Origin of the sequence: Cupriavidus sp. UYPR2.512 (assembly GCF_000379565.1) — a bacterium.
GTDB lineage: Bacteria > Pseudomonadota > Gammaproteobacteria > Burkholderiales > Burkholderiaceae > Cupriavidus.
The window spans coordinates 1-54,674 of the sequence record NZ_KB903148.1; the positions used below are offsets into that span (position 1 = coordinate 1).

The 54,674-nt window shown below is 67.6% G+C and carries 45 protein-coding genes and 1 pseudogene; 12 read left to right on the forward strand and 34 right to left on the reverse strand.

Annotated elements, in window-relative coordinates; genetic code table 11:
- Window positions 1–565: 565 nt before the first annotated feature.
- Window positions 566–1,537, reverse strand: coding sequence for a tripartite tricarboxylate transporter substrate binding protein (locus A3A5_RS0123775; protein WP_018312992.1), 972 nt, complete (start codon window positions 1,535–1,537; stop codon window positions 566–568).
- 56 nt (window positions 1,538–1,593) lie between these two features.
- On the reverse strand, window positions 1,594–3,114 hold the full coding sequence (locus A3A5_RS0123780; protein WP_018312993.1) for a class I adenylate-forming enzyme family protein: 1,521 nt from the start codon (window positions 3,112–3,114) through the stop codon (window positions 1,594–1,596).
- A gap of 342 nt (window positions 3,115–3,456) precedes the next feature.
- Here A3A5_RS0123780 and A3A5_RS0123785 point away from each other — a divergent pair, with 342 nt between their 5' ends.
- From A3A5_RS0123785 to A3A5_RS0123800, 4 genes are all read left to right on the forward strand, one after another.
- The gene (locus A3A5_RS0123785) at window positions 3,457–4,650 is read left to right on the forward strand and encodes an acyl-CoA dehydrogenase family protein (protein ID WP_026201053.1); all 1,194 of its coding nucleotides are present in this window, start codon (window positions 3,457–3,459) and stop codon (window positions 4,648–4,650) included.
- 13 nt (window positions 4,651–4,663) lie between these two features.
- Window positions 4,664–5,791 (forward strand): acyl-CoA dehydrogenase family protein, encoded by a 1,128-nt coding sequence (locus A3A5_RS0123790; RefSeq protein ID WP_018312995.1) that lies wholly within the window; start codon window positions 4,664–4,666, stop codon window positions 5,789–5,791.
- Between the two features lie 252 nt (window positions 5,792–6,043).
- Complete coding sequence (locus A3A5_RS0123795) at window positions 6,044–7,423, forward strand: DUF1329 domain-containing protein (protein ID WP_018312996.1); 1,380 nt, start codon at window positions 6,044–6,046, stop codon at window positions 7,421–7,423.
- A 195-nt stretch (window positions 7,424–7,618) separates the two neighbouring features.
- Complete coding sequence (locus tag A3A5_RS0123800) at window positions 7,619–8,851, forward strand: anaerobic sulfatase maturase (protein WP_018312997.1); 1,233 nt, start codon at window positions 7,619–7,621, stop codon at window positions 8,849–8,851.
- A 50-nt stretch (window positions 8,852–8,901) separates the two neighbouring features.
- Here A3A5_RS0123800 and A3A5_RS0123805 read toward each other — a convergent pair whose 3' ends face one another.
- From A3A5_RS0123805 to A3A5_RS44155, 3 genes are all read right to left on the reverse strand, one after another.
- The gene (locus tag A3A5_RS0123805; protein ID WP_018312998.1) at window positions 8,902–11,199 is read right to left on the reverse strand and encodes an arylsulfatase; all 2,298 of its coding nucleotides are present in this window, start codon (window positions 11,197–11,199) and stop codon (window positions 8,902–8,904) included.
- Window positions 11,200–11,334: 135 nt separating this feature from the next.
- Window positions 11,335–11,625: a DUF1214 domain-containing protein gene (locus A3A5_RS45790; protein ID WP_369797811.1), complete on the reverse strand. Its 291-nt coding sequence runs from the start codon at window positions 11,623–11,625 to the stop codon at window positions 11,335–11,337.
- Complete coding sequence (locus tag A3A5_RS44155; RefSeq protein WP_018313000.1) at window positions 11,513–12,214, reverse strand: DUF1254 domain-containing protein; 702 nt, start codon at window positions 12,212–12,214, stop codon at window positions 11,513–11,515. Before A3A5_RS44155 ends, A3A5_RS45790 begins: the two co-directional genes overlap by 113 nt.
- A gap of 215 nt (window positions 12,215–12,429) precedes the next feature.
- Here A3A5_RS44155 and A3A5_RS0123820 point away from each other — a divergent pair, with 215 nt between their 5' ends.
- From A3A5_RS0123820 to A3A5_RS0123835, 4 genes are read left to right on the forward strand one after another with little or no spacing between them, the layout of a single operon-like run.
- Window positions 12,430–13,392: a tripartite tricarboxylate transporter substrate binding protein gene (locus A3A5_RS0123820; protein WP_018313001.1), complete on the forward strand. Its 963-nt coding sequence runs from the start codon at window positions 12,430–12,432 to the stop codon at window positions 13,390–13,392.
- Between the two features lie 31 nt (window positions 13,393–13,423).
- The gene (locus A3A5_RS0123825; RefSeq protein WP_018313002.1) at window positions 13,424–14,236 is read left to right on the forward strand and encodes an enoyl-CoA hydratase/isomerase family protein; all 813 of its coding nucleotides are present in this window, start codon (window positions 13,424–13,426) and stop codon (window positions 14,234–14,236) included.
- 6 nt (window positions 14,237–14,242) lie between these two features.
- Window positions 14,243–16,378 (forward strand): acetate--CoA ligase family protein, encoded by a 2,136-nt coding sequence (locus tag A3A5_RS0123830; RefSeq protein ID WP_018313003.1) that lies wholly within the window; start codon window positions 14,243–14,245, stop codon window positions 16,376–16,378.
- 25 nt (window positions 16,379–16,403) lie between these two features.
- Window positions 16,404–17,210, forward strand: a complete 807-nt coding sequence (locus A3A5_RS0123835) for an IclR family transcriptional regulator (protein WP_018313004.1) — start codon at window positions 16,404–16,406, stop codon at window positions 17,208–17,210.
- A gap of 337 nt (window positions 17,211–17,547) precedes the next feature.
- Here A3A5_RS0123835 and A3A5_RS0123840 read toward each other — a convergent pair whose 3' ends face one another.
- From A3A5_RS0123840 to A3A5_RS0123850, 3 genes are read right to left on the reverse strand one after another with little or no spacing between them, the layout of a single operon-like run.
- Window positions 17,548–20,103: an alpha/beta hydrolase fold domain-containing protein gene (locus A3A5_RS0123840; RefSeq protein WP_018313005.1), complete on the reverse strand. Its 2,556-nt coding sequence runs from the start codon at window positions 20,101–20,103 to the stop codon at window positions 17,548–17,550.
- Between the two features lie 12 nt (window positions 20,104–20,115).
- Complete coding sequence (locus A3A5_RS39305; protein WP_018313006.1) at window positions 20,116–21,768, reverse strand: GMC family oxidoreductase; 1,653 nt, start codon at window positions 21,766–21,768, stop codon at window positions 20,116–20,118.
- Between the two features lie 23 nt (window positions 21,769–21,791).
- Window positions 21,792–23,213, reverse strand: coding sequence for a coniferyl aldehyde dehydrogenase (locus A3A5_RS0123850; protein ID WP_018313007.1), 1,422 nt, complete (start codon window positions 23,211–23,213; stop codon window positions 21,792–21,794).
- Between the two features lie 147 nt (window positions 23,214–23,360).
- On the opposite strand from A3A5_RS0123850, the gene A3A5_RS0123855 reads away from it, so the two are divergent.
- On the forward strand, window positions 23,361–24,395 hold the full coding sequence (locus A3A5_RS0123855; protein ID WP_157637292.1) for an AraC family transcriptional regulator: 1,035 nt from the start codon (window positions 23,361–23,363) through the stop codon (window positions 24,393–24,395).
- 271 nt (window positions 24,396–24,666) lie between these two features.
- Here A3A5_RS0123855 and A3A5_RS0123860 read toward each other — a convergent pair.
- From A3A5_RS0123860 to A3A5_RS0123970, 23 genes and pseudogenes are all read right to left on the reverse strand, one after another.
- Window positions 24,667–24,867 (reverse strand): annotated as a pseudogene (locus A3A5_RS0123860) (TIGR00366 family protein); the annotation flags it as partial.
- Between the two features lie 352 nt (window positions 24,868–25,219).
- A complete protein-coding gene (locus A3A5_RS0123865; RefSeq protein ID WP_026201056.1) occupies window positions 25,220–26,011 on the reverse strand; it encodes an SDR family oxidoreductase in 792 nt (263 codons plus the stop codon).
- Window positions 26,012–26,013: 2 nt separating this feature from the next.
- The gene (locus A3A5_RS0123870; protein ID WP_018313011.1) at window positions 26,014–27,099 is read right to left on the reverse strand and encodes a Rieske 2Fe-2S domain-containing protein; all 1,086 of its coding nucleotides are present in this window, start codon (window positions 27,097–27,099) and stop codon (window positions 26,014–26,016) included.
- Window positions 27,100–27,170: 71 nt separating this feature from the next.
- Window positions 27,171–28,409, reverse strand: a complete 1,239-nt coding sequence (locus tag A3A5_RS0123875) for an NADH:flavin oxidoreductase (protein WP_026201057.1) — start codon at window positions 28,407–28,409, stop codon at window positions 27,171–27,173.
- A gap of 38 nt (window positions 28,410–28,447) precedes the next feature.
- A complete protein-coding gene (locus A3A5_RS0123880) occupies window positions 28,448–30,886 on the reverse strand; it encodes an RND family transporter (protein ID WP_018313013.1) in 2,439 nt (812 codons plus the stop codon).
- 28 nt (window positions 30,887–30,914) lie between these two features.
- Window positions 30,915–31,877 (reverse strand): YCF48-related protein, encoded by a 963-nt coding sequence (locus A3A5_RS0123885; protein WP_018313014.1) that lies wholly within the window; start codon window positions 31,875–31,877, stop codon window positions 30,915–30,917.
- A 130-nt stretch (window positions 31,878–32,007) separates the two neighbouring features.
- Entirely contained in the window at window positions 32,008–33,210 is a 1,203-nt protein-coding gene (locus tag A3A5_RS0123890; protein WP_018313015.1) for an acetyl-CoA C-acyltransferase, read from the reverse strand.
- A gap of 16 nt (window positions 33,211–33,226) precedes the next feature.
- Window positions 33,227–33,682 (reverse strand): MaoC family dehydratase, encoded by a 456-nt coding sequence (locus tag A3A5_RS0123895; RefSeq protein ID WP_018313016.1) that lies wholly within the window; start codon window positions 33,680–33,682, stop codon window positions 33,227–33,229.
- Window positions 33,683–33,738: 56 nt separating this feature from the next.
- A complete protein-coding gene (locus A3A5_RS0123900) occupies window positions 33,739–34,542 on the reverse strand; it encodes an SDR family oxidoreductase (RefSeq protein WP_018313017.1) in 804 nt (267 codons plus the stop codon).
- The gene (locus tag A3A5_RS0123905; protein WP_018313018.1) at window positions 34,539–35,741 is read right to left on the reverse strand and encodes an acyl-CoA dehydrogenase family protein; all 1,203 of its coding nucleotides are present in this window, start codon (window positions 35,739–35,741) and stop codon (window positions 34,539–34,541) included. Before A3A5_RS0123905 ends, A3A5_RS0123900 begins: the two co-directional genes overlap by 4 nt.
- Complete coding sequence (locus A3A5_RS0123910; RefSeq protein WP_018313019.1) at window positions 35,738–36,901, reverse strand: acyl-CoA dehydrogenase family protein; 1,164 nt, start codon at window positions 36,899–36,901, stop codon at window positions 35,738–35,740. Before A3A5_RS0123910 ends, A3A5_RS0123905 begins: the two co-directional genes overlap by 4 nt.
- Window positions 36,902–36,912: 11 nt before the next feature.
- A complete protein-coding gene (locus tag A3A5_RS0123915) occupies window positions 36,913–37,797 on the reverse strand; it encodes an SDR family oxidoreductase (protein ID WP_018313020.1) in 885 nt (294 codons plus the stop codon).
- Window positions 37,798–37,807: 10 nt separating this feature from the next.
- Window positions 37,808–38,959 carry an acetyl-CoA C-acetyltransferase gene (locus A3A5_RS0123920; protein WP_026201058.1) on the reverse strand — a complete coding sequence of 384 codons (1,152 nt, stop codon included), beginning with the start codon at window positions 38,957–38,959 and terminating at the stop codon, window positions 37,808–37,810.
- 20 nt (window positions 38,960–38,979) lie between these two features.
- Entirely contained in the window at window positions 38,980–40,047 is a 1,068-nt protein-coding gene (locus A3A5_RS0123925; protein ID WP_018313022.1) for an acyl-CoA dehydrogenase family protein, read from the reverse strand.
- Between the two features lie 20 nt (window positions 40,048–40,067).
- A complete protein-coding gene (locus A3A5_RS0123930) occupies window positions 40,068–41,234 on the reverse strand; it encodes an acyl-CoA dehydrogenase family protein (RefSeq protein WP_018313023.1) in 1,167 nt (388 codons plus the stop codon).
- Window positions 41,224–42,015, reverse strand: coding sequence for an enoyl-CoA hydratase family protein (locus A3A5_RS0123935; RefSeq protein ID WP_026201059.1), 792 nt, complete (start codon window positions 42,013–42,015; stop codon window positions 41,224–41,226). Before A3A5_RS0123935 ends, A3A5_RS0123930 begins: the two co-directional genes overlap by 11 nt.
- A gap of 19 nt (window positions 42,016–42,034) precedes the next feature.
- The gene (locus tag A3A5_RS0123940) at window positions 42,035–43,117 is read right to left on the reverse strand and encodes a nitronate monooxygenase (RefSeq protein WP_018313025.1); all 1,083 of its coding nucleotides are present in this window, start codon (window positions 43,115–43,117) and stop codon (window positions 42,035–42,037) included.
- Window positions 43,114–44,004 (reverse strand): enoyl-CoA hydratase, encoded by an 891-nt coding sequence (locus A3A5_RS0123945; RefSeq protein ID WP_018313026.1) that lies wholly within the window; start codon window positions 44,002–44,004, stop codon window positions 43,114–43,116. The genes A3A5_RS0123940 and A3A5_RS0123945 overlap by 4 nt, the downstream gene beginning before the upstream one ends.
- A gap of 7 nt (window positions 44,005–44,011) precedes the next feature.
- Window positions 44,012–44,812 carry an acyl CoA--acetate/3-ketoacid CoA transferase subunit beta gene (locus A3A5_RS0123950; protein ID WP_018313027.1) on the reverse strand — a complete coding sequence of 267 codons (801 nt, stop codon included), beginning with the start codon at window positions 44,810–44,812 and terminating at the stop codon, window positions 44,012–44,014.
- Between the two features lie 23 nt (window positions 44,813–44,835).
- Entirely contained in the window at window positions 44,836–45,726 is an 891-nt protein-coding gene (locus A3A5_RS0123955; RefSeq protein ID WP_018313028.1) for a CoA transferase subunit A, read from the reverse strand.
- Window positions 45,727–45,733: 7 nt separating this feature from the next.
- Complete coding sequence (locus tag A3A5_RS0123960; RefSeq protein WP_018313029.1) at window positions 45,734–46,630, reverse strand: VOC family protein; 897 nt, start codon at window positions 46,628–46,630, stop codon at window positions 45,734–45,736.
- Between the two features lie 106 nt (window positions 46,631–46,736).
- The gene (locus A3A5_RS0123965; RefSeq protein ID WP_018313030.1) at window positions 46,737–47,453 is read right to left on the reverse strand and encodes an EthD domain-containing protein; all 717 of its coding nucleotides are present in this window, start codon (window positions 47,451–47,453) and stop codon (window positions 46,737–46,739) included.
- A 232-nt stretch (window positions 47,454–47,685) separates the two neighbouring features.
- Window positions 47,686–48,873, reverse strand: a complete 1,188-nt coding sequence (locus A3A5_RS0123970) for a helix-turn-helix transcriptional regulator (RefSeq protein WP_018313031.1) — start codon at window positions 48,871–48,873, stop codon at window positions 47,686–47,688.
- Between the two features lie 233 nt (window positions 48,874–49,106).
- Between A3A5_RS0123970 and A3A5_RS0123975 the strand changes: the two genes are divergently transcribed.
- Both A3A5_RS0123975 and A3A5_RS0123980 read left to right on the forward strand, forming a co-directional pair.
- Complete coding sequence (locus A3A5_RS0123975) at window positions 49,107–49,937, forward strand: SDR family NAD(P)-dependent oxidoreductase (protein ID WP_018313032.1); 831 nt, start codon at window positions 49,107–49,109, stop codon at window positions 49,935–49,937.
- Between the two features lie 43 nt (window positions 49,938–49,980).
- On the forward strand, window positions 49,981–50,880 hold the full coding sequence (locus tag A3A5_RS0123980; RefSeq protein WP_018313033.1) for an NAD(P)-dependent oxidoreductase: 900 nt from the start codon (window positions 49,981–49,983) through the stop codon (window positions 50,878–50,880).
- Between the two features lie 45 nt (window positions 50,881–50,925).
- Here A3A5_RS0123980 and A3A5_RS0123985 read toward each other — a convergent pair whose 3' ends face one another.
- Genes A3A5_RS0123985 through A3A5_RS0123995 form a run of 3 tightly spaced genes read right to left on the reverse strand, consistent with a single transcriptional unit; the run spans window position 50,926 to window position 52,980 of the window.
- A complete protein-coding gene (locus A3A5_RS0123985) occupies window positions 50,926–51,684 on the reverse strand; it encodes an SDR family oxidoreductase (protein WP_018313034.1) in 759 nt (252 codons plus the stop codon).
- A gap of 25 nt (window positions 51,685–51,709) precedes the next feature.
- Complete coding sequence (locus A3A5_RS0123990; RefSeq protein WP_018313035.1) at window positions 51,710–52,558, reverse strand: SDR family NAD(P)-dependent oxidoreductase; 849 nt, start codon at window positions 52,556–52,558, stop codon at window positions 51,710–51,712.
- On the reverse strand, window positions 52,555–52,980 hold the full coding sequence (locus tag A3A5_RS0123995) for a nuclear transport factor 2 family protein (RefSeq protein WP_018313036.1): 426 nt from the start codon (window positions 52,978–52,980) through the stop codon (window positions 52,555–52,557). The genes A3A5_RS0123990 and A3A5_RS0123995 overlap by 4 nt, the downstream gene beginning before the upstream one ends.
- Window positions 52,981–53,215: 235 nt before the next feature.
- Between A3A5_RS0123995 and A3A5_RS0124000 the strand changes: the two genes are divergently transcribed.
- Entirely contained in the window at window positions 53,216–54,082 is an 867-nt protein-coding gene (locus A3A5_RS0124000; protein ID WP_018313037.1) for an SDR family NAD(P)-dependent oxidoreductase, read from the forward strand.
- The last annotated feature ends 592 nt before the right edge of the window (window positions 54,083–54,674 follow it).

Genomic DNA, 54,674 nt, shown 5'->3' on the forward strand with positions numbered 1-54,674 from the left:
TGGTGGTTCGAGCCAGCTACGCTCCCTGTCTGGTGCCTGCGTCGACGGACTATTGGACGAACCCGACTTTAGGTTGTTGGCAGCCTGCTAAGACCGCCATCGGTGGGACGCCTACGGCTGCGCTGCGCGCACTCAGCATCTCAGGTCGAAGGCACGGGCATGAAGTGCATCGCTGCGCTCGCATCGCGTGGTCGCGGATGACGCCGAGCCCAACGATGTTAGAAGGTGGTCGGTCGCTCTGCGTAGGGCCGGCGCAGCAGCCGTAGGCGTCCCCGCGCTACGGCTGGCAGCAGGCGGCCTACACCCTGCATGGGGATCGTTCAATAGTGGGTTAACGGAGGCACTGTCCCTGACTCACATGGCGTTAGCAGGCTCGAACGGGCAACCACGCCAAAACGGCAAGCACCGCCGCCGATACGACCAACGCCGTGCAATTTATTGCCAGCCGCATAGGCGACGCGTTTTTCTGCTTACTCTTTTGTCGCTCGGACAAAAGAGTAAGTCGCCGGCTACGCCGGCGAAACAGACCACGCCAGCCAAGCACGACATACCAGCCAGAACCAGCTTAATCCGCCTGAATATTCGCCTTCTTCACCACCCCGCCCCACAGCGCCAGCTCACGCTGGATCCGATCCCCCAGCGCCTTCGGCGTGCTGATATTGACGTCATACCCCCCCGCCGTCATCCGTTGCCGGAAGGCAGCATCCTCCCCAACCGTCTTCTGCGCCTTGACCAGCTTGTCAACCACATCGGCCGGCAGCTTCTGCGGCCCCACCAGCGCATACCAGCCGGTCAGGTCATAGTCCTTCTGCCCCGACTCGATCATGGTCGGCACGCTTGGCAGCGCCGGGTTGCGGGTCTTCGACGTGACCGCCAGCGCGCGCACCTTGCCGCCGTTGATATGCCCGATGGCCGTGCCGGTGATGTCGAACATGAACGTCACCTTGCCGCTCATCACGTCGGCCATGGCCGGCGCGTTGCCCTTGTACGGCACGTGCAGCATCTTCACGTTGTTCATCTGCGCCAGCAGTTCCGCGGACAGGTGGTTGGATGCGCCCACGCCGGCGGAGCCGAACGACACGCCCTCAGGATGCTTGCGCGCGTAGTCGACCAGTTCCCCCACGTTCTTCGCCGGGAACTCCTTGTTCACCAGCAGCACGTTGGTGTAGTCGGTGATCAGGCCGATATAGGTGAAGTCCTTGACCGGGTTGAAGTTGACCGAGTGCTGGATCAGCGGGGTCATGGTCATGGTCGGGCTGGCGACGAAATACAGCGTGTAGCCGTCCGGCGCCGCCTTGGCGGTCATGTCGGCGGCAATCGCGCCGCTGGCGCCCGCACGGTTGTCCACCACCACCGGCTGCTTGAGCACGCGGCCCAACTGCTCGGCGTAGATGCGTGCCGCGGTATCGACCGGGCCGCCGGGTGCATAGCCCACCAGCAGCTTGACCGGCCGCGACGGGTAGGCGTCGGCGGCCCACGCCGCGCCCTGCAGCAGCAGCGTGGTGGTCAGGGCTGCCAGTGTCGTCCATGTCTTCATTGTTGTCTCCTCCAGGTATGGCTGTAGTGCCGGGGGCCACCAGGCCCGCCGGGCGTTTAGTCGAGCAAGGCGCGCAGCGGCTGCTTGAGCAGCTTGCCGCTCGCCGTGGTCGGAATCACGTCGACGGTGCGGACCTCGGCGGGGCGCTTGTACGGGGCCAGGCTCTCGCGCAGGTAGGTGTCCAACGCCTTGCGGTCGAGTTCCGCGCCGTCCTGCAATTCAATGAAAGCCACCACTTCCTCGTTGCCGTCGCCGGTGGTGCGTCCGACCACGGCCGACTGGCGCACGCCGGGAAAGGCATTGATCACCGACTCGACCTCGATCGGGTAGACGTTGAAGCCCGAGCGGATGATCAGGTCCTTGGAGCGGCCGGAGATAAACAGCGCGCCGTCGGCATCCAGGTAGCCCAGGTCGCCGGTGTTGAGCCAGCCGCCGGGCAGCAGCGCCTCGGCGGTCTGCTCGGGATTGCGGTAGTAGCCCAGCATCACGCCCGGGCCGCGCACGCGGATCTGGCCGCGCTCGCCGGCGGGAAGCGGCTTGCCTTCGGCATCGGTGATCTCGATTTCCACGCCTTCGACGATATAGCCGGCCGAGCAGTCGGCGCGCGGGGCTTCCATGCGCGTGATGAAGAGCGAGCCGGCGTATTCGGTGATGCCGTAGCCATGGTGCAGCGCCTGGCCGAACAGGGTTTCGACCTCGCGCTTGAGCGTGGGGTCCAGCGGCGCGCCGCCGGTATAGAGGTAGCGCAGGCGCGGATAGGCGCCGGGCTTCGCGCCGACGGCGGGCGCCACCGCCATGATGCGCGTGAACATGGTCGGCACGCCCTGCAGGATGGTGACACCGGGTGATGCCAGCGACTCGAACACTTCATTGGCGTCGAAGCGCGGGCGCAGGAACAGGCTGGCGCCGGCATACAGCGTGGCCATCAGCACGGTGGCAATGCCGAAGATATGCGACATCGGCAAGGCGCCGTAGGCCACGTCGGCCGGGCCCATGTCGCGCGAGGTGGCGGAGATGCGCGCAAACTGCGTCAGGCCCGCGTGCGGCACCATCACGCCCTTTGGCGCGCCGGTGGTGCCGGAGGTATAGATCAGCGTGGCGACGCTGCGGGCCAGCCCGGCCGGCTCGCGCTGCGGCGGGGTGGCCGCGCGCACCACCCGCATGCCAGCGTCGAACACCGGGCAGCCGGTGGCCTGTGCGCCCAGCCGCTCGCCGTGCGCCGCGGCTACGTCGGAGACATGGCCGGTGAACAGCACCAGCGCCGGCTGCGCATGATCGCGGATATTGTCGATCTCGCGCGCGGACAGGCGCGCGTTGACCTGGATCGGCCAGGCGTGCAGCAGGCTGCTGGCGAACAGCGTGACCACCATCTCGTTGCAGTTCTCGCCGACCACCATCACGCGGTCGCCCTCGCCTACGCCCTGCGCCGCCAGCCAGTCGCGGGCGGCCTCGATGCGCCGCCACAGCTCGCCGTAGGTAATGACGGCGCCGTTCTCGTGCAGGCACGGCGCGTCGGGCGTCTGCGCGGCCCAGTAGCGGGGAATCTCGTGGATATATTCGGGGCGGAAGGACGACATGGTGCTGGTGGTTTCTCGATACAGGCTGAGTCGGATATGTGGCGGAATGCACCCGGCCACATGAAACTGGCTGCATCAGTTTGCGGCAAGCCCCGTGCCGGAGCCATTTGGAATTCACTAAGGCCGTGTTCGTCAACGCCACTGGCCAGCCGCCGTCCGCCCACCACCACCCGGCGCAGGTGGTTCCGCCTCCACGAAGGACGGCTTTATCATTGATGAAGCAAGGAATCGCGTCCGGCCCCTACAATCGGTCGGCACAGTGAGGGCCGCCGCTTTGACGCATTGCACAACCAAGCTGAGCAAGAAGCGCCGCGCGGCCCGCGTACCACAGGGGACATTCAGATGGATTTGCGTTTCACCGCCGAGGAACAGGCCTTCCGCGAGGAGGTCCGCGCATTCGCGCAGGCCAGCCTTCCGGAAGATATCCGCAACAAGGTACTCAACCACCAGCGCGTGGAAAAGGACGACTACGTCCACTGGCACCGCATCCTGCAGGCCCGCGGCTGGGGCGCGCCGACCTGGCCCACGCAATGGGGCGGCACCGGCTGGACCGCGCTGCAGCGCCTGATCTTCGAGATCGAGACCTTCCGCGCCGGCGCGCCGCGCATGCTGCCGTTCGGGCTGACTATGATCGGGCCGGTGCTGATGAAGTACGCCGGCCCCGAGATGCAGCAGCGCTTCCTGCCGCGCATCCCCAATGTCGACGACTTCTGGTGCCAGGGCTACTCCGAGCCGGGCTCGGGTTCCGACCTGGCCTCGCTGAAGACGCGCGCGGTGCGCAAGGGCGACAAGTACATCGTCAACGGCCAGAAGACCTGGACCACCATGGCCCACTTTGCCGACTGGATCTTCTGCCTGGTGCGCACCGACCCGGAGGCCAAGGCCCAGGAAGGCATCTCGATGCTGCTGATCGACATGAAGTCGCCCGGCGTAACAGTGCGCCCGATCAAGACGCTCGATGGCGGCCATGACGTCAACGAGACCTGGTTCGAGGACGTGGAAGTACCGGTCGGGAACCTGGTCGGCGAAGAGAACCGCGCCTGGACCTATGCCAAGTACCTGCTCGGCCATGAGCGCACCGGCATTGCCGGCATCGGCCACTGCCACCGCGAACTGCGCCTGCTCAAGCACTACGCCAGCCAGGCCACCGACGGCGCCGGCCGCCCGCTGATCGAAGACGTGCGCATGCGCGACAAGATCGCCCGCGTCGAGATGGACATCATGGCGCTGGAAATGCTGCTGCTGCGCGTTGCCACGCAGGCCGCCGGCACCCCCGGCCCCGAGGCCTCGATCGTCAAGATCCGCGGCTCCGAGGTGCAGCAGGATCTGGGCATGCTGATGATGGAGGTGGCCGGCCCCAACGCCTGGCCGTATTCGCCGGACTGGCTTGAGCCGGGCGCGACGCAGCCGGTGGCGGGTCCAGACTGGGCCGCCCCTGCCGCCTCCACCTACTACGACATGCGCAAGACCTCGATCTACGGCGGCGCGACCGAAGTGCAGAAGAACATCATCTCCAAGATGATCCTGGGTTTCTGAAGGGATAGCTGACATGGACTTCACCTACAGCGAAGAGCAACAGATGCTGGCGGACAGCCTGCGCCGCTTCATCGATACCGAATACACCTTCGAGGCCCGCCGCAAGAGCGCGCGCGCGGGCGAAAGCCTGGATCGCGGCGTGTGGAACAAGCTGGCCGAGATGGGCGTGCTGGGCCTGACCGTGCCGGCCGACTTCGGCGGCTTCGGCGAAAGCCCCGCCAGCCAGCTGGTGGTGCAGCGCGAATTGGGCCGCGGCCTGGTGCTGGAGCCGGTCACGCCCAGCGGCGTGATGGCCGCGGCCATCCTGGCCGCCCACGGCAGCACCGCGCAGAAGGAAGAATGGCTGCCCGCGATTGCCTCGGGCGAGCGCATCGTCACGCTGGCCTACCTGGAGCCGACCACTCGCTACCGCCCGGAATCGGCCCGCGCCAGCGCCGAGCGCAGCGGCGACGGCTACGTGCTCAACGGCATCAAGAGCGTGGTCTGGCACGGCGCCGCCGCCGACGCCTACCTGCTGACCGCGCGCGTGGCCGGCGGCAATGAGATTGCGTTGTTCCTGGTGCCGCGCGACAGCAAGGGCCTGGGCGTCACCGCCTATCCCACCATCGACGGCCTGCGCGCCGTCGACCTGTCTCTGCAGGACGTGACCGTGCCCGCCAGCGCGCTGGTGGGCCAGCCCGCCGACGGCCTGGCCGCGCTGGGCGTGGGCCTGGAGCACGGCGTTGCCGCGCTGTGCGCCGAGGGCGCCGGCGCCATGGAAAAGCTGATCGAGATCACCGCCGAGTACCTGGGCACGCGCCAGCAGTTCGGCAAGCCGCTGGCCAGCTTCCAGGCGCTGCAGCACCGCATGGCCGACATGCTGGTGCAGAAGGAGCTGGCGCTGTCGATGGCCTACGTCGCGGTCCAGGCGCTGGACGAGGCCGATTCCGCCGCGCGCCGGCGCATGCTGTCCGCGGCCAAGGTGACGCTGGCCCGCGCCGGGCGCTTCGTCGGCCAGCAGGCGGTGCAGCTGCATGGCGGCATGGGCATGACCGATGAGCTGTCCGTGGGCGACTACTTCAAGCGCCTGACCATGCTGGACCAGTTGCTGGGCGACAGCGACTACCACCTGCAGCGCTTTGGCGAAGTGATGGAAGCCTGACCCCAGCCTGCCGCATCACCGTGCGTGGCCGGGCCTTGCCCGGCCACGCTTCGTTTTACCCCCCACTCTTCATCCCCCCTTTCCTTCCCGCGGTCGTGTCCGCAATCTCCCTGGCAGCATGCCGAGCGCATCCCGCACGCTAGGGAAATCCACTAGTCCGTTCCAACGATTCCTCGCCGGCGCGCCATCACTACGCTGTCACCACAGGCCCAGGCGTCGCCGGCCATTTCCCTAGGAAGGAGCGAGACTTCAATGACATCCAGGACACATCGACTGCTGCGCGGTGGCCTGCTGATCACCAGCATGGCACTGGCAGCGACATCGTGGGCGAAGGCCACCCCGGAAGAACTCAAGCAGCTTGACGGCAACCTCACGCCGATGGGCGCCGAGCGCGCCGCCAGCAAGGACGGCGAGGTCCCGGCGTGGAGCGGCAAATGGCTGGGCGCGCCGCCCCATGTCAAATACCAGCGCGGCGAGCGCTATCCCGACCCGTATGCCGACGAGAAACCGCTGTTCGTCATCACCGCGCAGAACATGGCGCAGTATGCCGAGCGGCTGAGCGAGGGCGAGAAGGCGCTGCTCAAGAAGTACCCCGACACCTTCAAGATGCCGGTGTACCCAAGCCATCGCGACTTCCGCTACGAGGACGCCGCTTACAAGGACATCCGCACCTACGCCACTACCGTCAGCATGACGAGTGACGCCAATGGCCTGAAGGATGCGGGGCCCCAGGTGCCCTACCCGATCCCGAAGACGGCCATGGAACTGCTGTGGAACCAGCGCTTCTCCGCGGCCATTGGCACCGAGAAGGCGCAGTACGACCAGGCGGTGGTCTATCCGAACGGTTCGATCGCATGGGGCCGCGTCTCTTACAACATCTTTTCGCCGCGCAACAATGGCAAGTTCGATCCCAAGAACCCCCTCAACGAGCGCACCTTCTTCCGCACTGCCACCGACCTGCCCTTGCGTGACCGCGGCCAGGTGATCGTGGGGTATACCGTCTGGGACCAGGAAGGTTCGGACACCAACCGCACCTGGATCTACAACCCGGGCACGCGCCGGGTACGCCAGGCGCCGGAGTTCGGCTTTGACCAGCCCCAGGGCCCCGGCGGCTTCCGCACAGTGGATGACGACCGCCTGTTCAATGGCTCGGGCGAGCGCTACAACTGGAAGATCGTCGGCAAGAAGGAGATCTACGTCCCGTACCACAGCTACAAGCTGATGAGCGCCTCGGTCAAGTACAAGGACCTGCTGACGAATGGCCACGCCAACCCGGACGTCATGCGCTACGAGCTGCATCGGGTATGGATCCTGGAGGCGACGCTGAAGCCGGGCTTCCGCCACCAGTATGCGAAGCGTGTGCTGTATCTCGACGAGGACACCTGGCAGTCGGTAGCCGCCGACAACTACGATGGCCGCGGCCAGTTGTGGCGCACCAACCTGCAGGCCCTGGTGTATGCCTACGATGCGCACCGCTTCTCTGCCGCCACCGTGTTCTACCACGACCTGATCTCAGGCGCCTACCTGGCCGACCGCCTGACCAACGAGGGCCCGATGGCAAAGCTGAACAACAACCCGGAATTCAGCGAGGCACTCTTCTCGCCTGACGCCGCGCGCGGATCCGGCACCTGATCGCAGCGCACTGCCGGGCCGGGAGCACCCTTCGCCCGGCCGTTCTTCCCGCACCCGCCCTTGCCGCACGGCAAGGGCTTTTTTGCTGATGCCCCACACCGCCGGTCCGCGTCATCGTGACCGCTGGCGCCGGCGTGACCAAGCGCCATGGACACCACTTCATCCGTTACCCCCGCGCCCCGGCCTTTTCACGCGATGGCAAAGCCCAGTGGATCGGACTGCAACCTGGACTGCGCGTATTGCTTCTACCTCGAAAAAGCATCCCTGTACCCCGGCGAACGCAAGCGCCGGATGCAGGACGATGTGCTGGCTGCGTATGTGCGCGACTACATTGCGTCGCACCTACCCGGGTCGGAGGTCGCCTTCACCTGGCAGGGCGGCGAGCCCACCTTGCTCGGCCTGGACTTCTATCGCCGCGCGGTCGAACTACAGCAGCGTTTCGGTGCCGGCCGAACCATCACCAACAGCTTCCAGACCAACGGCCTGCTACTGGACGATGCATGGTGCGCTTTCTTCGCCAGGCACGACTTCCTGATCGGCCTGTCGCTGGACGGCCCGGCGGATATCCACGACGCCTATCGTGTCACTGCGGGCGGCCAGCCGAGCCATGCGCTGGTGCTGCGTGCGCTCGGGAAACTCCAGGCGCATGGCGTCCGCTTCAACGTGCTGGCCTGTGTCAACCGGCGCAGCGCACGCGAGCCGCTGCTGGTCTATGAATTCATGCGGACCCATGGCGTGCGCCACATCCAGTTCATCCCCGTGGTGGAACGCCTGCCCGCCGCGGCCGACAGCGCCATTGGCCTCACCCTGCATGCCCCGGGCGGCAAGGTGCTGGCGCCGGCATTGCCGGGCGCGGCTGCAAGCCTGACTGAATGGTCGGTTCTGCCTGCCGATTACGGCAACTTTCTCAATGCGATTTTTGACGCCTGGGTGCGGCGCGATGTCGGCACCGTCCACGTCATGAACTTCGAATGGGCGCTCGCCAACTACATGGGCGAGCCTGGCGCTGCCTGCCATCACCAGCCGACCTGTGGCCGCGCCGTGGTGGTGGAGCATAACGGCGACGTCTATGCCTGCGACCACTACGTCTACCCGGCGCACCGGCTGGGCAATCTCTCGGCGGCGTCGCTGGCGGACATGGTAGAGTCGGCGGCGCAGCATGCATTCGGCCAGGACAAGCTCCGCTCGCTGCCGGCACAATGCCGCACTTGCAAGATGCTCAAGGGCTGCTGGGGCGGCTGCCCGAAGCACCGCTTCACCGCGACGCGGGACGGCGAGGCCGGGCTCAACTATCTGTGTGAAGGCTATTACGGGTTCTTCAGCCACGTGGCGCCGTATCTGCGCGCCCTGTCCGACCTGATCCGGGGTGGCCGGCCGGCCAGCGACATCATGCGTGCTGTCGTTTTGCGCGCAGGCGGCGCACGGTAGTCGCATCGCCCCCGCCGTTCACCGGACGGGGGCACAAGCGACCATCGCTGCTAGCGCAGATCCATCGAAACCTTGTCGATGCGACCGCCGCCGAAGGCATAGCCGAGCGGCGCGTCCGCGGGATACGTTCCCGCCGCCGAGCCATGATCGATGCCGACATCGAAGGTCTCGTCAATGGTGTAGAAGCCGGGCGGGCTCGCCGGCAAGCGGTCGCTGCCTGCCGGCATGCCATCCACGAGCAGCGCCACGTCTGCGCCCTTGCCGTAGCCGCCGCCGTCATAGTTGAAATCGAAGCGAAGCTCGTGGCGTCCGGCTGACAGCGGCGCCGGCCCTCGCAACGTCACCGTCTTCAGGTCGAACAGGCGGTACATGAACACCGGGTGACCCTCGCCATCCAGGTAGAGCGACCACCCCGCGCTGTGGCCGCCGAGCGCCGCGATCACGCCACGCGCGCGCTCGCCCGCGTCGACCGTGGCCGACACGCTCCAGGACCGGTTGTAGGTCTTCGGCAAGGCTGACTCCGGCACGCCCACCACGCCTTGTCCGTATGTCACGCTGCTGCGCCCCGCGGACAATGACGGCAGCTTCCTGGCATCGGCCGGCGACATATTGCGCAGCGGCAGCACCTGGTTGCGCTCCGCCTCGCGCAGGAACAGCTGCTTCATTCTCTCCAGCCGCGCCGGCTCGCGCTGCGCCAGGTCATTGGCTTGCGAGAAATCCGTGGTCAGGTCATAGAGCTCCCACTGGTCGCCGTCGAACGGCTTCTGGCCATAGTCGATCACGGTCCACGGCCGCCGGCTGTGGATGGCCGATGCCATCCAGCCATCCTGGTAGATGGCGCGATGCCCGAATACCTCGAAGTACTGGGTGGCATGGCGTGCCGGGGCCTTGCCATCGGCAAAGCTGTAGAGCAGGCTCACGCCGTCCATGGGCTTCTGCGGAATACCGTTGACCACGGACGGCGCCTGGATATGGGCCGCCTCCAGGATGGTCGGCGCGATGTCGTTGACATGGCCGAACTGGCTGCGCAGCGCGCCACGCTCGGCGATGCGCTTCGGCCAGGTCACCACCATCGGGTTGCGCGTGCCGCCGAGATGGGACGCTACGGCCTTGGTCCACTTGAACGGCGTATCCAGCGCCCAGGCCCAGCCGGCCGGATAGTGCGCATAGGTGCCGGGCCCGCCGAGCGCGTCAAGCTGCGCCAGCCGGATGGCGTCGGTTTCGGGCAGCCCCTGCACCGGGGCAAAGTAGCTGGCGCTGCCGGACAGGCCGCCTTCGGCACTGGCACCGTTGTCGCCAACGATGTAGACGAACATCGTATTGTCGAACTGGCCGCTCGCCTTCAGCGCTTCCACCAGTTGGCCGACCTGCGCATCGGTGTGCGCCAGGAAGCCCGCGTAGACCTCCATCAGCCGCGACGCGACACGCTTCTGGTCCGGCGACAGCGTATCCCACGCCGGCAGGTCCGGCATGCGCGCGGTCAACTGCGTATTGGCCGGGATCACGCCCAATGCCTTCTGGCGCGCGAAGATTTCCTCACGCAGCTTGTCCCAGCCCTGGTCGAACTTGCCGCGGTATTTTTCGATCCAGGCTTTCGGCGCCTGCAGCGGCGCATGCGCGGCACCGGGCGCGAAGTAGAGGAACACCGGCTTGTCCGGCGTGACCGCGTGTTGCACGCGCAGCCAGTCGATGGCCTTGTCGGCCAGGTCCGCGGTGAGGTGGTAGTCGCGCCCTGGCGGCCGCATGACCGGCGCGGTGCCTTCGTAGAGCGAAGGATCGAACTGGTCCGTTTCGCCGCCATGGAAACCATAGAAGCGCTCAAACCCCTCCCCGGTCGGCCAGCGGTCGAAGGGGCCGCTTGGCGACAGCTCCCAATCCGGCGTCTGGTGCCACTTGCCGAATGCCGCCGTGCTGTAGCCGTTCTGGCGCAGCACCTCGGCAATGGTGGCAGTGTCCTTCGTATGGAATCCGCTGTAGCCCGGGCGTTCGTCGGGCACGTTCGCCACCGCGCCGATGCCGGTGGCATGCGCATTGCGGCCAGTCAGCAAGGCCGAGCGAGTGGGCGAGCAGATCGCCGTGGTATGGAAGTTGTTGTAGCGCAGGCCCTCGTGCGCCAGCGATTCCAGCACCGGCGTCTGGACCGGCCCGCCGAAGGTGGAGGCCGCGCCGAAGCCGACGTCGTCGAGCAGCACGATCACCACATTAGGCGCGCCCGCCGGGGCCTTGACCTGGTAGGCCGGCTTGGCTGCTGTGGGAGCCGCGGGCGCAACCATCGGCCCGGGTTGCGCAAATGCGGGCGTGGTGCCAAGCGCCAGGCATGTGGCGAGGAATTTGCGGGAAAGCTGCATAAGCGTCCTGAGGTATGCGTTGGCCGGTGCGGCGGCATGAGCTTGCCGGCCTGCATTGTTCCCATGCCGATGTGCCGCGGGCATCGTCTGCCCGGACTATGCCGGGCCCGCGACCCTAGGCGCAGCCGGACGCCGCTACGGTTCTGCCCGGGTAACATCGCCGATGCGCCATTTGCCCGCATACGGCGCCTCGGTCGCTGCGTACAGGCGCCACAGCAGGAAGAAGCCTCGCCCTGGCACGGTCTGGATCCAGTTCGACGCCAGGCCCGCCGGTGCGCTGGGCCCGAAGTACACATCGACCGAGCCGTCGGCTTCAGGTCCTTGAGCGATGACAGCGACGGGCGCCGCTGCTCCGCCTGCACGAAGCCGGTGGCACCAGCAAGTACCTGCCGCCATGGCCCGCATCCGGACCGATCCGGCCGACATCCTCCACCGGCCGCTGCCACGCATCCGGGATCACGCCGTACTGATTGCCCGCGGGGATTTCCACCACCAGCGGGCCGCTGTCGCGCAGGTTGGCATAGCTGAACGAATAGACGACGTCGTCGTTGCCCGCCTGCAGACGCTGGTTGACCTGTTCCAGCTCGTCGAACACAAACAGCCCCATCGGCCGGATGCCGATGCAGCGTGCGCCTTCGGCCATGGCACCGAGACCGACCAGCGGCTGGGCCCAGATGTAGGCCTGCACGGCACGCTGGTATTCGAGCTCGTCATAAAGGCGTGTTGCGGTATCGCCGTCCGGATAATGCGAGACCGCGAAGGCCAGCGGCCCCTGCATGGCCGCGGTATCCCAGCCGCATGGGCAAAGCCGGCCGCACCGGCAAGAAGAAGTGCTGCCAGCCGCCCTCGGCGGGATGTCGACGAACGGGTCGAGCGAATGGTAGTGGCTGTTGTACGTGATGCCCCTGCGCCCATAGCTGTCGCGCGGCGGCATGTTGAACATCGAGCCGGGGCGGTCCAGCGTGGGCGGCCGCAGGATCAGGGTGGCAGAGCAGGCATTGAGCAGCGCGCGCACGGACTCCAGTGCGCTGGACCATTCCTCTCATTTCCCGGCAAAAAATCGCCGGCACGCATTACCACCAGCGTCCAATTCCATAGAATGGAATTGGACCGCTGACCTTTTGACGTTCCACGCTTAACCTGTTTCTGCAGCCGGCACATTACCGCCGGCGATGCAGACGACAGGAGACTACCTTGGCAAGCTTCCCACTACGTGCCGCCCGCAGGCTGATGGCGCTCTTTGCGCCCCTCGCACTGCTGGCGGCCATCGCAGCACCGCCGGCGCAGGCCGCCTATCCCGACAAGCCCATTCGCATCGTCGTGCCGTTCTCCCCGGGCGGCGGCACCGACCTGATTTCGCGCGCCATGGGCGTCGCGATGGGCCAGGACCTCGGGCAACCTGTGGTCATCGACAACCGACCCGGCGGCGGAACCATCATCGGCACAGATAACGTCGCCAAGGCACCGCCAGACGGCTACACGCTGGTGATGGCGACGTTCGCCCATGCCGTCAATCCGAGCCTGCAGCCGAAGCTACCCTACCAGACCGACAAGGCATTCGCGCCGGTCATGCTGATTGGCCGCTCGCCCAATGTGCTCGTGGTGCGGGCCGACAGCCCGTACAAGTCGGTGCAGGACATCATCAATGCCGCCCGTGCAAAGCCGGGGCAACTCTCGTTCGCATCGCAAGGTCCGGGCACGTCCGCGCATCTGGCGGGCGAGCTGTTCAAAAGCCTGGCCAGGGTCGACCTCAACCACATCCCCTATAAAGGCGCCGGTCCCGCCATCACAGACCTGCTAGGCGGGCAGGTCGACATGATGTTTGCGACGGCTTCGGCTGTGGGCAACCTGCTCGAATCGGGCAAGCTGCGCGCGCTGGGGGTAACCACGTCTCAACGCTCCACCAGCGTCGACCTGGCGAAGGTGCCGACCATCGCCGAGGCCGGCGTGCCGGAATACGTCGCGGAGAGCTGGTACGGGCTCTTCGTGCCAGCCGGCACGCCCGCGCCCGTGATCGCCCGCTTGAACGCCGCGGCAAGAAAGGCGGTGACGGCTGACGCATTCCGCAAACGCGTAGCGTCAGAGGGTCTGATCGTCTCGCCCGGGACGCCGGAAGATCTGGGCCGCTACGTGCTCGGAGAACGGGCGCGCTGGAGCAAGGTCGTCAAGGACGCCCACATCACCCTCAACTGACAGCTTCCCGAACATCATCCAGGCAACCATCATGAGCGAATACCAACTGATCCATCTCGAAGCCCGGGAAGGCGTCGCAGTCCTGACGCTGAACCGTCCCGAAAAGCGCAACGCTATCAGCGACGACATGCGCACCGAACTCATCCGTGCGCTCGAGTCCATCGCCGCCAGCCGCGAAATCCGCGCGCTGGTGCTGACCGGCAACGGCAAGGGCTTCTGCGCCGGCGGGGACGTCGCAGGCATGCAGCGGCGCATGGACGCGCCGGCCGGCGAAGTCGGCTTCAACGGCTGGACGCGCCAGCAGCGCGTGCACCATTCGGTGGCGCTGCTGCACGACATGCCCAAGCCGGTCATCGCCGCGGTCAATGGCAGCGCCAACGGACTCGGCGCCGACATGGCCATGGCCTGTGACTTCGTGATTGCCTCCGCATCGGCCAGCTTTGCCTGGTCCTACATCCATCGCGGACTGATTCCGGATGGCGGCGGCATGTACTTCCTGCCGCGCCGCACCGGGCTGTCCATCGCCAAGGGGCTGATCTTCAGCGGCCGCAAGGTGGAGGCCGAAGAAGCGCTGGCCCTGGGCATCGCGGACCGGCTGAGCACGTCGCCGCAAGCGCTGGTGTCCGAAGCGGTCGCCTGGGCGGCCGAGTTGTCGCAAGGCTCGGCCACGGCGCTGGCGCTCGGCAAGACGATCCTGAATCAGACCTTCGAGCTCACCGCGGAACAGGTGTTCGCGCAGGGCAGCCAGGCGCAAGGCATCTGCTACACCAGCGCCGAGCACCGCGAAGCCGTGCTCGCCTTCCTTGCCAGGACCGCCACTCAGACCGCTGCGGCAAAGGGCTAAGACATCATGACGACATCACACCAGTTTTCGCCGACGCCCTCGCGCCCGGATGCCGACGCGATCTCGCGCCTGTTCACGCCGCGCAGCGTCGCGGTGATCGGCGCGTCGGCCGACCCGGCAAAGACCTCCGGCCGGCCTGTCTCGTACCTGATGCGCCATGGCTATGCCGGCACGATTTATCCAGTCAATCCCAGGGTAGAGGCAATTGCCGGCATCCGTTGCTATCCCGATATCGGCTCACTTCCCGAAGTCCCCGACGTTGGCATCGTCCTGCTCGGCGCCGAGCGTGCGCATCACGCGGTACGCGAACTGGCGGCCCGGGGCACCGGGGCGGCTATCGTGCTGGCAAGCGGCTATACGGAGACTGGCGCGGAAGGCGCGCGCCGGCAGGCCGAACTGGTCGAGGCCGCCGGCAGCATGCGTCTGCTCGGGCCGAACACGATCGGGCTGGTCAACGTAACCGACAGCATCCCGCTGTCGGCGAGCGGCGCGCTGGAGATGGAGCAGTTTCCGGCCGGCGGCATCGGCGTGGTGTCGCAAAGCGGCGGCATCCTGGGCGCGGTGCTGTCGCGCGCCGCGGCACGGGGCGTAGGCTTGTCCAAGCTGGTCTCCACCAGCAACGAGGCAGATCTCGATCTGGCGGATTTCATCGACTACCTGGCCGATGATCCCGCCACCCACGTCATCGCGCTGTACGTGGAAAGCGTGCGGCATCCCGACAAATTCCGTGCCGCGGCACTGAAAGCGGCGAGGGCCGGAAAGCCGGTCGTCGCATTCAAGATCGGCCGCTCCGAAGCCGGCGCCCGGGCCGCCGTCTCGCATACGGGCGCCATGGCGGGCGCCGACCGTATGTACGACGCCTTGTTCGCGCAGGTCGGCGTCATCCGCGCACAAACCTTCTCGGACCTGATCGACATCCCCGCCGCGCTGGCGACCGGCCGCAGGTTGAACGGCAGGCGGATTGCCGTGCTCACTTCTACCGGCGGAGCCGGCACGCTGGTGTCCGACAGCCTCGGTGTCTCCGGCTTCGAAACGCCACCGCCAGACGCTTCCACCGCGCAACAGTTGCGCGCCTTGCAGAAAGGCGACCACGCGGCGCTGGACCGCAATCCCATCGACGTGACGCTCGCCGGCCTGCAGCCAGACCTGCTGCGCAGCGCAATCCGCACACTGCTGGCCAGTCCCGCCTACGATGCAGTAGCCGTCATCGTAGGCTCGTCCGGACTCGCCTTGCCACACCTGATGGCTGATGCCATTACCGACTGCCTGCCGGAGAGCGACAAGCCCGTGCTGGCCTATGTCAGTCCCCATGCACCGGAGGCCGCGGCCGTGTTGAACCGGCGCGGCGTGCCCGCGTTCAGCGCGCCCGAAAGCTGCGCGGTGGCGTTCGGCGCCATGCTGTCGGCCAAGCCTCTGGCGCGGGACGACGATGCTCCCACGCCAGAAGCCAAATTCATGGACGCCTTGGAGCTGCCATCGGGTCCGATGGACGAGGCGGCAGCGAAGCAGCTCTTCGCGTATTTCGGCGTGCCGGGCGTCCGCGAGCAAGAGGTGGCCGACGCTGTCCAGGCAGAAGCGGCCGCCCGGGAAATGGGCGGACAGGTTGTCCTGAAGCTCCTCTCGTCCACCATTACGCACAAGAGCGACGTGGGCGGCGTGGCGGTAGGCGTCGCGCCAGCAGAGATCGGCAGGCGGCTGGAAAGGATGCGCGAGGACGTGCAGCGTCATACGGGCCATGCCACTGAACGCTTCCTCGTCCAGGAAATGGTCAGTGGCGGCGTTGAACTGATCCTCGGCATGCACCGCGATGCGCTGGGCACCGCGATCCTCCTCGGCATGGGCGGCGTCACGGCGGAGCTGTTCCAGGACACGACCATGCGCCTGCTCCCGCCCACACGCGGACTGACGCGCGGCGAGGCGCTGGCCATGATTCACGACCTCAAGACCTGGCCGCTGCTCGACGGGTTCCGCGGACGTCCGAAAGCCGATGTGGCAGCGCTCGCGGATGCTATTGTGGCGTTCTCGGCCATGGCTGCGGCAATGGGCACCCGGCTGGCGGAGGCGGAGATCAACCCCATCTTCGTGCTGCCTGCCGGCCAGGGTGTGCGTGCGGCGGACGGCGTGGCGGTGATCGGCCAATGACATCAATCCCGCGGGAGGCGACACGGTGGATCCGCAAGACGCAAGTCGCCGGGCGCGCGGCCGTCCGGCCAACCTGCTGGCCAATCGCTCCCTCGAGCGCGGCATCGAGATCCTGCGGGCATTCCGGCCGGGTTCGGAGATCCTGGGCAACAGCGAACTTGCCGAACGGACCGGGCTGCCCCGCTCGACGGTAAGCCGTCTCACGCAGAGCCTTGTGGAGACTGGCTTTCTGCAGTACGACGCAGGATTGCGCGCCTACCGCCTCGGCGTTCCCGTGCTTAGCCTCGCGCATGCGATGCGCGGGGGGGCCGCTGTCCTGCAGGTCGCGGCCCCGTTCATGCGTAAGCTTGCGGAAGGTGAGCACCTGAACGTCGGCCTGGCGATGGCCGACCGCGACGAGATGGTCTACCTCGAATCGATCCGCTACAGCCGCAGGGCATCCTTGCGCAGCGTAGTGGCGGGCCAGCGTGTGCCGATGGCGCTCACTTCTCTGGGGCGCGCCTGGCTGGCCGTAGCACCCGAGTCAGATCGCGCTGCCTTGATGGCGGACTTCTCGACACGCTTCGCCCACTGGCGAACAGTTGAAGCGGAAATCCGGCAGGCCATTGCACATGTCCAGCGGCACGGATGGTGCGCCGCCTCCTGGCAACCCGAAGTCGTGGCGGTCTCCACCCCGCTACAGCTTGAATCGCATCCCATTCACGTCCTCAATGTCAGCCTGTCGACGAAGGTACCGTTCGCGGAAGCCGCCGCTCGGCTGGCGCCGCTGCTAATGCGCCTGTCTTCGGATGTCCGGGCAGCATTTCTTGCGACGCAGGCTCGGGCTGGTTGAAGTGTCTCCTGCCATGATCGGCTGACCAGCCGCCGGCCATGGCCGGCGAGGTGCCCGCCATGATCCATATGCGCAGGTCCAATATCTGCGCGGAGCCGACGTCCGAATGTCGGGGTGGAGCAGTGAGCTAGGGACTGTAGATGGCCGGCAAGCGCCGTTGCTGAGTCCTGAGCGAACGGCAGGGAATCGGCCGACCCCCTTGGTGGCATCGTCTAGCATAGATACGCTGGCCAAGCGACCGACAAGGCAGGGAGCGCCCGATATGACGGTTACGAGTCAAGTGACGGTTACGAAGCTTCTATTATCAATGGTCGGGAAACGAAATCTTGACGAGTGATCATGGCGATGTCACCAGGGTGGAAGTGTCGGAGACGGCGACGGGGGAAGCAGCAGGTTGATGCCTGAGCGAGGCAACTCGCAACGTGCGGGTGTTGGCCGCCGAACTGGTCCCTTGCACCACCCGCTCCCGTGCAAAGCTGGCGAGCGTGCGCAGGGCATCCTGCGCGGAGCGGAGGTAAAACGCCTGGAGGTGGAACACATGCCAGCGTGCCCCATGCACTTCGAGCCGGCATGGCACGCCACACGCGGTGGCGTGTTCGACCAGGCGGGTCGAATCCGAAAGGAGCACCTCCTGGTCGCCTGCCTGAATCAGCATGGGCGGAAGGCCGCGCAGATCCGCCTTGAGGGGATGCAGAGCCGCGGGGTGACTGGCCGCGCGATACCAACGCAGCCCCTGCTCCAACCAGCCCTTTCGGATCATCGGATCGGTGCGGCAACGGGTTGTCAATGAGGCCCCGCTGAGCGAGTCATCCGTCACCGGCGAGATCAACAGGAGGCCAGCAGGCGCCGGAGCGCCGCGCTGCTTGAGGGCGAGCGCCAAAGAGAGGGCAAGGGCGCCACCTGCCGAGTCGCCGGCGATCATGATCCGGTCCGGCGCATAGCCCTCGGCACGCAATGCCTGGTAGCAGGCGATTGCGTCCTCCAGCGCAGCGGGATACGGATGCTCCGGCGCGAGCCGATAGTCGGGCAGCCAGACCGGCAGGCCGGATTCCACGGCAAGGCGCGTCGTGATGCTTCGGTGTGTACCGGGTCCGCCGAGACAGAAGGCGCCTCCATGGAGGTACAGGACCACGCCGCCAATCTCGCCACGCTTCGGCGCGATGATCTCGACCGGTACCTTGCCGGCCGCACTTCGATACCGGATCACATCACCCACGCCGGGCATCAGCGCAGACAGCAGGCTCACGACGCCTCGCTGGAACGCCGCCCCGAAAGGCGGTCCGATGAGCGGCCGGAAGCTCGTACGGAGAAGCCCGCGCAACAGGCTGGCGCTCACGGACTCTACCGTGCTTTGCGGCGCTGCCACGACGGTTCCCGCCGATCCAGAGTGCGCTTCAGGCAGCGGTCGCGTGAAACGGAAGGCCTGCAGACTCGAGAACCGGGTCAGCCATCGGTACGACAGCGTGAAGCCGGGCCAGTTGGTGCTGTTGTGCCCGCTGGCGTCCACGTACCAGCTCTTGCAGCCACTCCAGACCGAACTGGCGAGCCGCTGCTGGATGCCCACATTGAAGCGCCCGTAGCGGCGTTCGTCCACCTCGATTGCCGATGCGTCGGCCGCCCGCATCGCCTTGCAGCAGCGGATAACGTGCGCGATTTGGCTTTCGAGCATGTAGACGATCGAATTGTGGCCCAGGTTGGTGTTCGGCCCGTAGAGCATGAAGAAATTTGGGAAGCCAGGCACCGTGAGCCCGAGATACGCCTGCGCGCCGCGGCGCCAGGCGTCGTTCAGGTCGGTTCCTGCCCGACCGGTGATGCGCATCGGGGACAGGAACTCTGTCGCGGCGAAGCCCGTCCCATAGACAATTGCGTCGACGGGGTGGTGGACGCCATCCACCGTCTCGATGCCGTTCTCCGTGACCCTGCGAATGCCGTCGGTCACCAGTTCGACGTTCGGCCTGCTGATCGCGGCGAGGTATTCGCTGGACAGCAGGATGCGCTTGCAGCCGATCGGGTAGTCGGGTGTCAATTTGGTGCGCAAGGAGGCATCGGGCACCTGCCGGTCGAGCAGCCGCTGAAAGGGCTTGCCAACTGCGAGGCGCATCAGACCACTGAAGCGTGTGAAAGCCAGCGCGCGCGCTTCGTACTGGACGTAGATAGCGGCGCGATGCAGCTTCATTACCCATGGCAGCCGCCTGAACAAGGCCTTGCTAAATGAGCCGTAGGGCCGGTCGGGGCGAGGGGTGATGTAGGCCGGCGATCGCTGGAACACGGTGAGTTTTCCCACCGTGTCCGCAATGGCAGGCACGAACTGGATGGCGGATGCGCCTGTTCCGATCACGGCAACCCGCTTTCCATTAAGCGGATAGCTGTGATCCCAGCGGGCCGAATGGAATGCGTGCCCCTTGAAGCTATCAAGACCCGGGAGTCGGGGCATTGCGGGCCGGCTCAGTTGACCGGTGCCGCTGATCAGCAGGGATGCACATAGGGTTGAGCCGTCTGTCAGCGTGACCAACCACAGGGACCTGCCTTCGTCATAGCGTGCGCTGGCGACCTCGGAGCAGTATCGGATGTGTGATTCCAGGGCGTACTTTCGCGCGCAGTGTTGGAGATAGGCATGGATCTCGGCCTGCGGTGCAAATGTCCTCGACCAGTTCGGGTTCGGTTCGAACGAGAAGGAGTACAAGTGCGACGGCACGTCGCACGCGGCGCCCGGATAGCCGTTGTCGCGCCAGACGCCGCCGACGTCGTGCGAGCGTTCAAGCAGAACGAAATCCTTCACCCCCGTACGCTGGAAGGCTACGGCCATGCCGATGCCGGCGAAGCCTGCACCAATGATGATGGCAGCAAGTGGCTTCCTGGCTTCCGGGTGTCGGGTGGGATCAGATGAATGCATGCTGGGACTCCTTCAGACGGGAAAGGACGGCTCGCTGGGTATGTCGCCGGCCCGGATACCGGGTTGGACACGCGAACGCCCACGGATCAGGTCAACGGCTTTTTCTGCAATCATGATCGTTGGCGCATTGGTGTTCCCGCCAATCAGCGTGGGCATGATCGAAGCGTCGACGATCCGTAGGCCGTGGAGTCCGCGCACACGCAACTGCGGATCGACCACGGCATCCTCATCGACCCCCATCTTGCAAGTGCCGACAGGGTGGTAGACCGTATCGGTACGCTGCCTCAGGATCTCGCGGATCTCGTCATCGCTGCTTACGTTTGCAGTGAACAAGTCCTGCGTGATCCAGTCAGCCAGTGCCGGCGCCTGCATCAGCCGGCGCGTCATCTTGAAGCCGGCGACCATATCGTCCAGATCCTGAGTATCCTGGAAGAACGCCGGGTCAATCAGCGGCGCATCCACAGGGCGGCTGCTTTGGAGCGTGACAGTGCCGCGGCTGCGTGGCCGCAACAGGCAGACATGGCAGGACAGACCGTGCCCGAGGTGCATCTTCCTGCCGTGGTCATCGACGAGCGCGACCACGAAATGAAGCTGGATGTCGGGCGCGAGCAACTCGGCGCGCGTTTTCAGGAAGGCACCACCCTCGGCGAAATTCGAGGTCAGCGCGCCGCGCCGTTCCCGACGGAAGCGCCTGATCTCGCGCAACATGCGAAGGCCGCCGCGGATCGAGAGCCCCATGGTGTCAAGACTGCGGGTGCGATAGCCAAAGATGAAGTCCGGATGGTCCTGCAGGTTCTTGCCGACCCCTGGCAGATGCGTGACTGGCTGGATGCCAAAGCGCGCGAGTTCTGCGGCCGGGCCCACGCCGGACAGCATCAGGATCTGAGGCGTCTGCAACGCGCCGGCGGCGAGGACAACCTCTCGCCGAGCAAGAAACGTATGAAGACTTCCCCCGATCAGCACTTCGACGCCGACTGCCCGGGTGCCATCGAAGAGAATGCGCCGCACCTGTGCATGGGTTTCCACGCTCAGGTTGTCCCGCCGACCGATATGCGGCAAGAGATAGGCACGCGCGGCGCTGCAGCGCTCACCGTGCTTCTGGTTGACCTGGTAGATCCCCACGCCTTCCTGTTCTGCGCCGTTGAAGTCATCAGTCAAGGGAAATCCGGCCTGACGGGCGGCTTCCAGATACCGGGCATGGAAAGGGTTGCCGGTGCGCAGGTCGCTGACCCACAAGGGACCGTCCCGGCCATGCCATTCGTTGTCGATGTGCTCGTTGTGCTCGCTGAGACGGAAGTATGGCAACACCTCGTCGTAGGACCACCCGAGGTTGCCCAAGCCTGCCCAGGTGTCATAGTCGCGCCGATGCCCGCGGATATAGACCATGGCATTGATGGCCGACGAGCCTCCTAGCGTGCGGCCGCGCGGCTGGTAGCCTTTGCGCCCGTTCAGTCCCGGCTGCGGCATCGTCTCGAACGCCCAGTTATTGAGCGTGGTGGGCAGCATGGCGACCGCGCCCGTCGGGATGGTCACCACCGCGTCTCGGCCATTTCCGCCGGCCTCCAGCACGCAAACGGACACGGAAGTGTCCTCCGACAGCCGGCCCGCGACAACGCAGCCGCTAGAGCCACCGCCCACGACGATATAGTCAAAGGTCTTGTTCATGATTGAATATGGAAATACTGGCTTCAGGTGATGCGCTTGAGGGCGCCGAGCAGCATGTCGAAGGCTTTTCCGTAAGGTGGGTGGAACAGAAACGTCCCGTTCAATCGGGTCTGATGGAAGACGGGCTTGAGCTTGCTGAAGGTCCGGAATCCCCATTCACCGTGATAAGCACCGATACCGCTCGGCCCTACGCCGCCAAACGGTTGGTGTTCCTGCGCGATATGCCAGAGGCAGTCATTCACGGTGACCCCGCCAGAGATTGTTTCCTGCAGCACGCGCTCCCTGTGCACCGGATCGCGTCCAAACCAGTACAGCGCGAGAGGCCGATCCATTCGATTGATCCGGGTGATGGCCTCGTCGAGGTTGCCGTATTCGACAATCGGGAGCACGGGCCCAAAGATTTCCTCGCGCATCACGCGCATGTCGTCCCTGGCATTCAGCACAATGACTGGCGCAAACTTGCGGGTTGACCCAGTGAACCGCTCGCGCGTCGGATTTACCTCGATGACGCGCGCACCCGCATCCCTTGCCTCCCGGACCAGATCGACCAGCCGCTGGCGGTGCCGGTCGGAGACGATGGCGGTGTAGTCAGGATTGGTTTCCAGCGTGGGGTACATCCGTGCAATGGCAGCCGAGAGCAGCGTGGCGACCTTCCCGGCCGTGCCGGTGGGAACCAGCAGGTAGTCCGGTGCAATGCAGGTTTGCCCCGCGTTCATGAGCTTGCCGAACGCCAGACGCCGGACCGCCACTTCCAGATCGCAAGACGGATCGAAGATCGCCGGCGACTTCCCGCCGAGTTCCAGCGTGACAGGTGTCAGGTTCGCGGCGGCAGCGGTTGCCACCATGCGACCCACAGCCGTCGAGCCGGTGAAGAAGAGATGATCGAACGGCAGTCCGGTAAAAGCCTTGCCCACCTCGGCATCGCCGTTCACCACGCTCAGCTCGCCCGGATCGAAGCTGGCCTTCACCATGTCTTCCAGTAGCGCAGAGAGGTGCGGCGTCAGCTCCGATGGCTTGATCAGCACCCGGTTGCCTGCCGCGATGGCCGCCAGCGCCGGCCCAAGGGCAAGCTGGAAGGGGTAGTTCCATGGCGAAATGATGCCCACGACGCCCAGCGGCTGGGGAAGCAGGCGGTTGCGGCCGGGGCGGAAGTGCAGATCCGTCCTGACGCTGCGGTTGCGCATCCACTCCTTCAGGTGTCCACGCGCATGCCGGATGCCGGTGCGCACCATGAAGATCTCGGCCAGCCGCGTCTCATGGGCGGACCTGCCGGAGAAATCCGCGCTGATCGCGCGCACGATCGCCGCCTCGTGCGTCTCGGTCAGCGCGAGCAGGCGATCCAGCCGCGACAGGCGAATTTCCCGCGAGGGATATGGATCGAGCGCAAAGTCCCGGCATTGCACGGCAAACCGGGCGGCAAGGTCAGTCGCCGGATTGAACAGCATGTGGTCTCCCTCCTGTCGGACGTCCAGTCGCTCATGCGGCAACTTGAATGCCCTGAATATTGCGACTGACAGGGGAAAGCACCAATGCTGGGGTGGGACAATTGCTTTAGTATTTGGGCCAAATCGGCTTCCCTAGGGTTTCCCAGTATGAACGTTTGGGACTTCAGCCGGAGTCCTGCCAGCGCCCGGCTGCTGGTCGATTTCGGCGTCGAGCGCGGGCTGTCCGCTCCCGGCCTGCTCGCAAGAAGCGGACTGTCCTCCCGGCAGCTTGGCGACCCCAATGTCGAGATCACGGCCGAACAGGAATTGCGCGTCGCGGCCAACCTGCTGCGCGCGTTGAAGCAACCGTCAGGCGGGCTTGGCTTCGAAGTGGGCGCGCGATATCACTTCTCGACCTATGGCCTCTGGGGTTATGGCCTGATCGCCAGCGGCACGGCAGGGGATGCGCTGTCGCTGGCATTGCGGTTCCTGCCGCTGACCTACGCATTTACCGTGATTTCGTACTACGAGGAGGGCGAGTTTGGCGTCCTCAGCTTCGCGGAGCCTGACCTTGCCCCGGAGCTCAAGCGTTTCCTTGTGGAACGGGACATGGCCGCAACGGCCGTGTTGCTGAAGGAGGTCTGCGGTGAGACGTTTTCCCTGGCCCGCTTCACGCTCAAGACGCATCGCGCGCCGGTCGGGCAGACGTCGTCCGCTGTTGTCAGGAGCGTTTTCGGAAGAAGCCCGGAGGGGGCGGCGCGCCTGAACAGCCTGGCATTTGAGCGATCCCTTCTCAGCCGGCGGCTGCCGCAGGCCGACCCCGTCACGGTGTCGATGTGCGAGCAGATGTGCGAGCGCTTGATGGAGTCGCGACGGGTCCGGGCCGGGGCCGCCGCCACCATTCGCCAGTATCTGAATGCGGCACCCGGCGGCCTGCGCTCAACCCTGGAAGACATGGCGCGCATGATGAATACCAGCCCGCGTACATTGAAGCGTCGCCTGCAGGAAGAAGGTACGACATACACGGCTTTGCTGGCGGATGCCCGTGGAGCCGTCGCAAGGGAACTGCTGCTCGACCGGAGCCTGGCACTGACCGAGATCGCAGGGAGGTTGGGGTTCAGCGATCTGTCGAGCTTCTCACAGGCATTCAAGCGCTGGTACGGAATGGCGCCCACTGTCTTTCGAGATCGCAACTCTCGATAGTTGTCACCCGTCGCTTGCAAACGTCGGCGCTTGAAAGCACGGCATGAATGACCGCTCTGGATCTCTCCGGACCTCCACTGAGCCGGTTTCGGATGATGGGATCTCGACCGTTTCGGCCATCCATGATCCGAGGCTGACTGACTAAAATTGGCCGTAAGCTGCCTTTGCCCAAGCGGCCCGCCCTAGACCTTGGCGATGGAATAGCTAATCGCCGATCCGCGGGATTGACGCCTCCCCTCGCAACCACGACACGCGCCAATTCCGAGCGACCTCAGGGCATCACCGGAGGATGGTAGGAAAGGGTCGCAGCGAAGGCCCATAGCATGAACAGCACCAGGGGCGCATGCACCAGCAGCTGGGTGAAGGTGAATCCGACCACGTCCTTGGCCCGGATGCCGAGCACACCGAGCAACGGCAGCATCCAAAAAGGATTGATCAGGTTCGGCAGCGCTTCAGCGGCGTTATAGACCTGCCCCCATATCGGCCGCCGTGCGGGCATGCGCCTCGGCAGGGGCCGAGAAGTACGCTACCGCCAGGGACACGACGATCAGCACGCCGGTCATCGCCATGGATTGCCAAAGAAAGATCGTATCGGAGAACGGGATGACCCCGGTGACATCCAGCAGCCGCGCACCTCGACAACATCGAGCGGCGGGTGGTCGAACAAGCAATGCGGGCCGAAGTGCCCGACGTCAAAGCGATCTTCAGGCAGTTCTGACCATTTAGCGGCGCCTGACGGCCCCTTAGGCCGTAGCGAGACGCGACGATGCCCGCGGCGGCACACCGCCACGTGTCCGGCCCAGCGGGCGCCAGGCGCCGGCGTTTCAAAACATCAACGGCCGCTGCGCGGCATCCAGCCCGCCGTCGATGAACACCACGTTGCCATGGAGGTAAGCCGCCTCCGGCCCGCACAGGAAGGCAATCAGGGCAGCCACCTCTTCCGGCCGGGCGCGGCGGCCCAGCGGCGATACGAAGTCGCGGATGGCGTCGCCGTAGCGCGGATCTTTCAGGCCTGCCTGCAGCAGCGGCGTTTCCACCGCGCCCGGCGCGACCACGTTCAGGCGCACCCCCGCCTGGCCCCACGCCGCAGCGCGTTGCCGCGCGGCCGCGGTCACCGCATGCTTGGAACTGGCATAGGCGATATAGCCGGCCTGGTCGCGCGTGGCTTCGGCCTGCGCGGCGCCCGCCACCATGGCCAGCACGCCGGCCTCGTCACCGGCGAGGTAGGCATCGCGCAGCGAGCTGCCCTCCCACGACTGCAGCGTGGCCGAGTTCGATGACACCACCACCGCGCCAGGGTCCGAGCCCTGGCACAGCGCTTCGAACAGGCCGTCGAGCAAGGCCACCACGCCGAAGTAGTTGACCGACGCCACCAGCGTGGCAGGGTCGACATGCGGGCCCAGCCCGGCGCAGCACACCAGTTGGTCGATGCGGTCGCCCGAGCGCGACAGCACCGCGTCGATGGCGCCCGCGCGCCCCTGCGCGGTGGACAGATCTGCAAGGATGTCCGCGTCGCGCAGATCCACGCCAATCACCTGGCAGCCATCGGCCAGCATGCGCTGTCGCACCGCCGCGCCCATGCCGGACGCGGCGCCGGTCACCACAACGGTCCTCATGGTCAGCCCTCGAACACGTGCCGCAGCACCGGCGGCTCGATGCTGGCCAGGTTCATCTCGACCACGCGCCGCGCCACGCTGGACGGACGCACCTGCTCCACGTCGGTGTAGAACTGCTGGTACCAGTCGCGCATCTGGTAGATCGGCCCGTCGCCTTCGCACAGCAGCGGGTTGTCGATGCGGATCTTGCTGTCCCAGATCACCACGTCCTCGTAGAAGGCACCGCGGGCTTGCTCCACATAGGCTTGCGCCACGGCGCGGTTCTGTTCATCGGACAGTCCCGGGATCTTTTTCACCAGCACGCCATAGCGCAGCACGAAGCTGTTCTGGTCGATCGGCACATGGCAGTTGAGCAGGATCGAGTGGATCTGCTGGTCGCCCATCTGGCCGGTCATCTCGGTGATGTGGTACGCCGGCCCGAAATACGTGGACAGCGCCGTCAGGCGCGCATCGCCGGACAACCGCGCGCTGCGCCCGATCATCAGCTGCGTGGCCTTGTGGTCTTCGAACAGGTTGGCGAAGTAGTCCACCGGCGCGCCATGCACCACGCCGAAATGCGCCATGTCGGAGATGTTGTCGACCAGTTCGCGGCAGTTGGTGCGGATCAGCATCTCGTCGATGGCCCAGTCCGACCACTCCGGCGCATAGCAGGCGTCGATGCGCGGGATGGCAACCTCCGGCGGCGCCGGGCGGCCCTCGGGATCGTGCCAGATGAACAGTAGCCGGTTCTGCTCGCAGGTCTCCCACGCGCCGACACGCGCCTTGGGCGGCACGCGCTTGCAGTAGGGGATGGACTTGCAGCCGCCGTCGCCGCCCCACTGCCAGCCGTGGAACGGGCACACCAGGTTGTCACCCTGCACGGTGCCGGTGCTGAGGTCCGCGCCCATGTGCGGGCAGTGGCCGTCGATCACGCGGATGGCGCCGGTCGAGTCGGCGAACGCGGCCAGGCGGCGGCCGAAGATGTCCAGCGTGTGCGGCTTGCCGTCGCGGTAGTCGTCGGCCAGGCCCAGGCAGTGCCAGCCGCGTGCGTAGCGGTTCGCGGGCGGGCGTGATTCGATCTTGTAGCCGCTGATGCCGTTCGTGCTCATGGTGTCTCCTTGATATCCCGTGGGAACTTCAAGATAAGAGCGTCCGGGCGGCGGCTCATCGTCCCATCGGACTACTGCAGTGCGACCAGACGCGTCAGGGCCGGATCGTTGCCGGGGCCATGCACGCAGCTGACGCCGGCGGGGTCGTAGATCCGGGCCACGCAGCCATTGCAGCTGTCGCAGGCCGAGCGCTGCACCGCACCGCCGTGCCAGTTGGCCACGAGCGCGGGATCATGGATCAGCGCGCGCGCCAACGCGATGGCGTCGAAGCCCTCTTCCATGAGCTGCGCCACGTTGCCGATCGACTTGACGCCGCCGACGTATGCCAGCGGCATACGCACCGCGCGCCGCACCACGCGCGAGGCTTCGAGGAAGTACAGCTCGCGGAACGCGAGTTCAGGGGGCGTGCGCTTCTCCAGCATGGTGATGCCGAAGCGCGCCAGCGCGGTCGGCGCGGCGGCCTTCATCTGCGCCGTCGGCATCGGGCTGCCGAACAACGCCCAGGGGCTTTCCACGTTGCGGCCGCCACTGAGCGTCAGCAGGTCGGCCCCTTCCGCCTCAAGGATGCGCGCGGTCACCGCGGAGTCCGCGGGCTGGTTGCCGCCCGGCACACCGTCGCTGACGCTGAGCTTGCAGCACACCGCCAGCTCGGCACCGACGGCATCCTTCACCTGCCGCAGCACCGCCGCCGGGAAGCGGGTCCGGTTCTCCACGCTGCCGCCAAACGGATCGCGCCGCCGGTTGCTCAGCGGCGACAGGAACTGGTTAAGCAGGTAGCCGTGCCCCATGTGGATTTCGACCGCATCGAAGCCGGCCTCGCGCGCGAGCCGCGCCGCCGCGGCGAACTGTCCGGCAACCCGCGCCATGTCGGCCTCGCGCATGGCGCGCTGGAAATACACGCCGTGCATCATGCCGAAGGCATTGAGCCCGGATGATGCGCTGCCCGGCGCGCGGCTGCCGCCGTGACGCATGGTGGTGAACGAGCCCGCGTGGGTGATCTGCAGGCAAGCCGCCGCGCCTTCGCGATGCACGGCGTCGGTCAGCACACGCAGGTGCGGCACCTGTTCCCCGCGCATGCTGAGCTGGTGGGCAAAGGTCAGGCCGTCGTCGGCCACCGCCGCGTAGGCCACCGTGGTCATGCCCACGCCGCCCGCGGCAAGATCGCGGTGATGCCTGACCAGCGCCTGCGTAGGCAGGCCATGTGGCGTCATGCCTTCGTTCGCGCCCGCCTTGATGAAGCGGTTGCGCAGCGTGAGCGGGCCGATGCGCAGCGGCGTGAAGGCCGCTGCGGATGCCTGGGTATCGCGCATCATGTCTCTCCGTTGTCTCACCGATATGCCTGCTTGCCTCAGGTCGCGTCTGATTTCAGCGCATGCGCCGGCGGTATCGTCTGGCCGCTTGCCGCCGCGGCAGTGCGCGCCGCCGCGCGCGCCCGCTCCTCATCCTCCACCCCCAGCCACGCCGCCAGCGCCGGCAGCAGCGATACCGCGCCGAACAGGTTCACCAGGAACATGAAGGCGAGCAGGATCCCCATGTCGGCCTGGAACTTGAGCGCGGCAAAAGCCCAGGTGCCCACGCCGATGCACATCGTCAGCGCCGTGAACAACGCCGCCGACCCGCGCTGGCGCATGGCCTCGGCAAAGGCCTGCGGCAACGCCTGTCCTTCCTCGCGGATCTGGTGCTGGATGCGCTCATACAGGTAGATGCCGTAGTCCACGCCAACGCCCACGCCCAGCGTGATGACCGGCAGCGTCGACACCTTCAGCCCGATGCCAAGCCGCGCCATCAGCGCATTGCACAGCACCGACACCAGCGTCAGCGGCACGATGATGCACAGCACCGCGCGCCACGAGCGGAACGTCAGCAGGCACAGCAGCGTGATCGCGCCGAAGATCGACAGCAGCATCGTCACTTCGGCCTCCTCCACGGCCTCATTGGTGGCTGCCATCACGCCGATATTGCCCCCGGCCAGGCGGAACGCCACGTTGGGCGTCTTGTCGGCGGCGGAGAAGCGGCGGATCTCGCGGATGATGTGGGCGATGGTGGCGCCCTCATGGTTGGCCGTGTAGATCAGCACCTGGATGGCCTGGCAGTTCGAGGTATTCATGCCGTTGTCCGGGTCGAAGGCCTTGGCGCCCTGGCTCAGGCCCTCGCTGCTGCGCGGCAGCGCCTCCCAGCGCGGGTTGCCCTCGTTGTAGGCGCCGATCACCACCTTGGCCAGCGACGATACGCTGACCACCGACTGCACGCCGGACACGCCGCGCATATGCATCTCGAAGCGATCCACCGCACTCATCACCGGGTAGTGCAGGCAACCGTCGTCGAAGCCGGTGGGTTCCACCACCACCGTCAGCGCATCCGAGCCAATGTTGTACTGGCTCACCACACTGGCGCTGTCGCGGTTATAGCGCGAATCCGCGCGCAGTTCCGGGGCGCCGCTGCCGACATCGCCGATCTTCAGGCCGCGCGAATCGATGGCACCGGCCGCCAGCAGCGCGAGCGCGGCCACGAACACCCCCAGCGCCGGTCCCGGGCGCGCCAGCGCGCCGAACTTCTGCCACAGCCCGCCGGTTCCCTGCGCGCGCCGGGCCTGCGCCGATGCCAGCGCCGACGGCTCCAGCCGCGTGTACGACAACAGGATCGGCAGGAACACCTTGTTGGTCACGATCATCAGCAGCACGCCCAGGCAGGCCGTGATGCCAAGCTCGCGCACGATGTCGATCTCGATGCGCATGATGACCATGAACCCGAGCGCATTGGTCAGCAGCGCGACCGTGCCGGGGATGAACAGCTTGCGGAAGGCAGCGCTGGCGCTGTCCAGCGCACCATGCCCCTGCACAACCTCTTGCTTCCAGGCATTGGTCATCTGCACCGCGTGCGAAACCCCGATCGAGAAGATCAGGAACGGCACCAGGATCGACATGGGGTCGATGCCGTAGCCCAGCAGCGGCAGCAGGCCCAGCAGCCAGGCCACGGGCAGCAGCGCCACCACCAGCGACAGCAGCGTGATGCGCAGCGAGCGCGTGTACAGCCACAGCAGCAGCGCGGTCACGGCGAAGGCCAGCGCGAAGAAGCCCATCACGCCGGCGATACCCTCTTCCACATCGCCCACCAGCTTGGCAAAGCCGACAACGTTGACTTCGACATCGGTGCCGCTGAACCGCGCGCGGATCTTCTCGAGCTGGCGCGCCACGGTCCCGTAGTCGATGGTCTTGCCGGTAGCCGGGTCGGTCTCACGCAGCTCCGCGCGGATCAGCGCGGACTTCAGGTCATTGCTGACCAGCCGGCCGATCTGGCCGGAACGCGCCACATTGCGCCGCACCTTGTCGAGCTCGTCCGGCGCGCCGGAAAAGCGCCCCGGCACCACGACGTCGCCGCGAAAACCGGCCTCCGTCACCTCGGTGTAGCGCACGTTCGGCGTGAACAGCGAAAACACGCGCGAGCGGTCCACGCCGGGGATGAAGAACACTTCATCGGTGGCGTGGCGCAGCTTGTCCATGAAGGCCGCGTTGTAGATATCGCCGTCGCCCTTCCAGCGCAGGCTCACCAGCACGGTATTGGCACCGGAGAAGGTGCTCGCGTACTTGGTGAACACCTGCATGTACGGGTGCTGCAGCGGGATCATCTTGTTGAAGCCGGGATCGAGCCGCAGGCGCGTGGCAGAGAAGCCCAGCGCCATGGTCACGGCCAGGCATAGCAACAGCAGCAGGCGGCGCCGGCGCATCAGCCCGCTGGCGCAGGCATCGACGAAGCGGCCCAGGCGGCCGGGGGAGTGGGGGCGGGTCATGATGGTTCTCGCGTCCGGTCGGGCGGGTTCAGTGATTGGCGGCGATCGTGGCGCCGGCCAGGCCGCCATTGCCGCCGAGTGCCAGCGTGTCCTTGCCGGTCTGGGCCAGCGCGGCCAGGGTCTGCGGGCTGCCGGCCGGCAGCGCCGCGAAATGGCGCCCGCCATCGGCGGACATCACCAGCATGCCGCCTTGCCCGGCCAGCACGATGCGGCCATCGGCCAGCTCGGCGCCACCGAAGAACGAAGTCCTGGGGCCGGTTTCCGCGGCCTGCCAGGTCGTACCGAAATCCTCGCTGCGCAGCGCGTTGCCGCGCATGCCGAAGGCCAGCCAGGCACCGTCGCGCAGCGGCAGCACGCCGTACAGCGAGCCTTCATAAGGGGTCTTGAGCGGCTCCCAGTGGCTGCCGCCGTCGCTCGAGCGCAGCACCAGGCCGGCTTCGCCGACCAGCATCAGGTGTCCCTGTCCGTCGGCGGCAATGGCGTTGAGGTGGCGGTCCTGCATGGCCTTGTCGGCGGCCGCTTCCCAATGCCTGCCCAGGTCGCGCGAGACCAGGAAACGGCCAAAGCTGCCCACGGCAAACCACGGCCCGTTGGCCTGGGCAAGGGCACCAAGCAGCGGGTCGGACGATTGCGCGTCGAAGGCAACTTGCTGCCAGTGCGCGCCGCCGTCTTCAGTGCGCAGGATCAGGCCGCTGTGGCCGACCGCGATGCCCTGGCGGCTGTCGGCGAAGGCCACCTGCGTCAGCGTAGCGCCTTGCGGCTTGTCCACCGTTGCCGGGCGCCAGTTGCGCCCCAGGTCATCGCTGAACAGGATCTTGCCGCGCTCGCCCACAGCGACCAGGCGTTCGCCGGCGCGGGCGATGCCGTTGATCTGCAGGCCGTCGGGACGCAGCGCGGTGGCCGGGAACGGCGGCAGCGGACGCGGCGCGAAAGCCCATACCGCGGTGGCCAGCACGGCCACCGACATGGCGATGCCGATCAGTCGTTTCATAGGTCTCCTCCGTTTGGAGTGGTGGCAGGCGGCCTCGTGGCGGGCCGTACTTGCCGGGGCTGCTTTGCGCAGCGAACGATTTGCGCCTCTTTCCCGCTTGCGCGAGAGGGGCGCAAACCAGCACTTCTAGTTACAGAACGTCGAACAGCGCCGCCGCACCCATGCCGCCACCAATACACATCGTCACCACCGCTTGCCGCACGCCGCGGCGCTGGCCCTCGATCAGCGCATGCGCGGTCATGCGCGCGCCCGACATGCCGAACGGATGCCCGACCGAGATCGCGCCGCCGTTCACGTTCAGCCGCGCATCGGGGATGCCGAGCTGCTGCTGGCAGTACAGCACCTGCGAGGCGAAGGCCTCGTTCAGCTCCCACAGTCCCACGTCCGCCACCGTCATGCCGTGGCGCGCCAGCAGCTTCGGCACCGCGAACACCGGGCCGATGCCCATCTCATCCGGCGCACAGCCCGCCACCGCCATGCCGCGATAGCGGCCCAGCGGGCGCAGGCCGCGGCGGCGCGCTTCGTCGGCGCTCATCAGCAGCACCGCGGCGGCGCCATCGGACAGTTGCGAGGCATTGCCCGCGGTGATGTGCTCCCCCTCGGCCACCGCCTGCCCGCCGCTCCAGACCGGCTTGAGCGCCGCCAGGCTGGCCGCCGTGGTATCAGGCCGGTTGCATTCGTCCTGCGCCAGCGTCACGCTCTCATGGCCGGTCAGTACGCCGGCCTTGTCGAACAGCGCACGGCGCGTTTCCAGCGGCACGATCTCGTCGTCGAAGGCGCCGCACCGCTGCGCCTCGGCGGTGCGCTGCTGGCTGCGCCAGGCGTAGGCGTCCTGCTCGGCGCGGCTGATGCCGTAGCGGCGCGCCACCACCTCGGCGGTCTCAATCATCGCCATGTAGGCCGCCGGCTGCCGCGCCAGCACCGCTTCGGACTGCGCGCGGAAGCTGTTCTTGTACTTGTTCTGCGTCAGCGAGATCGATTCCGCGCCGCCGGCGACGATGATGTCGGCCTCGCCGCACTGGATCGCACGGGCACCCGCCGCGATCGTCATCAGGCCCGAGCCGCACATGCGGTCCATGGTCATGCCCGGCACGCTGTCAGGCAGCCCCGCGGCCACGGCGCACAGGCGGCCGAAGTTGTAGCCCTGGGTGCCCTGCTGCGCGGCCGCGCCGATCAGCACGTCGTCGATCTCGGACGGGTCCACGCCCGCGCGCTCGACCACCGCGCGCACCACGTGGCCGCCCAGCACCGGGGCTTCGGTATCGTTGAAGGCGCCGCGGAAGGCCTTGCCGATGGGGGTGCGCGCAACGGCGACAATGACTGCTTCATTCATGCTCGATTCCCTGTGGTCAGAAGTAGTAGCGGCTGATCGTCTCGGCCACGCAGGCGGGCTTGGCCTCGCCTTCGATCTCCACCGTCATGCGCACCACCGACTGCACGCCGCCCGGCAGCGTCTCGGCCCGCACCAGCTCGCCCACGCCGCGCACACGCGCCCCGACGCGCACGGCCGCCGGGAAACGGACCTTGTCGCAGCCGTAGTTGACGCCCCACTTCATGCCTTCGACGGTGACGAGTTCCGGCAGAAACTGGTTGACCAGGGCCAGCGTCAGGTAGCCGTGGGCAATGCAGCCGCCGTAGGGGCCTTGCGCGGCGCGTTCCGGGTCGACGTGGAGCCACTGGTGGTCGCCGGTGGCATCGGCGAACCGGTTGACCTGGTCCTGGGTGATACGGGTCCAGGCGCTTTCGCCGAGGCGCTGGCCGACGGCGGCGTGGATGTCTTCGGCGGAGCGAAAGATGCGTGGCATGTCTGGTTCCTACTGTTGATCCCGATGCCGGCTGTGCTGCCCGGCTTTGCTTCCGTTCAAGCCCGCTGACTACTCACCGGCAACACCTCGCCGGTCATGTATGACGCATAGTCGCTGGCCAGGAACACCATCACATTGGCCACCTCCCACACCTCTGCCGCGCGCCCGAACGCTTCGCGCTCGCTGAGCTGGCGCAGCAGGTCGGCCGGTGCCGACTTCTTCAGGAAGTCGTGCAGCGCGATGCTGGGCGCCACCGCATTGATGCGCACGCCAAATTCGGCGGCCTCCATCGCGCTGCAGCGCGTCAGCGCCATCACCCCGGCCTTGGCCGCGGCGTAGTGCGACTGCTCCTTCTGCGCACGCCAGCCCAACACCGAGGCGTTGTTGACGATGGCGCCGCGCCGGCGCGCCTGCATGTGCGGCAACATTGCGCGCGTCATGCGGAAGGTGCCGGTGAGGGAAATATCGATCACGCGCGACCACTCGGCATCGTCCATATCAACTAGGCGGCGCGAGCCGCCCAGGCCGGCGTTGTTGATCAGTACGTCGGTGCCGCCCAACGCTTCTTCGGCGGCGGCCACAAGTGCGCGCACCTGCGCTTCATCCGACACATCGCAAAGCTGGCCATGGATCGCCTGCAGGCCGGTTTCCGCGCGCAGGCGCTCGACCGCGTCGGCCAGGCGCTTCTCATGGACGTCGGAGATCATCAGCGCGCGGCAGCCCTCCTCGGCGCAGCGGCGCGCGGCGGCAAAGCCGATGCCGGCGCCCGCCGCGGCGGTGATGAGCACGCTCTTGCCGGCGAGCAGCTGATGGCCGGGCACATAGGCCGGGGCGTTGGGGATTTCGGTGTTCAGGGTCATGGCTGTCCTCGTGCTTCGCGCGGCATGCCAAGGCCGCGTTCGGCGATGATGTTGAGCTGGATTTCGTTGGTGCCGGCGTAGATGGTGTCGGCGCGCGAGAACAGCGCCATCTGCTGCAGCCGCGTGCGGCGCGTGTCACCGGCGTCCAGCACGTTGGCCAGCGGGCCCAGCACGTCCAGCGCCAGCTGGCCCAGGTCGCGGTGCCAGTTGGACCAGTAGTACTTGTAGATCAGCGCCTCGCGCTGCAGCGCGGTGCCACCGTCCTGGCCCGCCTGCGCCGCGCCCGCCAGCATGCGCAGCGCATTGGCGCGCATCACGCGCAGTCCGGCCCAGGCGCGTGCGATGCGCTGGCGCACCAGCGCGTCGCGGCTGCTGCCGTTGTCGCGCGCGGCCTGCGCCACCCATTCCAGCTCATGCGTGAACTGCATCTGCTGGCCCAGCGTGGAGATGCCGCGCTCGAAGCCCAGCAGCGCCATGGCGATGCGCCAGCCATCGCCGGGCGCGCCCAGCACGTCGGCGGCGGCGGCACGCGCGCCGTCGAAGAACACCTCATTGAATTCAGCGCCGCCGCCCATCTGGCGGATCGGCCGGATCTCGATGCCGGGCTGGTCCAGCGGCAGCATCAGGAAGATCAAGCCCTTGCTGCCGCGCGAGCCGGGCTCGCAGCGCGCCAGCACGAAGATCCAGTCCGAGTCGTGCGCGAGCGAAGTCCACACCTTCTGGCCGCTCACCAGCCAGTCGCCACTGGCCGCGTCGCGCTCCGCCCGCGTGCGCACATTGGCCAGGTCCGAGCCTGCGCCGGGCTCCGAATACCCCTGGCACCAGAACGTGGTGCCATCAAGGATGCCGGGCAGCAGGCGCGCCTTCTGGTCCTCGGTGCCGAAGGCGGTCAGGGTCGGGCCGATCAGCCCCTCGCCGATATGGCCCATGCGGCCCGGTCCCCCTGCCCGCGCGTATTCCTCATGGAAGATCACCTGTTGCATGACCGGCAGCTCGCGCCCGCCATGCGCGCGCGGCCAGCCCAGGCCGGTCCAGCCGCCCTCGGCCAGCCGGCGCTCCCAAGCCTTGCGCAGTTCGGGATAGGCCGCTTCGTCGCCGGGGCCGCCGCGGTGCTTCAGGCAGGCGAACTCGCCGGCCAGGTTGGCGGCCATCCACTGCGCGACTTCGGCGCGGAATGCCGCCTCGTGATTCGCTGTCATGCTGTCCTCCAGGCGTGCGGGCCATTTGCTGCGAGATACGCCAGGGCCGCGCCGGCACCGCCCAGCCAGTGGCTGGCGGCCTGCGCGCGCTTGAAATAGAGCTGGGGGTCGTATTCCCAGGTGAAGCCGACACCGCCATGCAGCTGGATGGCCTCCTGCGCGCAGAAGCGCAAGGCGTCGTCGGCGGCCACGGCGGCGGCGGCGATGTCGAGGCGGATGCCGGTGCCATCGGCCACATCGCTCGCATCCCATGCCTGCGCCGCGCCATACACCGCCGAGCGCGCCGCCTCGACCAGCACCATCATCTGCGCGCAGCGGTGCTTGACCGACTGGAACGAGGCAATGGCGCGCCCGAACTGGATCCGTTCCGATGCATAGGCCACGGTCAGGTCCAGGCATTGCTGCGCCGCGCCAAGCTGCTCCGCCGCCAGCATCAGCTTGCCGTGCCACCAGGCATGGGCCAGGCCGAACGCCGCCGCGTCTGCGCGCGCCAGGCAGGCGCCGGCGGGCACGGGCAGCCCGTCCAGCCGCAGCGCGGCCAGCGGCCGCGTGCGGTCTAGCGTATCGAGCGGCGCTAACATGAATCGCGCATCCTGTGCCAGTGCCGCCGATTCCAGCAGAAACAGCGCAGGCACGCCGTCTTCGAGCCGGGCCGGCACCAGCAGCCAGTCAGCGCCGACAGCATCGGCGACCTGGGCGGCGCTGCCACGCAGCACGAAGCCATCCGTGCTTGCCTGCGCGGCGATCGCGACGCCGTCGTATTGCCAGCCGCCATCGTCCGACAGCACCGCGGCGGCACGAAGCTCGCCACAGGCCAGCCGTTCCAGCCATTGCGCGCTGCCACGCGGGCCCAGGCTGGCCTGCAGCCAAGGCGCGGCCACGCACACGGCGGACCAGAACGGCACGCAGGCCAGGCGCTGGCCCAGTTGTTCCTGCAGCAGCACCAGCCCGGACGCACCCAGGCCGGCGCCGCCCACGGCTTCGGGCAGTGCGATGCCGCACCAGCCGAGTTCGCCAGCGAGCGCGTGCCACAGGGCCTCGTCGTGCGCCGGGCCTGCCTCGGTCACGCGCCGCACCGCCGCCGAATCGCTGTGCGCGGCGAGGTAGTCGCGCGCGCTGTCGCGGACCATCTGCTGTTCGACGCTAAGGGAGAAGTCCATGGCCGTCGCGCTCAGCTGCCGTAGACCGGCTGGGGCGTCTGCGCCTGCGCCAGCAGTTCCGCCACGGCTGGGCCCAGTTCGGCCGGCTGCCAGCGCGATCCCTTGTCGGTCCTGGGTCCGGTGCGCCAGCCGTCGGCCACCGAGACCATGCCGCCGGCCGCCTCGAACATGCGGCCGTTGACCTGCGCGGACGCGGCGCTGCCCAGCCACACCACCAGCGGCGCAACGTTGGCCGGGTCGTAGTAATCGAAGCCGTCGGCCGGCGCCCGCATCATGTCGGCGAACACGTCTTCGGTCATGCCGGTGCGCGCCGCCGGCGCCAGCGCATTGGCGGTGATGCCGTAGCGGCCCAGCTCGGCGGCCTGCACCAGCGTGAGCGCGGCAATGCCAGCCTTGGCGGCGGCGTAGTTGGACTGCCCGACCGAACCCTGCAGGCCCGCGCCGGAGCTGGTGTTGATAATGCGCGCGTCGACGGGGCGGCCAGCCTTGGCGGCATCGCGCCAGCGCCGCGCCAGCAGGTTGGCCAGGCAGAAGTGGCCGCGCAGGTGCACGCGCATGACGTCGTCCCAGTCGGCTTCGGTCAGGCTGACAAACATGCGGTCGCGGCAGATGCCGGCGTTGTTGACCAGCACATGCACGTCGCCGAAAACCTCGACCGCCGCATCGACGATGCGCTGCGCGGTGGCCAGCTGCGTGATGTCGTCAGCGCTGGCCAGCGCCGCGTTTGCATTCGCGCCGGCCGCGCGGATCTCCGCGCAGACGGCCTCGGCCGCCTCGCGCCGGATGTCGTTGACGACCACGTTGGCGCCCTCGGCGGCGAAGGCCAGCGCATAGGCGCGGCCCAGCCCGCCGCCGGCACCGGTGATGATGACGGTGCGTGCGTCGCAGATTCCCATGACGATCTCCTTACAGCCGTTCGATGATGGTGACGTTGGCCAGGCCACCGCCTTCGCACATGGTCTGCAGGCCGTAGCGCCCGCCGGTGCGTTCCAGCTCGTGCAGCAGCGTGGTCATCAGGCGCGCGCCGGTGGCGCCCAGCGGGTGGCCCAGTGCGATGGCGCCGCCGTTGGGGTTGGTGCGTTCCGGGGCGTAGCCGGTCTCGGCCAGCCATGCCATCGCCACCGAGGCGAACGCTTCATTGATCTCGACCACGTCGATATCGGCCAGGCGCAGGCCGCTGCGCTCAAGTGCGCGCCTGGTGGCCGGGATCGGCGCGGTCAGCATCCACAGCGGGTCGTCTCCCAGCACACTCATATGCGCGATGCGCGCTCGCGGCGTGAGCTGGTAGCGCTTGAGCGCCTCTTCGGAAACGATCAGCAGCGCGGCGGCGGCATCGGCGGTCTGGCTGGACACCGCGGCAGTCAGCGCTGCGCCCGGCATCAGCGGCTCCAGCGCGGCCATCTTGGCCAGCGTGGTATCGGGGCGCGGGGTCTCGTCATGCTTCACGCCTTCGCATGGCACGATCTCGCGCGCAAAGCGGCCGCCTTCGATGGCCGCAGCGGCGCGCTGATGGCTTGCCAGCGCGTAGGCTTCCATGGCCTCGCGCGACAGCTTCCAGTGATCGGCAATGCGCTGCGCGGCGTGGAACTGCGACACCGGCGCATCGCCAAAGCGTGCCTGCCAGCCCTTGCTGCCCGAGAACGGGTCGGCAAACCCCAGCGCCTGCCCGGCCAGCATGGCCGACGAGATCGGGATCTGGGTCATGGTCTGCACGCCGCCGGCAATCACCACATCCTGCGTGCCGCTCATCACCGCCTGCGCGGCAAAGTGCACGGCCTGCTGAGACGAGCCGCACTGGCGGTCCACGGTCACGCCCGGCACCGTCAGCGGCAGGCCGGCAGCCAGCCACGCGCTGCGGGCAATATTGCCGGCCAGCGGGCCGATGGTGTCGACGCAGCCGAACACTACGTCGTCATAGTCTTCGGCAGGAATGCCGTTGCGGCGCACCAGTTCGGCCAGCACGAAGCCGCCCAGGTCGGCGCCGTGCATGTGCGACAGTCCGCCCTTGCGGCGCCCGGTGGGCGTGCGCAGGGCATCAACGATATAGGCGTCTTTCATGATCATTGGTCTCTTTGGATTCAGGCGAAGGTGGCGCCGGCGCCGATGTCATGCGCGCCGTCAAGGATGTGCGCGCCCATGCGCGCCTTGTGGAAGGCACGGTCGCCCCAGCTTCCCGCCAGGGCCCAGGCCCGCTTGGTGAAGATCTGCAGGTCCAGCTCCCAGGTGTAGCCCATTGCGCCATGCACCTGGATGGCCTGTCGCGCCGCGCTCCACGCGCAGCGCGCGGCGGCCACCCGGGCGTGCGAGACATGCAGGCCCGCATCGGGCAGGCCATGCGCCAGCGCGGCGGCGGCCCGCAGCAGCACCGGCCTGGCGAATTCAAGCTGGATCGCCACGTCGGCCAGCAGGTGCTTGACCGCCTGGTAGGCGCCGATGGCCTTGCCGAACTGCTTGCGCTGCGCGCTGTAGTCGATCGCCAGGTCCAGCATGCGCTGCGTCAGGCCCAGCTGCTGCGCGGCCACGCCGAGCGCGCCGCGGTTCAGCGCGCTGTTCCACAGGCCACTGCCGCACGGGATCAGCTCGGTATCCGCGGCCGGCGTCCACGCCAGATCGAACAAGCGGCGCGAAGGATCGAGCCCGGCGCGCGCCGTCAGCACGGCCTGGTCCGGCCGCAGCAGGTGCACGGCACCTTCGTGCGCGCACAGGATGGCGTCGGCGACATGGGCGTCGGCGACGAGCCGCTCTTGCGGATGTGCGACCGCCACGCGGGCATCGCCGGCGGCGATGCGCTCCAGCAGCGCGGCGCAGCGTTCGCGCGCCGAGGCGTCCGGCGCTGCCGCGAGCGCGTCACGCAACAGCCCGGCCGCCACCAGCGCGGTGTCGAGCAAAGGCTCGGGCAGCGCAAAGTAGCCGCAGGCCTGCGCCAGCGGCGCCCATTCGACCTCGCCCAGCCCCAGCCCGCCGTGCTCCTGCGGCACCATCACCGCGGTCAGGCCCTGGCCGGCAAGCTGGCGCCACAGCGCGTCGGAGCGGCCGGACTCAGTGGCCCACAGCTCGCGCGTCAGTTCGGGCGTCATCTCGGTCATCAGGAAGCGCCGGATCGCCTCGGCAAACTGCTCCTGCTCTTCGGTCAATGCGAAATCCATGGTGTTTTCCCCGGGTGCCGTCATGCGCGCGGCATGCCGAGCAGGCGCTCGGCGACGATATTGCGCTGGATCTCGTTGGTCCCGGCATAGATCGGCCCGGCCTGCGAGAACAGGAAGCCGTCCAGCCAGTGACCGAGCGAACCCGGCGGCTGGCCGTCCGGCGCGACCTCTGCCGCCTGTCCCAGGATGGCCAGCGCGGTATCATGCATATGGATATCCAGCTCGGACCAGAACACCTTGTTCGTGCTCGACTCCGCGCCAATGTGGCCGCCCCGCACCAGCCGGCTCGCGGTGGCGTAGGTGGACAGCGTGTAGGCCTCGGCGTCCATCCAGGCGCGCAGCACCGCCTCGCGCAGCGACGGGTCGCGGTCCGCCGTCTCGCGGTTGGCCTGGTACAGCCTGACCAGCGCGCGGGCGGTTTCCTGGAAGCGCGCCGGCGAGCGCAGCATCAGGCCGCGCTCGAAGCCGGCGGTGGCCATGGCCACCTGCCAGCCTGCGCCTTCGGCGGCCAGGCGGTTTTCCACCGGCACGCGCACGTCGTCGAAGAAGATCTCGGCAAAGCCGGTCTGGCCGTTGAGCTGCCGGATCGGGCGCACGGTGATGCCGGGCGTGTCCAGCGGCATCAGGATGAAGGTCAGGCCATGGTGCCGCGTCGAGGCCGGGTCGGTGCGGAACAGGCCGAACAGCCAGTCCGCCCACACCGCGCGTGTCGACCAGATCTTCTGGCCGTTGATCACGTATTCATCGCCCTGCCGGATCGCGCTGCAGCGGATCGCGGCCATGTCCGAGCCGGCGTTCGGCTCGGACCAGCCCTGCGCCCAGACATGCTCGCCCGAGGCCATGCGCGGCAGGAAACGCGCCTTCTGCGCCTCGGTGCCGAATTCCATCAGCGTGGGCCCGAGCAGGAAGATGCCGTTCTGGTTGACGCGCATCGGCGCGCCGGCACGCCAGTATTCTTCCTCGAAGATCAGCCACTCGATCAGGTCGCAGCCGCGCCCGCCCAGTTCGGCCGGCCACGTGACCATGCTCCAGCGGCCCTGGTTGAGCGTGGCTTCCCAGGCGCGGTGCTGGGCGAAGCCCGCTTCGGTATCGAAGCTCGCCAGCGGCGTGCGCGGCACGTGCGCGGCCATCCAGTCACGCACCTCGGCGCGCAAGGCGCGCTGGGCGCCGGTGTACTCAAGCTGCATCGCGCTCCCCCGGTGCAAAGCGGGCTTCGCGGCCTTCGACAAAGGCGGCGCGCGCCTCGCCGGAATCGGCGCTCATATAGGCCTGCAGCGTGAAGCCCTGTTCCCAGCGGTACTTGTCCTCAAGGTTGCCGTCTTCCACGCCATTGAGCGCTTCCTTGGCCAGCTGGAGCATGGCCGGGCTCTTGGCAGCGATCTGGAGGGCCAGCGTCATGGCGGCGTCGCGCAACGCGCTGCGCGGCACCACGCGCTCGACCGCGCCCAGCCGGTACGCCTCGGCGGCATCGATCATCTCGCCGGTGAAGTACATCGCCCTGACCTTCTGCACGCCGAACATGCGCTGCAGGTGCGCGCCGCCGCCCATGGCGCCGCGGTCGATCTCCGGCACGCCGAAGCGCGCGCAATCGGCGGCCACGATGATGTCGGCCGCGCCGCAGATGCCGATGCCGCCGCCCAGCACGAAGCCGTGCACGGCCACGATGACCGGCTTGGGATTGCGGTGCACGGCGCGGAAGGTGGCGTAGTTGCCGGCGTTGACATCGACGATGCGCTGCGGGTGCGCGGCCAGCTCCTTGATGTCGACGCCGGCGCAGAAGCCGCGGCCCTCGCCGCGCAGCACGATCACGTGCACGGCGGGATCGGTGCCCAGTTGGTCGATCGCGGCGGCCAGCGCATGCCAGCCGGCGCTGTCGAGCGCATTGACGGGCGGATGGTCGATCACCAGTTCGGCGATGCCGTTGGCGGTGTCGATGCGGAACGGCCCGGTCTTGTGGTTCATTTGCATGGTTTCCTCTGTCTGTGGGTCAGGCCGCTGCAGCCAGTCCGGCGCCAGCCAGCGCCGCAAGGCGCGCCTGCGCCTGCGCAGCCATTCCCGTCACGATCTGCTCGCACGACTCGATGGCGCCAATCGCCGCCGCTGCCTGCCCGCTCGGCAGCACCCCTTCATCGGGGCATCCCTCCACCATCGCGCGCTGGATCAGCACCGGCGCGTTGGCGGCCATCAGGGTCTGGGCGGCGCTGTAGTCCTGCTCGCGCATCGCGCGCCAGGCGGTGGCCAGCATCTGCGCGCTGCGCATGCCGGTACGCGCCTGCCACTTGCGCGCGGCCGCCAGCGCCAGCCAGGTGCGCCGCAGCGGACCGGCCTTCTCCAGTGCCAGCAGCAGGTCGTTGTCGATCATTCGCTGCGGCAGGCCGTCAATGGCCAGCGACACGCGGATCTGCGCCGGGTCGCGCACCTTGACGTAGCGCTCCAGCGTTTGCGCCGGCACCGGCGCTTCGGCCGACATCAGGAAGCGCGTGCCCATGGCCACGCCAGCCGCGCCGTAGGCCAGTGCCGCAGCCAGTCCGCGGCCGTCGAAAAAGCCGCCGGCGGCCACCACCGGCACGCTCACGCTGTCCAGCACCTGCGGCAGCAGCAGCGTCGTCGGGGTGCCGCCGGTATGGCCGCCGCCCTCGCCGCCCTGCACGGTGACCACGTCCGCGCCCAGTTCCACGGCCCTGGCCGCATGCTTGGCCGCGCCGACGGTCGGCATGCAGACCACGCCAGCCGCCTTCAGCTTGCCGATCATCTTCGCGTCCGGGCCGCGCCCGTAGCTGACGGCGCGCAGCCGGTGGCGGATCGCCATCTCGATCACTTCCTCCGCGTTGGGCTGGAACATGTGGAAATTGATGCCGAAGGGCCGGTCGCTGAGCGCCTTCACGCGGAGGATTTCGCGCTCGACCTCGCCGGGCGCAATCGTGGCGCCGGCCAGGAAGCCGAAGGCCCCGGCATTGCCGCTGGCCGCGACCAGCTTCGCATCCGCCACCCAGCCCATCGCCGTCTGCACGATGGGGTAGCGGCAGCCCAGCAGGTCGCACAGCACGGTGTGCAGGCTCGCGGTGCTCATGCCTTGTCCTCGCCGCCGGTGCGTTGCGAAGCGGCCATGGCGCGCGCGTCATAGCCGCCGAGCTTGTCGCCGCTGACCAGTTCGTTGTGCGCATGGGCGAAGTGGTGCCAGGCAAAGACGGCATCCATCGCGGTGCGCTTGCCCTGCAGGTCTTCCACATGGTTGACGGCCTGCTTGGTCAGCGTCAGGCCCAGCCGCGGCATCTGCGCAACCTTTGCGGCCATGCCGTAGACGGTGTCTTCCAGCGCGTCGCGCGGCACCACGCGGTTGACCATGCCCATGCGCTCGGCGCGTTCGGCGCCCATGCGCTCGCCCAGGAAGAGGAACTCCTTGGCGATGCGCGGATGCAGCTCGTAGGCATGCGCGAAGTACTCGACGCCGGGAATGCCCATGCGCACCACCGGATCGGCAAAGAAGGCGTCGTCCGACGCCACGATCAGGTCGCATACCCACGCCAGCATCAGCCCGCCGGCAATGCAGGCGCCATGCACCATGGCGATGGTCGGCTTGGGCAGCTCGCGCCAGCGCCGGCACATGCCGAGGTAGACCTCCTGCTCGCGGGCATAGAGGAACTCGCCGCCCGGCTTGTTGACGTGGTCATACCAGAGCGACACACGCTCGAAGGACTCGTTGATATCGCGCCCGGGTGTGCCGATGTCGTGGCCGGCCGAGAAATGCTTGCCGGCGCCGCGCAGCACGATCACCTTGACGGCGTCGTCGGCGGCGGCGCGCCGGTAGGCCTCGTCCAGCGCGTAGGTCATCTTTGAGTTCTGCGCGTTGTGGAACTGCGGCCGGTTCATGGTCACGGAGGCAATGCCGTCTGCGACCTGGTAGAGCACCTCGGCATTGGGGCCAAGGCTGATGGCTTCGATAGCTGGCGTTGTCATGTCGGCCTCACACGCGTCCGGAAGGATTGCCGCGCACGATTGCCGCGCGCAGGTTGTGCGGATCAAGCTGGGCGATCAGCCGCAGCTCTTCCGGTGTGGGCGGCGCCGTCTCCGGCAGGGCCTCGCCGGGCGTGTTCGCCAGTGCAAAGCCGGTGGCAGCCTGGACCTGGCCGAAACTCACGCCCGGGTGCAGCGAGCGCACGCGGATGGCGTGGCCGGGGGCGCCGAAATCCATCACGCACAGGTCGGTGACAATCACGCGCAGGTCAACGAAGCTGCGCATGCCCTCCAGCTGGCGGGCCGGGTTGTAGCCGGCGCTGCAAACCATGTCGACTTCACCCGCGACCAACGCGCGCGTGCTGTGGGCCGGCACGAAGAAGGAATTGGCGTGGTGGATGCTGTTGCCGGGAAAGCCGCGCGCGCCCAGCAGCTGGGTCTTGGGCTGCGCATGCGTGCCGCCCAGGCAGGAGATATTGGCCTGGCCGAAGCGGTCGATCTGCGTCGGCATCACCAGCGCGTGGCGGCGCCCGCCCCACAGGCAGTCGAACACGCGCGAGTAGCCCATCCAGCCGCTGGCGCGCACCTTGTAGCCGGGTTCGCGCGGGCCCAGCGGCACCGGCGTTTCCACCAGGTAGGCCTCGCCGTCGGTCAGCAGCAGGCCTGGGTTGTGCGCAAGCCGCGCCAGGCCGGCGGCGATGCGCGGGCCAGTGCCGATGCCGGTGGCCAGCACCTCGCCATCGTCGCGCCATTCGCGGGCGGCGGCGGCAATCATCAGCTCGGCGCGGGTGAATTCATAAGTGGCGCTCACGGTCGCTCCTTGGGTTGGCGGGTTCAAAGTACCGGCAGCGGCAGGTCGCGCACGTGGCCAGGGCCGCCGATGCGCTCCAGGTAGGCCGCCTCGCTCGCGCCCACCACCTCGTCGCGGTAGGCACGGAAGCCGTCCTCGGCCTCGGCGCTGGCGCAGTACGCCTTCAGCGCGGGCAGGTCCCAGCCGTAGGCCGGCGCGCAGGAAGTGGGATGGGCGCCGCCGGGTGCGTGCACCACGCCGCTTACCAGCGAGCGCTCGAAGGCGTTGTTGCGCGCGCGCGCCAGGTCTTCGTCCTCCAGGCGCGGGTGCAGCGTTTCGCAGCTCACATAGCAGCGGTGCGCGGCGCGTGCGAACCATTCATCGAAGAACGGATCGGGTCCGTCGATGCGGGTGTTGCCGAGCACATCACTATCGTTCACGTGCAGCAGCGCGGCATCAAGCTCGATCGCCGGCATCGCCACCAGCACTTCGCCATCGGCATAGGGCGAGCGCACCGTCTTCAGCTGGGGGTTCTTGTCCAGCACGTCAGTGCCCAGCGCGGCGCGCGTCGGCAGGAACGGCAGGCGCGCTGCCGCCGCGCGCAGGCCCAGCTGCAGCATGCCTTCGTCAAGCTCAGTCACCTCCAGCACGCCGCGCTCGCGCGCCTGGCGGAAGTAGGGCTCGAGCGGAATCACGTCGAGCGAGACAAAGCCGAACACCAGCCGGCGCACCTTCCCGGCCGCGCACAGCATGCCCACCTCGGGGCCGCCGTAGGCGACCACGGTCAGGTCCTTCAGCGGCGAGCGCAGGATCTCGCGCACCAGCGCCATCGGCTTGCGGCGCGGGCCCCAGCCGCCGATGCCGATGGTCATGCCATCGGCGAGCTGGCCGACCACGTCGGCCGCGCTCATGGTCTTGTCGATTGTCTTGGTCATGGTGTGTTTAGCGGTATCCGATGCTGAAGTCGTGTCCCCACAGGCTGACGCGCGTGGCCTCGTAGGCCGCGTGGCGGCTCCAGTCCACCACCAGGCCGCCGTGGCCGAACTCGAGGTCGAAGCCGCCGGGGGTCTTCATGTAGAAGGAAGTCATGCGGTCATTGCAGTGCTGGCCCAGCGTGGCCGAAAGCTTCACGCCGTGCTGCTGCACGCGGTCCAGCGCGCGGCCCACCTCGGCCATGTCCGGGACCTCGGCCATCACGTGGATGCAGCCGGCTTCCGATGGCATCTCGAAGATCGCCAGGCTGTGGTGGCGGCCGTTGCCGCAATGCAGGAAGTGGATGCGCTTTTCCGGTTCGGCCGGGTCGTTGGTAAAGCGCACGCGGAAGATGTCCGACAGCCCGAAACCCATCACCTCGCACAGGAAGGCATAGGTCTGGTCGAAGGCCGGCGCGGGCAGCACGGCGTGCCCTGCCCCCATCGGGTCCGTGATGAAGCGCGGCACGCCGGCCGGCGAGACAAAGCGCAGGAAGTCCGAGCGCATGCCCCACGAGATCTCATGGCGGTTGCCCGACGGATCGGCGAACCAGGCCATGGCCTGCACGCGGCGCTGCGCCAGCTCCGCGGCGCTGGCGTGCACGACCTCCACGTTGGCCTGGCGCAGCGCGTCGAGCGCATGGCCGTAGGCCGGCTCGTCGGCCAGTTCCCAGCCCGATGCCAGGTAGCGGTCGCGCGCGCCCGGCACCACCAGGTAGCGGTAGTCGCGCTCATCCATCTTCACGTACAGCGCACCGCCGGGGGCGCCGGAACAGGCCATGCCGAGCACCTGTTCGGCATAGTGTCGCCACTGCCCGATGTCGGTGGACTCGACCACGATGTAGCCAAGCGCACGAATGTCCAACATGCCGGTCTCCTCAGGTTCATTGCCACTGCTGGCTGATGAGACCTATTCTTCCGTGCGCCGCAAGCCGGCACATCGTCCAGTGGGACTAGCCGGTCCGGTGCCAGAATCAGGCCGCGGCGGGGCGCACGATGTACTGGCTGGTGGGAACCACGTCGATCTTGTCGAAGTCGATGAAGCGCTGGCAGCTGGCCATCATGGCCTGCAGGTTGCGCTGGAATGTTTCCTCATCGCCTACGGCATCGAAGAACGCCTGCGGGTCGGTCATCGCTTCGTCCGGGAAGCACTCTTCGACGATGGCGTCGTAGGGCGGCGCGGCGTACGTGAGCGGCCGCACCACCACGTTCTGCACGTAGAGGAAGTTGTCCTGGGTCTCGACCGCCACTTGCGTGTGGTGGTTGTGCCAGGTGTCCAGCCACGCCTGCGGCGTGAGCCGGGGCGGCCGTGTGAGGAAGGCCAGCTGCGCAAAGCCGGGCATGCGCTCACCGGGCGCCGCCGGGAAACGCGTATTGCGGATGGGCTGGGACTCCGTAACGAGGTAGCCGGCCATGCGGCCGACGGCGGCCTCGATTGCCTGGTCGAACGGCTGGCGCAGCCGGTCGATGGCGCTGTCCATCCAGACCGAGACCAGCCCCTCCATCTGCGGGCGGGTGTTCGCCTGGCGCAGGCCCGCGGCAGGCAATACGGCATCATCCGCCACGTTGACCTGCAGTCCGCGCGCGCCCAGCCCCAGCAGCTTGTCCGCAAGCGTTGTGCGCAGCCGGCGTGAGAATTCCTCCGGCTCGGTCCGCGGATCGCGCCAGACGATATAGATGACTTTTTCCATGCTCCACGCTCCCTGCTACAGGTGCCGGCCGGGGCCGGACAGGTTGATGCGTGCGTGGAACAGGGCCGAGCGTGGACAGCACGCATCACTGCGTCTGTCTGACGTGCCGTCCGCGTGCCGCGCCCGCTTGTCATGGGCATGCTGGGAGCGCGGCTGGCGGAGCTCATCCTCCATTCGGACTAGGAGGACCGATCGCAACGGCGTGCGCGCCGGCCGGCTGACGTAAAGGCGCTCAGCCGAGCGTCACGACACTGCTCAGCAGCATGCGCACGAGCGTGGCCTGCCGCGTGACCCCCGTTTTGGAGAAAATCGAGCGCAGGTGGGCGCGTGCCGTGTTCTTGCTGGTACCCAATGCCTCCGCCGCTTCGTCCAGCGTCATGCCGTCGGCAAGCACCAGCGCCAGGGAGGTTTCGGCTGGCGTGAGGTCGAACAGCTTGCGCACCACCTCGTGCGAGGCGCGCGACTTGCGCTCGGGATCGCGGATAAAGACCGCGCAGGCCGGACGATGCCGGTTTTCTTCCGACCATTCGCTGAGCGGAATGGTGCGGATCAGCACGCCCAGCTTGCCGCGCCCCGACGGGCGCGTGATCGACATGGCCTCGGCCAGCGCCGGCGCGCTGCCGTGGTGTCCCATCTGGGCACGGCGCAGCAGGTACTGGAACTTGCGGCTTTCCTGGGCGTAAGCGATTTCGAAGGTGTTCCCGTTCAGGCGGATGCCGTCGTTCTCCGCCAGGATCTCGTCGGCTTCGGAATTCTTCTTGAGGATCGTGCCGGCGGCGTCGAGGATCACCATGCCCACCAGCATGCGGTCGATCGCGCCCGCATAGAGCGAGCGCTCCGATTCCACCACATCCAGCCGGGAATGCAGCCGGACCGCGCGCTTCAGGTGCGGCAGGATCACCCCGCAAGCCGCTTTTTCCACGTCCGAGAAATCCCGCGCATGGTCCTGGCGGCAAACGCGCAGGCGGCACTCGACACCGTCCTCGGTACGGATGTCCGCGCCCAGCAGATACCGGATGCCGAGCGGCTGCAGGAATTGCCGGTAGATCTCGCTGCGGCACCAGTTGCCCGCGCCCAGCGCTTCATCGACCGTCACCGCCCGGTCGGTGGGCAGGTTGATGAAGGGATCGATGGCGTAGTAGTAGCTGTTGTATGACGCCTCCGCCTCCAGCGAGGTGCCGCGCTCCGACGCATGCACCGCCAGTCCGCTGCGGTCGCTGGCGGGCGAGCGCAGGATAAAGCTCACGTAGCTGGCGTCGAGTTGCTTGCGCAGCATCTCGAGCGCATGGCCCCACGGCACCGGTTCCATCGGCCCTTCGTAGACCGCGGCCAGCAACGCGCTGATTTGCGCAACGCTCAGGCCAGACTGCGCAAGCAAAGGCGACGCCATTTCCTGCGCCACAACGGTCGCCATCAACATTCTCGGTCTCCTGTTTCCACACCACGTGTGTGCCCGCCGGCGCTCTGCGGCACCTGGCGGCAGCGCAGATTATAGGGATGCTGCCCGCCGGTGTCCGCCACGCGGCGTTCGTGTTTGCCCTAGTTTGCGCCGCCCTGGTGTTTTCCCTGACCTGCAATCGGACGATGTCCGTCCCGCCCGCCGCCGCTCCAATGTCGGCATCCCCGCAGTGCAACCGAAGGAGATCGACTCAGATGGATTTCACCGACAAGACCGTGCTGGTCACCGGCGGCGGCGCCGGCATCGGGCTGGCCACCGCGCAAGCCTTCCTGGAACAGGGGGCGCGCGTGGCGATCCTCGAGATCGACGCGCAGCGGGCTGACCATGCCCACACGCTGCTGGGCAAGGCCGGCGCCGAGGTGCTGGTGGCGCAGGGTGACGCGGCAGATGCCGACACCGTGCGCGCCCTGGCGGCGCAGATCGAGGCGCGCTTCGGCGCGCTGGACGTGCTGGTCAACAACGCCGGCGATTTCCTGCGCATCGCCAAGCCGTTCGAGCTGTATGCCGACGACGAGATCGCCAGCCTTTACGCCGCCAACCTGGGCCACGTATTCACCGTCACGCGCGCCATGTTGCCGCTGCTGCGGCGCAGCGCCGCCGGCAGCATCGTCAGCGTGTCGTCGATCGAGGCCTTCCGCGGCATCCCGTACTGCAGCGTGTACGCCGCCTTCAAGGCCGCCATCACGGGTTTCACGCAGAGCCTGGCGCTGGAACTCGCGCCGGCGGGCATCCGCGTCAACCTGATCGCCCCCGAGACCACCGAAACACCGCAGGTGCCAGTGGCGCAGATGGTTGCCGCGGAACACCAGCACCATATCCCGCACTGGATCCCGCTGGGGCGCTTCGGCACGCCACGGGACATTGCCGACGGCATCCTGTTCCTGGCCAGCCCGCGCGCAGCCTGGATCACGGGCACGGCACTGCACGTCAACGGCGGCGCACTTGCCGCCGCCGGCTGGTACCGCGACCCAAAAGGGACCTGGACCAACATGCCGGTCATCGCCGGCAACGGCATGAACCTCTGATGGCCGCGCGCCGTGGCCACATCACTCACCCAAGGAGACAAGCATGAAAATACTGATCGTCGGCGGCACCGGCATGATCGGGGGCCACGCGGCCCTGCACCTGCGCAGCCGCGGGCACGATGTCACCATCGCAGGACGCAACCGCCCCGCCCCCGGCACGCCGCTGGGCGAGCTGGACTTCCTGCGCTGCGATTACATCGCCAATGACCTGGCCGTGGCGCAGCTCGGTGCCTTCGACGCGCTCGTGTTCGCCGCCGGCAACGATGTGCGCCACGTCCCGCCGGGCGGCGACGAAGCAGCGCACTGGGAGTACGCCAACGTCCAGGGCGTGCCGCGCTTCTTCCGCGCCGCGCGCGATGCCGGGGTCCGGGTGGCGGTCCATGTCGGCAGCTTCTATCCACAAGCCGCGCCGCGGCTGGTGGAAGGCAACGCCTACATCCGCTCGCGCAAGCTGGCCGATGAAGGCGTGCGCGCGCTGGCCACGGACGCCTTCCGCGTGAGCAGCGTGAATGCGCCGTTTGTCGTGGGCACGGTGCCGGGCCTGACGGTGCCGATGTTCAAGGCCTATACCGGCTATGCCCGCGGCAACCTTGCGCCGATGCCGGATTTCGCGCCGCCGGGCGGCGTCAACTTCATCTCGGCCGCGTCGCTGTCGGAAGCGATCGAAGGTGCCCTGCTGCGCGGCGAAAATGGCAAGGCCTACCTCGTAGGCGACGAGAACCTGTCGTTCCAGGACTACTTCGGCGCGTTCTTCCGCAATGCGGGCCGTCCGGTGCCGCCGGTGATCGACCAGGAGCATCCGCTGCTGCCGGACTCGGCCATCTGCTTCGGCCGGGGCAACACGCTCTACTACGAGCCGGATGCGGCCGAGACCGTCCTGCTCGGCTATCGTCGCCGTGACATCCTGCGCACAGTGAGCGAGATCGTGTCGCAATACAGCTGAAACGGCGCCGCGGCGGCCCGCGCTAGCAGGCCGCCGCGGCGGGTCTTACAGCCCCGAGATCAGCTGCGCGTTGTCGATGCGCAGTTCCGCGCCGTTGATGAAGCGCGACGCGTCCGAAGCCAGGAACAGTACCAGGTTGGCGACATCCTCCGGCTGGCACATGCGTGCCATCGGGTCCGTGCCGATGCCCAGCGCCACCGGATCCAGGTCCGGCACCAGCGCCTGCGTCATCGGCGTCCAGATCCCGTCGGGGTGGATGGAATTGCAACGGATGCGGTAGCCGTTGCGCTTGCAGTGCACGGCCACGCTGCGCGCCAGCGCGGTCACGGCACCTTTCGCGCCGCTGTACGCGCACATCATCGGCAATCCGCCCAGCGCTGCCACCGACGACATCACTACAATGGAGCCGCCGGCCGGGTTGCCCTTCATCGCCTGCACGCCGAACTTGCAGCCGAGGAAGTAGCCGTCGGCATTGACGCGCATCACCTGCCGCCAGGTATCCAGCGAGGTTTCCTCGATCGATCCCGGCGGACAGATGGCTGCATTGTTGACCAGCACATCGAGCCGGCCGAAGCGGTCCTGCGCGGTGGCCATGGCCTTGCGCCAGTCCTCCTCGCTGGCAATGTCGTGGCGCACGAACAGCGCCGCAGCGCCGATCTCGCGCGCCACCGCCTGGCCGACCTCTTCGTTGACATCGGTGAGCACCACGCGCGCGCCTTCGGCCGCCAGCAGCAGCGCATCGGCGCGCCCTACCCCGCTGGCCGCACCGGTAACCAGCACGACCTTGCCCGTGACTTGATTCATCGTTTCTCTCCTTGGGTGATCCGCTTCAGGCGGCGTCCGGAATCCTGCCGGCCAGCACCGCGCGCAGCGCGGCTTCGCCATACACGGCCGCCATGGTTTCATCCAGGATGGGGTTGCCGCGCAGTTCGCTGCCGCCATCGACGGCGATGCTCTGCCCCGTCACCCAGCCAGATTCCGGCCCGGCCAGGTAACGCACCGCGCTGGCGATGTCGTCCGGCTCGCCGGCGCGGCCCAGCGGCATCTGCGCGACGAACTTTTCAAGCATGCCCGGGTTGTCGAACATGGGTCCGGTCGCGCCGGAGCGGGTAAGCCCCGGGCGCACCGCATTGACGCGGATGCCGCATCCCGCCAGCTCCTCGGCCGCGGCGCGCACGAACGCTTCCAGCCCAGCTTTCGCAGCGCAGTACGCAGACAGCCAGCGGCAGGTCATGCGCGCCGCGTTCGACGAAATACAGACGATCGCGCCGCCATGCGGAGCCATCAACGGCGACGCCTGGCGGATCGCCAGGAACGCGCTGGCGATGTTCAGCTCCAGCTCCGCCATCAGCGACGCGGTATCGTGCATCAGCAGCGGACGGAAACCGCCGCCGCCAACGGTCGCCACGACGATATCGAGGCGGCGCCCCAGTTCCCAGGCCTGCTGCAGCGCGGCCTGGACGTCATTCTCATGGCAAGCGTCGCCGACGCGGATTTCCACCGTGGCGCCGGCCACTGCATCGCACAGGCTGCGCCGTGCCGCTTCCAGCGCTTCGCGACGCCGCCCCATCAGGACGACTGCTGCGCCATCACGCAGCAGCGCCAGGGCGCTGGCCGCGCCGATACCGCCTGCGCCGCCGGTGACGAGTGCGGTCTTGCCTTCAAGTACGCGAGTCATGGACATGCCCCCCGCAGCGGCAGGTCCTGCGTCCAGTCCACCACCAGTTCGCGCGCTGCAATACGCCACTGGCCCTGCGACCGCTCGAAGCGATCCTGGTAACGGATGCCCCAGTCCAGCTTGCGCGGCACCCCGTCCTGCTCATACAGGTGGTTGGCCACGCAATAGGTTTCCCCGGTCGCGGTATCGCCATCGAGCACCACCATCTGCTGGTGTACGTGGTGCTGCGTCGCGCTGTACTGGCCGAGCGATGCCATGCCGTCGACGATGGCTTGCGCTCCGTCCATGCGAAAACCCGGCCCGGTCAGCCGTGCATCCGGGCTGAACACTTCCGCCAGGCGCGCGAAATCGCGCCGGTCCACCGCCTGCGCATAGCGGCAGGTCAGCGCGTGAATGGCTTGCTTGTGCTCCAGTTCGGACATGGCCAGGCTTACTCCTTGGTTGTGACCGGCGGCGCCGATACAGCACCCAGCCGGTCGTTGGGATGGCGAGTATCCTCGGCCCAGCCGCGCCGGCAGCCATCGTCCGCGTGGAGTAGCCGGCCATGGCACCGCTTAGTCCGAACGAAGGATGTCCCGAGGCCACGCCCGCCCCAAGCTTCGACGGAGCGCGGGCGGCCACTACGATGCCCGCACATCACTGACACAGGAGACAGACATGAAGCAGGCGGAACAGGCCATCGTCGCGGTCGTCACGGGCGGCTCGCGCGGGGCCGGCAAGGGCATTGCGTTGGCGCTGGGCGCGGCAGGCGCGACCGTGTACGTGACCGGGCGTACGGAACAGGAAGGCAATGCGCCGCTGCCCGGCACCATCCACGCCACGGCGCGGGAGATCGACGCGCTCGGCGGGCGCGGCATCGCGCTCGCATGCGACCATCGCGACGACGCGCAGGTGGCGCGGCTGTTCGATCGCGTCCGGGAGGAAGCCGGCCGTATCGACATCCTCGTCAACAATGCGACCTTCCTGCATGACGAGCTCATCATGCCGGGGCCGTTCTGGCAGAAGCCGCTGGAGATGGCCGGGATTCTCGATGTAGGCCTGCGCTCAGGTTACGTGGCCAGCTGGCATGCCGCGCCCATTATGGCCGCGCAGGGCCGCGGGCTGATCGTGTTCACCTCGTCATTTGGCGCCAACTGCTACATGCACGGTCCGGCCTACGGCGCGCAGAAGGCGGGCATCGACAAGTTCGCGCACGACATGGCGGTCGACCTGCGACCCTACGGGGTTGCGGCGGTGTCGCTGTGGATGGGGCCGCTGCGCACGGCGCGCACGCTGCGGGTATGGGAGAAGCATCCGGACAAGTACGCGGCCTTCGCGCCAGTGGCGGAGCCCCCTGAGTTCACCGGGCGGATTATCGATGCGCTGTACCGCGACCCCGCGCTGATGGACAAGTCCGGACGGGTGCTGATCGGCGCAGAGGCGGCGCTGGCCTATGGCATCGTCGATGCGGAGGGGGTGCAGCCGCCGTCGTACCGGCAGGCGCTGGGCGGGCCGCCGCCGGTGCATCCGGCGATTGTGGAGTAAGGGTGGGGATTGGCTCTTGGGCTTTGGCACTGCGGTTGGGTGTCGTGCTTGGCGGGCGCGGGCTGTTTCGCCGGCGTAGCCGGCGACTTACTTCTTGTCCAAGCGACAAGAAGTAAGCAAGAAACGCGTCGCCTATGCGGCTGGCAATCAATTGCACGGCGTTGGTCGTATCGGCGGCGGTGCTTGCCGTTCGATGTGGTTGCCCGTTCGAGCCTGCTAACGCCATGTGAGTCAGGGATCGTGCCTGCATTAACCCACTATTGAACGATCCCCATGCAGGGCGTAGGCCGCCTGCTGCCGACCGTATCGCGGGGACGCCTACGGCTGCGCTGCGCGCCGGCCCCAAGCAGAGCGACCGACCACTTCCTAACCGCGTTGGGTTCGGCATCATCCGCGACCACGCGGTGTGAGCGCAGCGATGCACTCCGTGCCCGGGCCCTCCGACCTGAGATGCTGCGTGCGCGCAGCGCAGCCGTAGGCGTCCCACCGATAACCTGGTTAGCAGGCTGCCAACAACCTAAAGTCGGGTTCGTCCAATAGTCCGTGGACGCAGGCACCAGACAGGGAGCGTAGCTGGCTCGAACCACCAATC

Coding starts and splice junctions, on each gene's coding strand:
- A3A5_RS0123775 (WP_018312992.1), bottom strand. CDS start 1,537: ATGAAGACATGGACGACACTGGCAGCCCTGACCACCACGCTGCTGCTG.
- A3A5_RS0123780 (WP_018312993.1), bottom strand. CDS start 3,114: ATGTCGTCCTTCCGCCCCGAATATATCCACGAGATTCCCCGCTACTGG.
- A3A5_RS0123785 (WP_026201053.1), top strand. CDS start 3,457: ATGGATTTGCGTTTCACCGCCGAGGAACAGGCCTTCCGCGAGGAGGTC.
- A3A5_RS0123790 (WP_018312995.1), top strand. CDS start 4,664: ATGGACTTCACCTACAGCGAAGAGCAACAGATGCTGGCGGACAGCCTG.
- A3A5_RS0123795 (WP_018312996.1), top strand. CDS start 6,044: ATGACATCCAGGACACATCGACTGCTGCGCGGTGGCCTGCTGATCACC.
- A3A5_RS0123800 (WP_018312997.1), top strand. CDS start 7,619: ATGGCAAAGCCCAGTGGATCGGACTGCAACCTGGACTGCGCGTATTGC.
- A3A5_RS0123805 (WP_018312998.1), bottom strand. CDS start 11,199: ATGCAGCTTTCCCGCAAATTCCTCGCCACATGCCTGGCGCTTGGCACC.
- A3A5_RS45790 (WP_369797811.1), bottom strand. CDS start 11,625: ATGTCGGCCGGATCGGTCCGGATGCGGGCCATGGCGGCAGGTACTTGC.
- A3A5_RS0123820 (WP_018313001.1), top strand. CDS start 12,430: ATGGCGCTCTTTGCGCCCCTCGCACTGCTGGCGGCCATCGCAGCACCG.
- A3A5_RS0123825 (WP_018313002.1), top strand. CDS start 13,424: ATGAGCGAATACCAACTGATCCATCTCGAAGCCCGGGAAGGCGTCGCA.
- A3A5_RS0123830 (WP_018313003.1), top strand. CDS start 14,243: ATGACGACATCACACCAGTTTTCGCCGACGCCCTCGCGCCCGGATGCC.
- A3A5_RS0123840 (WP_018313005.1), bottom strand. CDS start 20,103: ATGCATTCATCTGATCCCACCCGACACCCGGAAGCCAGGAAGCCACTT.
- A3A5_RS39305 (WP_018313006.1), bottom strand. CDS start 21,768: ATGAACAAGACCTTTGACTATATCGTCGTGGGCGGTGGCTCTAGCGGC.
- A3A5_RS0123850 (WP_018313007.1), bottom strand. CDS start 23,213: ATGCTGTTCAATCCGGCGACTGACCTTGCCGCCCGGTTTGCCGTGCAA.
- A3A5_RS0123855 (WP_157637292.1), top strand. CDS start 23,361: ATGAACGTTTGGGACTTCAGCCGGAGTCCTGCCAGCGCCCGGCTGCTG.
- A3A5_RS0123865 (WP_026201056.1), bottom strand. CDS start 26,011: ATGAGGACCGTTGTGGTGACCGGCGCCGCGTCCGGCATGGGCGCGGCG.
- A3A5_RS0123870 (WP_018313011.1), bottom strand. CDS start 27,099: ATGAGCACGAACGGCATCAGCGGCTACAAGATCGAATCACGCCCGCCC.
- A3A5_RS0123875 (WP_026201057.1), bottom strand. CDS start 28,409: ATGCGCGATACCCAGGCATCCGCAGCGGCCTTCACGCCGCTGCGCATC.
- A3A5_RS0123880 (WP_018313013.1), bottom strand. CDS start 30,886: ATGACCCGCCCCCACTCCCCCGGCCGCCTGGGCCGCTTCGTCGATGCC.
- A3A5_RS0123885 (WP_018313014.1), bottom strand. CDS start 31,877: ATGAAACGACTGATCGGCATCGCCATGTCGGTGGCCGTGCTGGCCACC.
- A3A5_RS0123890 (WP_018313015.1), bottom strand. CDS start 33,210: ATGAATGAAGCAGTCATTGTCGCCGTTGCGCGCACCCCCATCGGCAAG.
- A3A5_RS0123895 (WP_018313016.1), bottom strand. CDS start 33,682: ATGCCACGCATCTTTCGCTCCGCCGAAGACATCCACGCCGCCGTCGGC.
- A3A5_RS0123900 (WP_018313017.1), bottom strand. CDS start 34,542: ATGACCCTGAACACCGAAATCCCCAACGCCCCGGCCTATGTGCCCGGC.
- A3A5_RS0123905 (WP_018313018.1), bottom strand. CDS start 35,741: ATGACAGCGAATCACGAGGCGGCATTCCGCGCCGAAGTCGCGCAGTGG.
- A3A5_RS0123910 (WP_018313019.1), bottom strand. CDS start 36,901: ATGGACTTCTCCCTTAGCGTCGAACAGCAGATGGTCCGCGACAGCGCG.
- A3A5_RS0123915 (WP_018313020.1), bottom strand. CDS start 37,797: ATGGGAATCTGCGACGCACGCACCGTCATCATCACCGGTGCCGGCGGC.
- A3A5_RS0123920 (WP_026201058.1), bottom strand. CDS start 38,959: ATGAAAGACGCCTATATCGTTGATGCCCTGCGCACGCCCACCGGGCGC.
- A3A5_RS0123925 (WP_018313022.1), bottom strand. CDS start 40,047: ATGGATTTCGCATTGACCGAAGAGCAGGAGCAGTTTGCCGAGGCGATC.
- A3A5_RS0123930 (WP_018313023.1), bottom strand. CDS start 41,234: ATGCAGCTTGAGTACACCGGCGCCCAGCGCGCCTTGCGCGCCGAGGTG.
- A3A5_RS0123935 (WP_026201059.1), bottom strand. CDS start 42,015: ATGCAAATGAACCACAAGACCGGGCCGTTCCGCATCGACACCGCCAAC.
- A3A5_RS0123940 (WP_018313025.1), bottom strand. CDS start 43,117: ATGAGCACCGCGAGCCTGCACACCGTGCTGTGCGACCTGCTGGGCTGC.
- A3A5_RS0123945 (WP_018313026.1), bottom strand. CDS start 44,004: ATGACAACGCCAGCTATCGAAGCCATCAGCCTTGGCCCCAATGCCGAG.
- A3A5_RS0123955 (WP_018313028.1), bottom strand. CDS start 45,726: ATGACCAAGACAATCGACAAGACCATGAGCGCGGCCGACGTGGTCGGC.
- A3A5_RS0123960 (WP_018313029.1), bottom strand. CDS start 46,630: ATGTTGGACATTCGTGCGCTTGGCTACATCGTGGTCGAGTCCACCGAC.
- A3A5_RS0123965 (WP_018313030.1), bottom strand. CDS start 47,453: ATGGAAAAAGTCATCTATATCGTCTGGCGCGATCCGCGGACCGAGCCG.
- A3A5_RS0123970 (WP_018313031.1), bottom strand. CDS start 48,873: ATGTTGATGGCGACCGTTGTGGCGCAGGAAATGGCGTCGCCTTTGCTT.
- A3A5_RS0123975 (WP_018313032.1), top strand. CDS start 49,107: ATGGATTTCACCGACAAGACCGTGCTGGTCACCGGCGGCGGCGCCGGC.
- A3A5_RS0123980 (WP_018313033.1), top strand. CDS start 49,981: ATGAAAATACTGATCGTCGGCGGCACCGGCATGATCGGGGGCCACGCG.
- A3A5_RS0123985 (WP_018313034.1), bottom strand. CDS start 51,684: ATGAATCAAGTCACGGGCAAGGTCGTGCTGGTTACCGGTGCGGCCAGC.
- A3A5_RS0123990 (WP_018313035.1), bottom strand. CDS start 52,558: ATGACTCGCGTACTTGAAGGCAAGACCGCACTCGTCACCGGCGGCGCA.
- A3A5_RS0123995 (WP_018313036.1), bottom strand. CDS start 52,980: ATGTCCGAACTGGAGCACAAGCAAGCCATTCACGCGCTGACCTGCCGC.
- A3A5_RS0124000 (WP_018313037.1), top strand. CDS start 53,216: ATGAAGCAGGCGGAACAGGCCATCGTCGCGGTCGTCACGGGCGGCTCG.